This is a genomic window from Erwinia sp. MMLR14_017, assembly GCF_033657285.1.
In the GTDB taxonomy this organism is placed as follows: Bacteria; Pseudomonadota; Gammaproteobacteria; order Enterobacterales; family Enterobacteriaceae; genus Erwinia.
The window spans coordinates 287,886-345,556 of sequence record NZ_JAWVWP010000003.1 but is presented as its reverse complement, the minus strand read 5'-3'; the positions used below and the strand labels follow the sequence as shown (position 1 = coordinate 345,556).

Sequence of the window (57,671 nt, the reverse complement as noted above, 5' to 3'; positions counted from 1 at the left end):
CCGCCCACTGGTGTGATATAAACCCACAGCTTCAGGTGCGAAAGCGCCAGGCAGTAGAGACTGCCGCTGAACAGCACGGTGCCCAGCGCCAGCAGCGCGGAGCTCCAGTAAAACCAGATATTCGCCCGGCGTAGCATCGCCGCCGCCAGCCCCAGAATGGCCAGAGTATGAAAAGCCTGATAATCCAGACCGGTTTTCATCCAGGCCATCTCAGCCGGCCCCAGCGACTTGCTGAGTACATGCGCACCAAACGCGCCCAGCATCACATAGACAAATCCGCTAATAGCTGAAAAAATCAGCATCGCACGACTCGACATTTCCTTTATCCTCAGAGGTTACACACGCCGCACGCTGGCCACGCGTAAAAATTATTGCTCAGCTGTCATAACGAAAGCGGAATTTCTCTTGCTCGCTGGCCGCTTTCGCCAGGATCCACTGCCGAAAGGCGGCTATTTTACCCAGTTCTGCCTGACTGTCATGACAAACCAGATAAAAAGCGTTTTTACTGACTAAAACGTCATTAAACGGACAGACCAGACGACCAGCTTCAATTTCAGTTTGCGCCATAACATTGTTTGCCAGAGCCACACCCTGCCCGTGGATCGCAGCCTGCAGCACCATAGCGCTGTGACTGAAGATAGGCCCTTGTTGAACGTTAATGTGCCCGACGCCAAGCTGGCGGGTATAGGACTGCCAGTCGCGACGCGAGGCATCATGCAGCAAAGTTTGCCGCGCTAGATCTTCAGGCGTCTTAAGAGGTTTATCACCGGTCAGTAGCAACGGTGAACAGACCGGCAGTAAATATTCTGCATAGAGTTTTTCAACTCTCAGTCCCGGCCAGTTGCCGCGACCATAGAAAATGGCGACATCGACATCGTCCGCCAGTTTTTCCTCATCACGATCCACAGCCTGGATACGTACATCAATACCCGGATAAGCTGAGTTAAAGCTTGTCAGCCTTGGCACCAGCCATTGAATGGCAAAACTGGGCAGCAAGCTTACCGTCAATGCCCCCTTAGCGCTGCGGGCCTGAAGTTTGCGTGTTGCCTCGTTCAGTGAGGTAAATATCTCTTTGATATCGAGATAATAACTCTGCCCCTCTTCGGTGAGCAGCAGTGAACGATTGCGCCTTCTGAAGAGCTTCAGCCCGAGAAAATCCTCTAATGACTTGATCTGGTGGCTTACCGCAGCCTGAGTGACGAACAACTCTTCAGCCGCTTTGGTAAAGCTGAGATGGCGCGCCGCTGCATCAAAAACACGCAGCGCGTTTAAAGGAGGAAGACGTTTCGACATGGTTACCGGGTACACTTTAACAGCATGGGAAGTCACACGCCTGAAGGCGTATCACCTATTAGTTTTTTTTATCCGAGGCATTATAATTTGTCCGTTGAGGATGTACCAGCAAATACCTATAGTTGCCGCACTTCCTGAGCCGGAACGAAAAGCTGTTTGAAATAGTGGCGGAAACGCCAGATTTTGAGGGGCTTTTGGCTTGTGGTCGTGATGTTGTGTTTGCATTTGATCTGACAATTTTCAGATCCGATAGCCTGGCTATCTTTTTATTCCTGTAGATTTACCCTGTCTGTCCATAGTGATTAGTAGCACCGCAAATTGCGGTGCTTTTTTTTGCCTGAAGCTTACTGGCCCATTTCGACCATTTCTTTCACATCAGAACGATTGATCTGCTGTTTGTTGCCATTGGCATCTTGGTAGCTGATCATGCCAGTATCATCATCAACCACAGGCTTGCCGTCAGCGACAATGGTGCGACCATCATTGGTGTGCATAACATAGTTGCTTGAACAAGCGGCCAGGGCAAATGTCATGGCACAGGCGGCCATAATTGCAGCAAATTTTTTCATCTTTATATCTCCTTGCAGACTGTGATGCGATAAACCACCTGCAGAACACGGACTCAGGGCAAAGTGCCTGCATGAGAAACGCTTATTTGCGGGTAATAGTTTAAACCTTGCATAATTCAGCATAACCAGCTTTTTCAACATTGCCAGGAAAATGCCTGTAATTCAGACTGGTGCTGAAAAAACCGCATTAATACATCAAAGCACGAGGAAGGTATGACCCTTTTTAACCCTGACCACTTTCGCCAATATTTTCCAGCTTTAGCTGATGCTGGTGTTTACCTCGACAGTGCGGCGACCACGCTAAAACCGCTGGCGGTGATTGAGGCTACAGAGCGGTTTTACAGCCTGAGTGCCGGAACCGTGCATCGCAGCCAGTTCGCCGCAGCGCGCGAGCTGACCGATCGCTATGAGCAGGCTCGGGGGCAGGTCGCACGCTTGCTTAACGCCCCACTCGCTAATGATATTGTCTGGACAAAAGGCACGACAGAAGCCATTAATCTGGTGGCTCAGGGTTATTTCCGTCCGCGCCTGCAGCCGGGCGATGAAATTTTGGTGAGTGAAGCCGAGCATCATGCCAATCTCGTGCCCTGGCTGATGGTTGCCTCGCAAACCGGCGCAAAAGTCGTAAAGTGGCCGCTGGATGCCAACAGATTACCGGACCCCACGCTGCTAGCCTCTTTGCTGACGGCGAAAACTAAAGTCCTGGCTCTGGGACAGATGTCTAACGTAACGGGTGGCTGCCCGGATCTGGCAGAGGCCATTAAGCTGGCGCACCGGGCCGGAGCCAGAGTGATGATTGATGGTGCCCAGGGCGTGGTACATAACCCGGCGGACGTCAGCGCTCTGGATATTGATTTCTATGCTTTTTCTGCACATAAGCTCTATGGCCCGATGGGCATCGGTGCGCTCTACGGCAAGACAGAGCTGCTGGAGGAGATGTCTGCCTGGCAGGGCGGCGGCAAAATGCTGACCAGCGTGAACTTTGAAGGCTTCACCCCGCAGCCTGTTCCGTGGCGTTTCGAAGCCGGTACGCCAAACGTTGCGGGTGTAATCGGCCTGAGTGCAGCCCTGAGCTGGCTTGAAACCCTGGACTGGCAGGCCGCTGAAAGCTGGAGCTGTGGCCTGGCGGACAGGGCTGAAGAGCGGCTTTCTCTGCTACCGGGCTTTCGTAGCTATCGCGCCAGCCGCTCAAGCCTGCTCTCCTTTGACTTTGCTGGCATCCATCACAGCGATGTGGTGACATTGCTGGCTGAATCGGGCATCGCCCTGCGTGCCGGTCAACACTGCGCGCAGCCGCTTTTACAGGCTTTAGGCGTCAGCGGTACTTTGCGCGCCTCATTTGCCCCCTATAATACGCTTGATGATGTGGAAGCGCTGGTCAGAAGCATGATCACCGCACTGGAGCTGCTTGCAGAGTAAACATGACAACTTTATTAGCCCCACACCCGTTTGGTGAACTTATTACGCCGGAGGGTTTAAAACAGAAGTTCAGCGCGTTTACTCAGTGGGAAGATCGCTATCGTCAGTTGATCCTGTTGGGTAAACAGCTTCCTGCACTACCTGAAGCGCTGAAGCGCAGCGAGATTGAGCTGAGCGGGTGTGAGAATCGCGTCTGGCTGGGACATCAGCTGAAGGCCGATGGCACTCTGCACTTCTATGGCGACAGTGAAGGCAGAATTGTACGGGGATTGCTGGCAGTGTTGCTTACCGTAGTGGAAGGACAACTGCCAGCAACGCTGCTGCACACCGATCCGCTGGCCTTGTTCGACGAGTTGGGCCTGCGTACCCAACTTAGCGCCTCACGCAGCGCCGGTCTGGGCGCTCTGGCGGATGCGGCAGTTAAGGCTGCCGCTGAATACCGTTAGAGCAGGTCAGCAGGTCAGCAGGTCAGCAGGTCAGCAGGTCAGCAGGTCAGCAGGTCAGCAGGTCAGCAGGTCAGCAGGTCAGCAGGTCAGCAGGTCAGCAGGTCAGCAGGTTATTTTTCACCCGCGTGCTGCTTTCGCCATCATTTTCTTCAATACGTGGGACACGGCAACAAAGCCAAAGGTGGCCGTGACCATCGTCGCGGCACCAAAGCCTGACGCGCAGTCCATTCTTTTTGGCCCCTCCGCCGTGCTGCGGGAAGCGCAAACCGATCCATCCGGCTGCGGGTACATCAACGCTTCAGTCGAGAAAACACAATCAATCCCCAGCTTGCCTTTGCTGTTTTTCACTATGTTAAAGTCGTGCTTCAGACGTTCACGCAGTTTGGCCGCCAGCGGGTCCTGAATGGTTTTGGCCAGATCGGCAACCTGAATTTGCGTGGGATCGATTTGACCGCCTGCGCCGCCTGTGGTCACCAGCGGAATTTTATTTCGGCGGCACCAGGCCAGCAGGGCCGCTTTAGGCCGCACGCTGTCAATTGCATCAATGACGTAGGTAAATCCTGCGCCCATTAACTCAGCCGTGTTATCAGGCGTAATAAAGTCGTCCACACAGGTGACTTTACACTCCGGGTTAATCGCCAGAATGCGCTCCGCCATCACTTCCGTTTTCGCCTGTCCTACCGTTGCTTTCAGGGCGTGGATCTGCCGATTAGTATTAGTGACGCAGACGTCATCCATATCGATCAGCGTGATCGCCCCAATACCGGTACGGGCCAGCGCCTCTGCGGCCCAGGAGCCTACGCCGCCAATACCCACCACGCAGATGTGCGCATCCGCAAAGAGTTGCAGCGCCGGTTGCCCATACAAACGCGCCGTCCCGCCAAAGCGTTGCAGCCAGGCGTCAGAAAGAGAAGTCATGTCTTACCTCGGAATCAGTGACGGGCTGGCGAACCAGCCCGCTGGTACCTGCTACTGGGTGAGCAGGCCGGAGTTACCCGTGCTATTTTGTGCGGAAGAGAAAAGCGGTGCGCCTGCACCCGGTGCGGCTTTCAGCACCCAGACGCGGCCATAATGGTTAAACCAGCCTGCCATATGCCCCGCCTGTTCGCCAATGCCCTGGTAGATATCGAAGTGCTGACCTTTAATTGCGCCCCCCACATCCAGCGAGACCATCATCCGCATCTCATATTTTCCGGTAAATTTACCGTTGTTGTCCAGTAGCGGGACTTCCGCCAGCAGAGCTGTCCCCGGTGGGATCAGCGAGCGATCGGAAGCTACCGAAGCTTTTGCCACCAGAGGAACGGCGCTGGCGCCACGCACCGGTGCAAACTCCTCTGGCTTAAAGAAGACGAAGGAAGGGTTCTGCTCAAGTAGCTCACGCACTTCAGCCGGACTGTGCTCTTCCCCCCATTTCCGGATCGCCTGCATCGACATATCTTCGCGCTTCACCTCACCGCGATCGATCAGCACCTTGCCAATACTGCGATAAGCGTGGCCGTTTTTGCCGCCGTAGCCAAAGAACGTCAGTGGACGGCCATCGCCATAATCGACGTAGCCGCTGCCCTGCACATCCATAATGAAGTTATCCATCAGCGAATTGCTGTAACCCACGATGTAACGCTCACCCAGCGCGCCGCTGTAAATTTCCGCCCGGCTCGGCAGACGCCCCCCTTTAGCCCGAGGCGGCATTCTGTATAAAGGATACTGGAACTCGCCCTGACGGGTGTAGCGCGCATGGATAACCGGCGTGTAGTAGCCGGTAAACTGCACGTTGCCATAATTGTCGGTGCCTTCCATCTGGTAAGCATCCAGGCCAAACTGGCGCAGCTGGCGGGTATCGCCCCCGGCCATCAGCCAGGCTTTAAGCGAGCTGTAGGTGCTGTTCTGGCGGGAGTACATGCCGGGCGAAGCGTACTGAATTTCGCTGATCTGATCGCCAAAATCTTTGCCATTGACTGGCCGCCCCTTTGCGTTAGGCTGATTAACCAGGCCCAGCGGCTGTTCAAGCTTGCCATCTTTATATTGCTGGCCGCGATCGGTCGGTTTTGAAGAACATCCCGCCAGCAGGGCAATTAACGCCCCTGTTACTGCATACTTCGCCCAACGTCCATTCATTCTCTACTGCCCTCTTTGCGGAATTCCTCGCCGAAGATAGCAAAGGCACTGAGAGAATTAAACGGGACAAGGGTAAAGATCGGTTGACGGAGAAGAACTCCCGGCAGGATGAGTAAGAATTAAGCAGGCAGCGCTATTTTGATGAGTTTGTGGCAAAAAGGGGTTGCAACCAAACTCACTGAGAGTATAGTGCGCTTCCACAGACGCGGGATGGAGCAGCCTGGTAGCTCGTCGGGCTCATAACCCGAAGGTCGTCGGTTCAAATCCGGCTCCCGCAACCAACTCTTTTGAGAAGGTCTGTGAACAAGCAGGGCCTGTTGTGATGGAAGCAACAGTATTTCGGACGCGGGATGGAGCAGCCTGGTAGCTCGTCGGGCTCATAACCCGAAGGTCGTCGGTTCAAATCCGGCTCCCGCAACCACTTCTGCGGAAGTGTGCAGTACAGCAAGAGCTGTTGTGATGGAAGCAGCAGTATATCGGACGCGGGATGGAGCAGCCTGGTAGCTCGTCGGGCTCATAACCCGAAGGTCGTCGGTTCAAATCCGGCTCCCGCAACCAACTTAACACCTTAACGGGTGTTTTTTTGTTTCTGACTTTTAACAACCCTTCCTGAACCCTACTTCCTCTGAACCATTAACGCTTCGAATACCTTCTGAACAACTCACGCTTCGGCTATCTCAGCTGCATTTTTCCTTTCAACAGCCAGCGCTTTCACTCTCTCTTTAACGCTGTTAAGCGTCGATTAATACAGGACGAACTCTCTTCGCCCTGCCGGTCAGGCTACTTCCCTGGAGCCAGCGACGCGCCACTGGCAAAATAGGCCTTAATACCTGCCAGAATGGCATCAGCTACCTGATGCTGAAAGCGGGTGGTCCGCAGCTTACGCTCCTCTTCCAGATTGCTGATAAATGCCGTCTCTACCAGGATTGAGGGAATATCAGGCGCTTTCAGTACCGCAAACCCCGCCTGATCCACCGTTTTTTTATGCAGATGATTCACCCTGCCCATTCTGGTCAGCACTTCTTTACCGAATTTCAGGCTGTCATTGATTGTCAGACTCTGCACCATATCAAACATGGTATGGTCGAGATAACGGTCCCCGCTCATGCTGACGCCGCCAATTAAATCTGATTCATTCTGAGTCTGAGCCAGAAAACGGGCTGCCGTACTGGTTGCGCCTTTGGTGGAGAGCGCAAACACCGAAGATCCCCGCGCCGCACGGCTGGTAAATGCATCTGCATGGATAGAGACAAACAGGTCAGCACGCTGCTTACGCGCTTTGGCTACCCTGACTTTCAGCGGGATAAACACATCTTCGTTGCGCGTCATATAGGCCTGCATGTTGGGCTGCTTATCGATTAACGACTTCAGCCGCCGCGCAATCTTCAGCACAATGTCCTTTTCACGCGTTTTATGCTTGCCTATGGCGCCGGAATCTTCGCCCCCGTGGCCGGGGTCCAGCATGATTACAATAGGCCGGTCGCGGCCCGCTTTACCCGGTAAAGGGGCGGCTGCCGGCTCTGTTTTTTCAAGATTGCCTTTGTTGTAATCCTGCAGTAAGGCCAGCAGCGGATCGTCTGCGTGATCGTAGCTGCTTCCTTTGGCTGGATAGAGGTCGAGCACCAGGCGGTTTTTGATGCCCGCCACAGGAGCCAGCGTGAATATGCGAGGGCTTACGTTCTGCTTAAGCTCCAGCACCAGCCGGACGGTATTGGCATTAAACTGCCCTACCCGTGCATTTTTGATATAGGGATCGTCACGACGGACCAGGTTACCGATCCCTTTTAACGCGTGGTTGAGCCGGATATTGGCAATATCGATCACTACCCGTTCAGGGTGGCTGAGCGCAAACTGCTTATATTTAAGCGGGCCGTTCGACTCCAGCGTCAGGCGGGAATAGGTGGAAGAGGGCCAGATGCGGATAGCCACCACATGACTGCTGGCCGCCAGTCCCACTTTGCTGACGCTCAGCAGAAGCACGGCTCCTGCACTTTTTAACCACCTGCGTCGGCCAGGGGAGGGTAAATCGGACATGCGACTCCAGAAGAAGAACTGTTGTGTGTCTGAAAAAAAGCCAAATGACTACCAGGGGCAAAAACTTTATCGAATCCCTTTGGCAGTGTCACCCAGAAAAAACGATAAAATGCAGCGTATTAGCAGGATGGCTGAAACTAAAAAAGTAAAAACCGCAGAAAATTGCCCCTTGCGCCAGGGCGATAAAAGAATAAAAATACACTTTTATCGAATAATAATTCATAGAGGGTTTGCCGTGAAGGAACGGAGTACCGAGCTGGTTCAGGGTTTTCGTCATACCGTCCCCTATATCAATGCCCACCGTGGTAAAACGTTTGTCATTATGCTGGGAGGTGAAGCCATCGAGCATGAGAACTTTTCTGGCATCGTCAACGACATTGGCCTGCTGCACAGTCTGGGGATCCGGCTGGTGGTGGTCTATGGTGCGCGCCCGCAAATCGACGCAAACCTGGCTGAACATCAGCTGGAACCGCTCTATCACAAACATACCCGCGTAACCGACGCGCACGCGCTTGAGCTGGTGAAGCAGGCTGCGGGACGACTTCAGCTGGATATCACTGCCCGCCTCTCCATGAGCCTGAATAACACTCCGTTGCAGGGGGCGCACATCAACGTCGTCAGCGGCAACTTTATTATTGCTCAACCGCTGGGCGTGGATGATGGCGTCGATTACTGCCACAGCGGCCGTATCCGCCGTATAGATGAAGAGGCGATCCATCGCCAGCTCGACAGCGGTGCCATTGTATTGATGGGGCCTGTTGCCGTCTCGGTCACCGGTGAGAGCTTTAACCTCACCTCCGAAGAGGTCGCCACGCAGCTGGCTGTTAAATTAAAAGCTGAGAAGATGATTGGCTTCTGCTCAGAACAGGGTGTGACCAACAATGAAGGGAAGATCATCTCTGAACTGTTCCCGAAAGAAGCCCAGCAGCGCATTGAAGAGCTGGAGCAGCGGGACGATTACTTATCGGGCACCGTGCGCTTCCTGCGCGGCGCAGTGAAAGCCTGCCGCAGCGGCGTGCGGCGCAGCCATCTCATCAGCTACCAGGAAGATGGCGCCCTGCTACAGGAGCTCTTCTCCCGTGACGGCATCGGTACGCAGATTGTGATGGAAAGTGCCGAGCAGATCCGTCGCGCGACCATTAATGACATAGGTGGCATCCTGGAGCTGATTCGTCCGCTGGAGCAGCAGGGCATTCTGGTTCGCCGTTCGCGTGAGCAGTTGGAGATGGAGATCGATAAGTTCACTATCATTGAGCGCGATAACCTGACTATCGGTTGTGCGGCGCTCTACCCCTTCCCGGAAGAGGAGATTGGGGAAATGGCCTGCGTGGCCGTGCATCCGGATTACCGCAGCTCATCGCGTGGTGAAGCGCTGCTGGAGCGCGTGGCGCTACAGGCGCGCCAGATGGGGTTGAAAAAACTCTTTGTGCTGACCACCCGCAGTATTCACTGGTTCCAGGAGCGCGGCTTCACGCCGGTGGATATTGAAGTGCTGCCGGAGAGTAAAAAGCTGATGTATAACTACCAGCGCCGTTCAAAAGTGCTGATGGCCGACCTCCGCCATGCGCGCCTGCTGAGCTAAGTTCCGGTAACCGGGGCGTATCCCGCCCCGGTTATTTTGTCTCTGCTAACCGCTCAACCAATCCGCTTCGCCGTAAAGTCCTCATTTTCACTGCACTGCTCAGCACGCTGAGGTTCGCATAGAGCGACAGCCGCGATTTTGCGCGAGTGATGGCGGTATAAACCAGTTCGCGGGTCAGCACCGGCGTAAACTGGGTGGGCAGCACCAGCAGGGTGTGCTCAAATTCAGAACCCTGAGATTTATGCACGGTCATAGCGAAAGCGGTGTCGTGCGGCGGAAGACGGCTGGGCTGAACCGCCTTGATGCTGCCATCAGGCAGCGGAAAGAAGACTTTTAAATTTCTCTCTTCATCCCACATTGCGATGCCGATATCGCCATTAAAAAGCCCCAGCGCGCTGTCATTGCGGGCAATCATGACCGGGCGGCCAGCATACCATTTACCCGCAGAGCCGGGCGTACGACGGATCAACCCCGCTTTTTGCAGCGATATTTCAAGGCGCTCGTTCAGTCCCGCCACGCCAAAAGGCCCTTCGCGTAACGCGCACAAAAGCTGGAAACGACTGAAGGCTTCCAGGACATCCTGTGCCGATGCCCCCTCTGCCTGCAGCTTCAGATAGTGCCGATAGCCTTCCACACAGGCAGTTAACAGCTGCTGATACTCCTCACTACTGCTCAGCGAGAATTGGGCAATATCCCCGAATTCGCCTGAGAATACCTGCTCAACCTGGCGCGTGTCTCCGGCGTTAACCGCCAGTGCCAGCTGCCCGATACCTGACTGCGCATCAAAACGGTAACTTTTACGCAGCAGACAAATGCTGTCGCGCACCGCAGGCGCGTCCAGGGCATGCTGACCTTCAATATGACATCCGGTGAGGTTCGCCAGTTCATCCGCCCGGATCGCACTGTATCCTGATTCGGCACAACGGCAGATATCTCCCAGTATCGCTCCTGCCTCTACCGAAGCGAGTTGATCGCGGTCACCCAGAAAAATGACTCTGGCCTGAGGGGGCAAGGCGGCAATAAGGTTCGCCATCATCGGTAGGTCAACCATGGAGGCCTCATCCACCACCAGCAGATCCAGATGCAGAGGATTGCCGCTGTGATAGCGCATGCGCTGGCTGCCTGGCACCGCCCCTAACAGACGATGCAGCGTAGTGGCCTCCGCCGGAAAACGCCGTTTCTCTTCGTCACTGACGTCCAACTGCTGTATTGCTCTTCCCATCGACTCGGTGAGTCGGGCAGCCGCTTTGCCCGTGGGCGCCGCCAGCCGGATCCGTAGCGTACCGTCAAGCGCCAGCAAAGTGGCCAGCAGTTTGGCAACAGTGGTGGTTTTGCCGGTGCCCGGACCGCCGGAGATCACCGCTATTTGCCGGGTGATAGCCACGGCGGCGGCAATTTTCTGCCAGTCATCGGGCTGCTGACCAAAGAGTTTATCCAGCGCGGCCCTGACGCTTAGCGGCTCAAACGCCCTGACGGTAGTTTCACTGATGATAAACCTGGCGACCTGCCCTTCCGATTGCCACATCCGGTGCAGGTAGAGCCGCTGCTGATGTAAAACCAGCGGCGTTGCCGTGGTTCCATCGCCCACTGCATCGCAAGCGGGGAGCAGTTCCAGCCACTCTGGCTCTCCGGCGGCCAGCCAGAGCTGACGGGCAAGCTCTGGCTGCCGTCCGTCGAACAGCAACTGTTCCGTAAGCTGAACCAGCGGCAGGCAGACATGCCCTTCCCCTGCTTCAGCACTGACGCAGGCCGCAGCCAGCATCAGGCCTGGCTGGTCATCGGTTGCCACCATGCGGGCAAACTGAATATCCAGCGCGCGAAACAGCCGCAGCTCTGCGGCCTGCTGCAATAACTCGGTTATCCCTGACATGCATCCTCCTGCTCTTTTCCTGCGAACAGCGCGTCCAGTTCTGCAATAAACGCGGCGTCAGGACGGGTTCGGTAAATGCCATTTTCGCTCGCCGTGCCGTCAACCCCACGCAGGAAGAGATAGAACACGCCGCCAAAATGGTGCTGATAGTTATAATCCGCCAGCCGGTGGCGGAGATAGCGATGCAGAGCCAGGCAGTAAAGCTGATACTGCAGGTCATAGCGATGCGACTGCATCGCCTGAGCCATCGCCTGCGGGGTGTAATCTTCAGCAGAGGCACCCAGCCAGTTAGATTTGTAATCCAGCAGGTAATATTTCCCCTGCCAGACAAAGACGAGGTCGATAAAGCCCTTCAGCATACCCTGAACCTGCTGAAAATTCAGCGGGGGGCACTCTGCCGAAAGAGGATCGTAACGGCGGATCAGCCGGTCCAGCGCCTCAGCCGTCAGCATACGCTGGACAGGCAGGTAGAATTGTAACTCGACCTGTTTTTTGCCAGTTGGCAGCTGGCTGAGGCTGACGCCAGAGTCGTCCAGAGGCGTGTGCAGAATGCGTTCCAGCCACTGCTTCATCACCGGCAGCCAGGCAAGATCGTGGCCCTGCCCCAGTAGCTGTTCTGTTAACCACTCATTGTCAATCGGCTGCGTAAAGTCCAGCTCCTCAAAGAGGCCATGCAGGAAAGTTCCCGGCGCGGCACCACGAGGGAAAGTATGCGGCGTCAGTTCACTCATCTGCTGCGGCTGGCTTTCACCCGCCGCATCCACATCCAGCCGGGGAAGCAGGTCCAGAGTCATGGCATGCCCATGCTGCTGAAGTCCCGAATAGCTGGTGACTCGCCATTCGTCGCGCAGCGTGCGGGTAATTTGCTGGCTGGTGAGCGTTTGCTCACTCTCTCTTACCGCATGCCAGGGCGTGCTATCTGGCGCACCGGCAATCACTACCTCGGTTGTCTCATTTTGTAAGGCCCGCAAATAGCTGAGCAGCTGGCTGGCATCCGCAGCTTCCCCTTTCTGCACCAGAAAGCCCAGCGCACTGTGGTGCAGGTCGGTATCGCCCTCTTTCTTACGATTCCCTTTAACCAGGGGTGCAATGCCCAGGCTGCAGTGCCACACAGAGCGCGTCAGCGCCACATAGAGCAGGCGCAAATCTTCCGCCAGCCGCTCCTGCTCGGCCAGCGCCACGCTCTCTTCATCATCCCGCAGGTCAAGCAGCGCCTGGAAATTCTGCCGGTCATGGTATATCCCCTGGCTTGCCTCGCGGTAGTTGGCGACAAAAGGAAGCCAGACCAGTGGATATTGCAGCCCCTTGGATTTATGGATGGTAACGATCTGCACAAGATGACGATCGCTCTCCAGCCGCAGCTGCTGGCTGGCGGACTGCCCGTTGGGCTGAGCAATCTCCTGAGCCAGCCAGCGAACCAGCGCATGTTCACTGTCTGACTGAGCAGAGGCTTCCTGTAGCAGTTCTCCCAGATGCAGGAAATCCGTCAGCCGCCGTTCACCGCTTTCCGAGGCCAGCAGATTCTCTGCTATCTGCCGGTTGACCATCAGATCGCGCAGCATTGGCAGTACGCCGCGCTTCAGCCAGCGTTGACGGTAGCGGTCAAACTCATCCACCAGCGCATCCCAGGCGCGTTCATCCTGATTAAGGGAATCCAGCGTCAGCGCGTCCAGGCCAAATATGCTGGTTGCCAGCGCGCTGCGCAGCACCCGCTCCTGCTCTGGCGCCAGCACTGCCTGTAGCAGCCAGAGCATTTCACGGGCTTCCGGAGTGGTGAATACGCTGTCGCGGTTAGAAAGGTACACGGAAGGGATGTTCAGACCATTCAGCGCTTCGCGCATTACCGAAGCTTCGTTCCGGCTGCGAACCAGGATGGTGATATCCGAGGCCTGCACCGGACGGCGCTCCTCTGCTTTACCAATCAGCGCCTTGCCCTGCTGGCCTGCGGTCAGCCAGCGGCAAATCTCAGCAGCGCACTGGCGCGCCATAAACTGCTGGTAATCGCTTACTCCCACGCCATCCCCCGGCTGCAGCCAGAAACGCAGCGCGGGCTGCTCCTGGCCTTCCAGCGTAAAACTCAGCGCAGCGTTTGCCCCTGCGGGCTGTACGGCAATAAAGGGAATGTCGTTAAACAGAAAAGGATTTTCCAGCTGAGAAAACAGGCGATTAACGCTGTTAACCATAGCGGGAGAGGAGCGCCAGTTGGTTTCAAGCGTATAGTGGGCGCTAACTTCATTGCGCGCTTTCATATAGGTGAAGATATCAGCACCGCGAAACGCATAGATAGCCTGTTTCGGGTCGCCTATCAGTAACAGCGCATGATCGGGCTGTTTGCCATAAATCGTGCGAAAAATACGATACTGCTGAGGGTCGGTATCCTGAAACTCATCGATTAGCGCCACCGGATAGCGCGTGCGGATCGCCTGAGCCAGCGCTTCGCCAGCTGGCTGTTGCAGCGCGTTATCCAGCCTGCTTAGCAGATCGTCAAACCCCAGCAGCGCACGCAGCCTCTTCTCTTTTTGCGTCACAAAACGTACTTCGCTCAGCGCACGGGCAATCACCAGTTCGCGCAGGGAGAGCGGTTCAGCCAGAAAGCGATCGATATCATCAAACAGCGGATGAGACGGGGCTTCGCCTTTTTTTGTTTTCTCCAGCAGTATGCGCTGACCAAAGCGTTCCAGCTCTTTCGGGAAGCTGTAATCCTGCGTCTCTTCAGCCGCCCACTGCGAGAGCTTTTCCAGCCAATTAGGTAAGTGCTTACTGCTGTAGCTGCGCTTGTCCACGCCGGACTTTGCTATCAGATCATGCAGGTCGCCGGCAGCAACCCAGGCGGCTTTGAGCTGAGCTATTCTGGCGATGATTTTCTCATGCCGCTCGGTGAAAGTTTCCTCTAAATCAGGCGGATGCTTCAGCGATAGCGCCTCGCCGTTCAGCCAGGGCGACAGCGTGCTAAGAAGCTGTTCCGGCCCCTGCCACAGTTGCGCCATCACGCGAGTAATGCGAAGCGGCAAGGGGTAGCAGTGACGCCGCCAGAAATCAGCAATGGCCTGGCGACGCAGCGGCAGTTCATCCTCAATCAGCTGGTGTTCAAAAAGCATGCCGGACTCAAAGGCATTGAGATTCAGCATCCGCTGGCAAAAGCCGTGGATAGTGAAAATCCCGGCATCATCCATCTGCCGCTCCGCCGCCAGCAACAGGGCTGCCGCCTTATTCAGATTGGGGATCTGCTCCAGCAGCTGCGCCAGCATGCCGTCGGAGGTATCGCCCCTGATGCAGGCGATACGTAAGGCATGGATATTCTCCCGAATACGGCCCCGTAGCTCTGCTGTCGCCGCCTCGGTAAAGGTAACAACCAGAATTTCTTCTACGGGCAGGGGACGCGAGTAAGCCGAGCCGCCCCCCAGCCCTAACAGCAGACGCAGATAAAGCAGGCCGATAGTAAAGGTCTTCCCCGTCCCCGCCGAGGCCTCGATAAGCCTTTCGCCCTGCAAAGGCAGCGTCAGGGGATCAAGACGTTGGGCAAGCTGTGTCATGGTTTATCGCTATTCACCGGAAAAGAGTGCTGCAGTCTGGACAATTCCTGCCAGTTGGTAAAGCCCTCTGGCTTCGCATAGTCTGCCTGATCGTGCTGACTGCCTGAAATTTGCGACAGCAACGTTAGCCCCTGCGGCTCAATCACCGCTTTATGGAAGAAGGTGGCCAGCTTTTCCGGGGTCAGCGCCTGGATCTGCGCAATGACTTTTTCGCGAGTATCAAACTGATAGTTTTCGCGGTTGAAATCTTTGCTGAAGCGGCCCGCTTCTTCATCCAACGTCTGGGGACGCTGTTTGAGTTCGTTAATCATCGCCATCTGATACTGGGCAAAATCCTCTTTACTCATTTCGCGCAATCTTTTCTCTGCCGTAGGGTAGAACGCCTGGAAACGGGTCAGCAGGTATGCAGGCTGCTTCACGTTGCTTTGCAGCAGGAAACCAATGCCCCACTGACGCCCTACCGGCATCTGGAAGGAAAATACGGCATAACCCAGTTGCTCTTCGGTTCGCAGCTGGTTATAGAACCACGGCTGAATGATTTGGCTGAGCAAGGCGCTGCTGGCAATGCTTTCATGCTCGGGATAACCCAGCGGTACATAGAGCGCGGCCAATGCTGAATCGGTGCTGCTTCCGGCCTGCTGGAGGTTCGCTGAGGTTTTCTTGTCGATAACCAGATACTGGCTGTGCCACCAGCTCTCGCCTTCACAACTGAGCTGAGCTTTAAGATCGCTGGCCAGAGATTTAGTACTCTCTTCCGTCATATTGCCCACTACCATCAGTTCCGGCGTGGACTTCTCCAGCAGCATTTTTCGGTAGGCGTTCAGCTCGTCCAGCGTAATTCCGGCAACCAGTGATCTGCGCTCGCTGCGCTGGGTATAAGGCAGCTGCGAGAGCATCTGTGCTGGCTGAATAGCCAGCTCAAACGCTTTGCCCTTCTCGGCTGCGGCCAGCCGTTCCAGATACCAGGACTTTGCCTGATCCAGCTGCTGCTGATCCGGCTGGTAAGAGGCGTAGCTTTTCAGCAGCGCACTCATCAGCTCCGGCAGGTGCTGGGTAAAGCCAGTGGCGTTGAAGGTCACGCCATCATCCTCACCCGTAGAGAAGCCGATGCCGGCAACGGAAGCCTGCGAGTTAAGCTCATCCAGCGCCAGGCCAGCCAGGTAATCATTCAGCCCGTACATGACCTGGTTTTTTGCGGTACTCATCGCCTCTTTATTCCGTAACGCCAGTGTGATGCTGGCTTTAGGATCGTTGGCATAGAACTGACTGGGCATATAGAACACCCGCAGGCCAGACTGATTAACCACTTCCTCAGGATGCGGGTATTTACGCTCAGACTTGATTAAGGTGAAATCATTCGGCAGATAAGGGTTCAGCACCGGTAAGGACAAACTGATTTTGTCGCTGGCTGCCTGCCACTGCGCAAAATGCTCAGGCGTAATGGTGTCCACCTGATAGGGTGCATTCACAAAATAGGCGACTTTGTTATGCGGCTCATCGGGGCTGATATACCAGATACGCGCATTTTGCGGCGTCATTCCCTCCAGACGGGCCTGAATGGCCTGAGGATCGTAACGATCGGCAATATAAGGCGCATCCAGGACATCGGCAACCGGCACCCGCAACATGGTGTCTGCCAGCCATTCGATGTAGTCCATGTCACGAGTGATCGACGGATAGCGGAAATCGAGATCCAGCACCTTAGCCACTTCATCAAAGTAACTTTTATCAATGCCATCACTACGCAGTTTGTTGAGATAGCTGAACACCGCGGCAATGACCTCATCCCGATTCGCCAGACCTTTGTCGGTCAGGGAGACAGAGACAGAGAATACCCCGCCGTTACGGTCAACCACCGGGTCAGCGCCCGCATCCACTGAATCAGCCAGCCCCTGATTTTGCAGCCAGTCTGAAAGCGTATTTTTACTGCGGTTACCTATCAGGTAGCCAATTAACGTGTCGGTTTTGCTGCGGAATTTGTCGCTGTTATTGTCGATGCGAAATTCTATTTTCAGCTGCTTACGCGGCTGTGCCGGCACATAGTGAATAATGATGCCTTTCTGCTTATCCGTCACCACGGGCACCGTTATATCCGGTACGCTGGCGTTGCGATTTTTCACACGACCAAAGGTTTTGACGGCGATAGTTTGCAGCTCTGCCATCGGTTTGTTGCTGTAGATCACCGCCTTCATCAGGTTGGCTGAATAATAGCGCTGATAGAATGCCGTCAGGGCGTCATGCAGTTTACTGTCCGGCTTATCTTTCAGCGTATCCAGGTTGCCGCCCGAGAAGAGAGAGCTGGGGTGCTCCGGGTTTAGCGTCTCCGCGCCGACCTGAGCCATACGCAGGCCGTCGCGTGAGCGAGCCATAGTTAACTCGGCATTTACCGCGTGACGTTCACGGTCTGCGTTAACCGGGTCCAGCAGCGGTGCCGCAATAGCATCAGCCAGCCGGTCAACAGCAGGCTCAAGCGCCGCATTTTCCACTTCAAGATAAAAAGCGGTTCGGTAGGAGGCCGTGCTGGCATTATGGCTGCCGCCATGTTTTTTCAGGTATTCCGCCAGATTATCGGGCTGAGGGTAGTGCTCGGACCCCATCAGCAGCATATGCTCAAGATAGTGAGCCAGCCCCTGCTGGTTACGCGGGTTTTCTAGCGATCCCACCGGAAGAGTAAGTGCAGAGAGCGATTTCGTCGCCTGCGGATCGGAGACCAGCAGCACCGTCATGCCGTTATCCAGTTTGATCGCCTGATAGTCGCGCGGATCTTTTTCGCTTTTGCGGATCGCTTCAGGCACAGGTTGCCAGCCAGGTTGGGCCTGAGCCAGCGGGATCAGGGAAAACAGCAGAAAAAACGTGGTGAACCAGACTGCATAACGACGCATTCAAACTCCTCGACGATCTACTCTTCTGGCTGCTCCGTCCCTGTCAGCAAGGAGGGCAGCAGAAGTTTACCCTGGATATTTTCCCTTCCGGCTGTGAACGAAAGGGAAACAAGAAAGTAAAAAACAGCAAATGGTTATAAAGTAACACTACAGGATGTCCCGCCCTGTGTCATTCATCTGCAGCAGCGGCAACAGCCAAATTTCCGCATTCCGGGCGATTTGCTGCATTATTTCCTCATCCAAAGTGCGGAAAAGGCGTGCCAGATAGGGATCGCTTCCCTCCCCTTCAATCTGCTGGTTCCCTTGCCAGGCCTGAAGCAGCTTGCTCCTGGCTTTGGCCTGGATGCTCTCATCATGCAATATCACCCCGGACTTTTCATCCCAGGCCGTTTCCAGCCAGGCTCCGCCGCTGCGCGGCAGCAGCAGCAAAGGCGAACACATCCCCTGCCGGTAGCCTTCGACATAGCGCTCCAGAAGCGAGGTAGCCTGTTCAATGCTTAGCGGCGGGAATCGCCACTGGCTCTCTTTTTTGCCAAACATTCTGCTGCTGCCCTGCCCGCCCAGCATGCAGTAGACCAGATGCTCCAGCCACAATGACAGGCCATCGGTAAAATTCAGATGTCCGGGACGCCAGCGCAGTAAACCGTCATCCTGAACCTGTGGCAGCCAGCCGTGAAGCTGTACGCCCCCTACCTGAAGTGCGATTTCCCAGCTTGCTGATTCTTTCCGCTGCTCGCGTACCCGACTGGCGAGATCCGCCATCTCTTCCAGCTGAGACTGCCAGAAGAGTTCTCCCCAGGCACCATAAGGAAGCAGCCCCGCTGCCCGTTGCAAATCGTAAAGCGACTCGGTGGGCTGCTCATCAATCAGCGTATTCAGCAACAGCTTGTTGACCTGATAGCGGCTGAGGTTATCCATCAAAAAAGGCTCTGCATCCGGCAGGCTGGTCTCTTCAAGCACAAAACTGACGCCCAGCCGCTGGCTGAAAAAGGCCCGCACCGGATGCCGCCAGAAACGCACCAGCTGCTCAAGGTTAAGCTCCTCCACCGTCAGCGGCGGCAACGGCTGCATAAAGGCAGGATGCGGAACGCCGCTGGCCGTGGCGGCAGGCAACCACTCGGCCGCAAAACTGCGAAACTCAGCCACGGGAGAGAAGTTCTCCGCCGCAAAGGGCATTCTGCTGTGCAGATGATGGATATGATCGACCACGCCCCTGGCGCTGCTGTCCACATCCAGCATTCGATCCTTCTCCAGGCAGAAACTTTGGCTGATATACTCCACCAGCTCACTGACCAGCACTGAAGGGAAGCGTTCTGAGTTGTCCTGAATCGTCCGACCGATATAGCTGATATAGAGCATCTGCTGGGCGGAATTAATAGCCTCAAGAAACAGATAGCGGTCATCGTCACGGCGGCTACGGTCGCCCTTTTCAGGCTTCTGGCTCATCAGGTCAAAGCCAAGCGGCGGCAGCGTGCGGGGGTAAACCCCATCGTTCATGCCCAGCAGGCACACCACCTTGAAAGGAATGGATCGCATCGGCATCAGGGTACAGAAGTTAACAGGCCCCGCCAGGAAGCGCTGGCTGATACGTTCCTGATCAAGACGGCTTGCCAGTTCATCACGCAGCAGCGAAAGCGGGATAGCCCGATCGTACTTTGCCTGGATACCGCAGTTAATAGCCTGCTGCCACTGATCTTCAATCAGCGCCAGAGCCGCTTCTGTATCGGCATCGCCGGCAAAGAAGTCGTTAAGCAGTGCCCGACAGAGAGGTAACCACTCCTGAAGTACCCTCTCCTCGTTTAATAAAGCCCGCCAGTAGCGAAGCCGCATCAGCAGCTCGGCCAGGTTTCCCGCCAGCTCGGCTATCAGTCCACTCGACTCATCATAGGGCAGAACGCCCTGCCAGTGGCCGCTTTCGCTGTGGATGGCATAGCCCAGCAGCATGCGGGTCAGGCCAAAATGCCAGGTATGCTGTCCGGTTGGCGTAAGCTCCAGATTACGAATGGTGTCATCATCCAGCCCCCAACGGATCCCTGACTCTTCCACCCAACTGCGTAGCCGCTTCAGCCCCTCTTCATTAATCGCAAAGCGGTTTGCCAGAGCGGGCACTTCCAGCAGGGCCAGCACCTCTTCAGAGGTGAACCGGCTGTCTGGCAGAGCCAACAGGGAGATAAAAGCCTGCAACGCCGGGTGAGCCTGACTGGCCCGGCGGTCTGAGATAGCAAAAGGCAGGTAACGGTCGGTGGGAGCATTGCCAAACACGGCCTGTATAAAAGGAGTGTAGGCATCAATATCGGCTACCATCACAATCACATCACGAGGGGAAAGTGAGGGATCGCTCGCCATCATTTGCAGCAAACGGTCCTGCAGAACCTCAACTTCCCGCTGTGGGCTGTGGCAGAGATGAATGCTGACCGATCTGTCGGCAGGGTCCAGCAGACGCTTGCGGCGACTGGTTTGCCACTCTTCAAGCTGCAGTCCTATGACCGCATTGTCTTCCAGCTCCAGCAGATCGTGCTGCAGGCTCTGCAGCAGCGTGGTGGGCTCGATATCGACAAACGCATCAATTTCCCGGCACTCCATCTGTGCCAGCAGAAACAGGTTGTCTCTGCCCAGCTTTCCCCAGGAGGCCAGAAGCGGATTGCTTAACTGCTGCTCACCGGCCTCATTGAAAAGCTCTGCTGCATCAGGCTGACGAAACAGCGCGCTTTCCCGCTGCTGTTCATAATGCTGACGGCGACGGCTTTGCAGTTTTGCCAGAAAGGCATAATCCTGAATGTCCCCCCAGTAATGGCGACAGGGGTTAGTGAACAGCAGATGAATATCGATATGCTTTCCAAGCGCCTGAAGCGCCTGCAGATAGACAGGCGGCAAGGCAGATATACCGCAGATAAATATCCTGTCGGGCAAATTTGGCGGCCGCACGCTGCTGTTTTCCAGCGTGGAGATAAATCGTGAATAGAGATTGGCGCGGTGCCATTCAGGCTGACCAAGTTTTCTGGTGTACTCAACCAGCGCCGCCCAGAGAGGAGCCTGCCACTGTTGTGCTTCGCCCAGGCCCTCAATAAGCTTCCCTTTCTCCCAACTGTTCAGCCAGGATGAGCGATAAACCAGATACTGGTCAAACAGGTCAGCAATGCGGGAGGCAAGCTGGAACAGTTTCCGCTTGTCGCCGTCATCCTTCAGGTAGTGATCCAGCAGCGTAAACTCAGGGTGTGAGAGCATCTCTGGCAGCAGGGTCATCAGCTTCCAGCTCATACTCGCTTTATTAAACGCGCTCTCTTTGGGGATGTCAGGCAGCACCCGCACAAACATATCCCAGATAAAGCTCGCGGGCAGCGGGAAACTAATATTCGCCGCAATGCCAAACTGCTCCGCAAGGGACATTTGCAGCCACTGCGCCATGCCGGGGCTCTGTACCAGCACCACTTCAGACTGGAACGGATCGCGCAGGGGCTGGTTCTCAATCTGCCAGGCCGCCAGCGTTTTCAGCAAATCCAGCTGATTTGAGTGGTAAACGGTAAACATGGTGGCTCCTGAATGGCTGAATGTCTGAATGGCGCGATGCGCCGCTACTTTACCCCGTCCTGACGCCGTTGCAAAATCTCCGGGTCACTTGCCAGCCTCCCGGCAGCGTAACAACGTTAGCTTCGCCTCGCGCCCCAGAGGGCTGACTACTGATGAAGTCAGCAGCTGGCAGCCGGAAGAGGCTGGCTGCTGTGTCAGCGAGCTTTGCCAGCGCGGTGGCTGATAGCCTTCGAAACGCTGCCAGGCATAGCGCCAGGCCTCTTTCTGCTCTGCCTGAAGCTGAAACCCTTTTACCAGCGCGGTGTGATAATGCATCAATGCCACCAGGCTGCTGGCAAACAGGGCCAGCGCAACCAGCGTTTCCGGTAAGCTAAAACCTTGCTGTCTCCTCATCAGGATTACACCTCTCCTCTTCGGTCAGCGGGCAGTAGTCCAGCCAGCCATGCGGCACGGCGACTACCCGGCCACTCTCCCTCTTCCACGTCACCCATTGATAAAGGGCAATCGACGCAGTTCCACTTTCCCCACGCAGCAGCGCAGGAGAACTTTCCGCCTGATAAAGACAGCTTCGCCAGCCAGCGGCACGCTCTTGTCGGCACTGCCATCCCGCGCTACCGGACCAGGTTTGTTGGCTGCCCCAGGCAAGTGCAGAGAATGCCTGACTGGTCTGATACAGGTACTGCTGCTCATCACCGGTTCGACTTAAGCTCTGATCCAACTGCCTGCGAGTGGCACCAAGCAGTGCTGCCGAAAGCGCCAGCAGAACGATCACCATAAACAGGGCGCTGCCAGTCTGCTTCATAAATTCCCCGCCGTGATCCAGCGTTCAAGGGTGACCGACTGCCGGGGAAAGGCTCTGGCAAAAGCGGAGATAGCCAGCCGTATCTGTTTGTCATGCTGGATGATATGAAAATCAGACAGCATGACCGTCGCCGGATCGTTCAGCCTCTCCCAGCCACTGCCTTCACAGTTATCAACACCGCGCTGCATCTCCAGGCTGCCCTGACGGAAGCGGTAACCGTAGAGGTCGCTCTCTGCGCTGCCGGTTCCTTCCCATCTCCCGTTGCTGTTTTCATCCCAGCGCACTAAAAAACAGCGCCCGCTTTCCGCAATGTGGAGAGCGGCACCGGCACACTCTCCTTTGCAATAACCCGCTCTGATTACCGCTTTTTGCAGCCTGGCCATCATTAGCTGGATCTCTTCATGCAGTTGAAAGCGCATCAGCGTCTGCAGATTGTGGCATTGCAGCGCCGGAAGCACTCTGGCGGCACCCACTAACAGCACGCTGCTGACGGCCAGCGCCACCAGCATTTCCATCAGACTGAATCCGGACTCTTTCATGGGCACTTATCCTCGCAAATTCTTACGCGACCGCGGGATGAGACAACGATATGGCGTTCACCTGCCGCCCCGGCGAGCACAATGCGGCCTGGTTTCGCCACGTCACGGCGACCATAAAAGCCGGTACCCTCTGTTAAAGAGTGCAGTGAAATCTCAGCCCAGGGCGCAGTCAGTATTTTACGTGAGGGTGTCGCGCAGGGCAGAGGCGGACCGCTGCCGATGCACCATGTTGTGTTGCCGCCGCGCCACAACAAAAGCTGGCTGTTGTGCTCATTCGCCTCCGCCCGTAACCGCAGAAGAAAATGCTGAACCTGTCGTGCGCTGTCGTTCAGCCGCTGGAGCTGCTGCCAGCGCAGCCAGCCGCCCGTTGCGCCCAGAGAAACTATGCTGGCAATCACCATCACAATTAACAGCTCGGTTAAGGTAAATCCCGACGTTTTCATGAGGGCCATTTTGCTTTTTTTGCCAGAGCCGTCCAGCGGCAAAATCTGCACCTGCGAGAGAAAATCCAGTTAATAATTTCTGTTGCAGCTTAAGGGGAAATTATTGCGAAGGCGCTCGTAAAAAGATCTGCCGGAGAGGGGGAATGCGCTACAAGGAATGTTAACAGGGATCATACCAGGCTGATTATTGCTGGGGAAGGTCTGACGAGGGATAAGATAGTTGATGAGATGAACGAGCGCTTACCCGCCATCATCAGCTTTCGTAACAGGAGCGGTTTTACCCGCTCCTGCTTATTATCAAACAGCGACCGGTGCCTTGATAGGCGGATGCGGGTCGTACCCTTCAATCTCAAAATCTTCAAAACGGTAATCAAACAGCGAGGCTGGCTTGCGTTTGATAATCAGCTTTGGCAGCGAACGCGGCTCGCGGGACAACTGCAGGTGAGTTTGATCCATATGGTTGCTGTAGAGGTGCGTATCGCCACCCGTCCAGACAAAATCGCCCACTTCCAGATCGCACTGCTGCGCCACCATATGCACCAGTAACGCATAGCTGGCGATGTTAAACGGCAGGCCCAGGAAGACGTCGCAGGAACGCTGATACAGCTGGCACGAGAGCCTACCGTCTGCAACGTAGAACTGGAAGAACGCATGGCAAGGCGCCAGCGCCATCTCATCCAGCTCGCCCACGTTCCACGCGGAAACGATGATACGGCGCGAGTCCGGATCGCTTTTCAGCTGCTTCAGAACGTTGCTGAGCTGGTCAATCTGACGGCCATCGGCCGCTCCCCAGCTACGCCACTGTTTACCGTAAACCGGCCCGAGGTCGCCGTTCTCATCAGCCCACTCGTCCCAGATGGAGACGTTGTTTTCCTGCAAATAGCCGGTATTGGTATCGCCATTCAGGAACCACAGCAGTTCATGGATAATAGAACGCAGATGGCACTTTTTAGTGGTGACCAGCGGAAAACCTTCCTGCAAATTGAAGCGCATCTGGTGACCAAAAATCGACAGCGTGCCGGTACCGGTACGGTCATTTTTCGGTGTGCCTTCTTCCAGCACTTTCTTCATTAACGCCAGATACTGTTTCATTTGCCCTCTCGTAATTGCTGCGTGCTTTGATGGCGATAAGCCCAGACCATCATGATTATCCCTGCCAGGATCATTGGCAGAGACAAAATTTGTCCCATGCTGATGGCGTTGTCGAACAGACCAAGCTGCGCATCAGGCTGACGGAAGAACTCCACGATAATGCGGAACGCGCCATACCCAATCAGGAACAGGCCCGAAACCGCGCCCATCGGGCGATTCTTACGAATAAAGAGGTTAAGAATAATAAACAGCACCACGCCTTCCAGCAGCAGCTCGTACACCTGTGAAGGGTGACGCGGCAGAACGCCGTAGGTCGCCAGCAGCGACTGCCATTCAGGATGGGTAGCCGCCAGAGCGACATCCTCGCTGCGTGAGCCGGGGAACAGCATCGCCCACGGCAGGTCGGGCGCCACGCGGCCCCACAGCTCACCGTTGATAAAGTTACCTAAACGCCCCGCGCCCAGACCAAAGGGGATCAGTGGAGCGATAAAATCAGCCACCTGGAAGAAGTTACGTTTCGTGCGACGGGCAAACCACAGCATCACGCAGATTACGCCAATCAGGCCGCCGTGGAATGACATGCCGCCATCCCAGACTTTGAACAGATAGAGCGGATTATCCAGAAACAGCGGCAGATTGTAGAACAGCACATAGCCAATACGTCCGCCCAGAAACACGCCCAGGAAGCCGGCATAGAGCAGATTCTCAACTTCTTCCTTTTTCCAGCCGCTGCCGGGTTTGTTGGCACGACGTACGGCCAGCCACATAGCAAAAATAAAGCCGACAAGGTACATCAGTCCGTACCAGTGCAGAGAGATTGGCCCGACGGAGAAAATCACCGGGTCAAATTGGGGGAAAGCCAGATAGCCGTTGTTCATCTTTCACCATTTTTAAAGTCTGTCCTGACCGGCAGGCGACGGAATCAGCGCGCGCGGGGCGCTGTATTAAGGCGCGCATCATAGCACAGCAGGAATTGTTGCGATCCGGCGGAACTGTAAACTTTGTTAAGAGTGCTAGCGGCCGCCCCGGATCAGGCCGCCAAGCCCATGTCGCTCCATAAAAGCGGCGATCTGGCTACGCACTTCGCTGGCCAGCGTCGCCCTGAGACTCTGCTCTGCAAGCAGCCTTGCTTCCTGATAATCGATATGCTGCAAAAGGTATTTCACCCGCGCAACATTACGGCCATTCATACTGAGATGGTGATATCCCAGACCGACCAGCACGGCCACACAGATTGGATCGCCCGCCATTTCGCCACACAGGCAGAGCTCAATACCCGCTTTTTCCGCTTCCAGCGCGATGGTTTTCAGGCCTCTCAGCACGGCAGGATGCAGGCTGTCATACAGGTTAGCTACGCGGGTATTATTGCGATCGACGGCTAGCAGATACTGCGTCAGATCGTTGGTGCCCACGGAGACAAAGTCCACGCGCCCGGTGAGATGGCCGATCATGAAGATCATTGACGGCACCTCGATCATCACGCCGATCCTGGGGCTGGGGATCGCGTAGCCCAGCATCTCTTCCACTTCACGAGCGGCACGATCGATCAGCCGTTTAGCTTCGTCAATTTCATCAATGCTGGTGATCATCGGCAGCAGGATACTGAGATTATCGCTGGCAACGTTGGCGCGCAGCATGGCCCGTACCTGGACCAGGAAAATTTCCGGCTGGTCGAGCGTCAGGCGAATGCCGCGCCAGCCCAGGCAGGGATTCTCTTCAGAGATAGGCATATAGGGCAGCTGCTTGTCCGCCCCCACGTCCAGGGTTCTCAGCGTAACGGGTTTCTCCAGAAACAGCTGAAGCATGCCCTGGTACTGCGCCACCTGCTCTTCTTCAGAGGGGAAGCCGTTTTGCAGCATAAAGGGAATTTCGGTGCGGTAGAGCCCGACGCCATCAACCCAGCTTCCCTGCGCTTTTTCATGCTCAGCGCTAAGCCCGGCGTTCAGCATCACCTTAACCAGTTCGCCGCTTTTAAGCCTGGCGGGCTGCTCAACCACATCTTCGGCCAGCTTGCTCAGCTCATTTTCTTCGCTGATCAGCCGCTGGTACTCCTGCACCAGCACCGGCTCGGGATCAACCAACAGCTCGCCGCGATAGCCATCCACTATCAGCAGCCTGCCGTTCAGCAATTCGGGCTGAATATCTGCGCCCATTACCGTCGGGATGCCCATCGCGCGCACCATAATGGCTGCATGCGAGTTTGAGGCGCCATCTCTGACCACCACCCCGGATAACCGGTCGTGAGGCAGCTCCGCCAGCGTGGTAGCTGTCAGCTCGTCGGCCACCAGTACAAAACGTTCAGGCCAGGTATTGGTGCCCTGCACGGTATCGTCGAGGTGAAACAGCAGCCGCTGCCCCAGAACGCGCAAATCGCCAGAACGCTCCCGCAGATAGCTGTCCTGCAGGCTGGCAAACTGTGCCGCGAACTTCTCAATCACCTTTTTCACCGCCCACTCGGCAACCGATCCTGCATCAATCTCGGCATAGAGATCTTTTTTCAGCCGGTTGTCGCTGAGCAAATGCGAATAGAGATCGAAGATTGCCGCGCTCTCTTTATGCACGCTGGCAGTAAAGCGTTTGCTGTAGCGACGGAATTCGCTGGAGGCTTCATCCATCGCCAGCGAGAGGCGCTCACGCTCACGATGAGTATCCAGAGTGGAGGCCGCGAAAACGTGCTCGAGGGAAGGCTGCGTGGTATCCACCCACCCCTCAGCAACCGCCACGCCTGGCGATGCGGCCAGCGCACGGATCCGCGTCTGACGATATTGTCCAAACAGCGCATTCAGCTGGGATTGCGACAGGATGGTCGCCATCTGCGTTGCCAGCGTGACCAGGAACGACTCTTCACTCTCGTCGAACTGACGATGCTCCCGCTGCTGAACAACCAGCACCCCCAGCAGCTGACGACGGCTGATAATAGGCACACCCAGGAACGAGCGGAAACGCTCTTCTTTTACGGAGGGAACATATTTGAAGCTGGGGTGACTCTGCGCATCAGCAAGGTTAATTGGCTCAGCCAGCCGGCCCACCAGCCCGACAATCCCTTCGTCAAAGGCGAGTGCCACAGTGCGGCCACGTGGCTTTTTCAACCCACGTGTCGCCATCAGGTAATAGCAGCGGCGATCGTGATCGGCAAGGTAGACCGAACAGACTTCGGTTTCCATCGCCAGGCAGATCTCGTTGACCAGGATGTCCAGCGCCTCCGTGAGTCGGGGCGCTCCTGCCACTTTTTCAACTATTTCGCGAAGCTGTGTGAGCATAATCCAGGTGGCTTAACCTCTCTTCCGTCGATAAGCAGGCGTATTTCGCTGTGCGGTACTCTCCTGCAGCGGCATCACCACGCTGGCAAACTCTTTCATCACCCGACGATAAACGTCGCGTTTGAACGAGACTACCTGACGAACCGGATACCAGAAGCTGACCCAGCGCCAGCCATCAAATTCCGGCGTGCTGCTGGTTTGCATGTTGATATCCGCGTCATTGCACAATAATTGCAGAAGAAACCATTTCTGTTTCTGGCCGATACAGACCGGCTTTGTATCCCAACGCACCAAACGTTTTGGCAACTTGTAGCGTAACCAGTTTCGGGTAGAGGCAAGGATGCGAACATCTTTGCGGTGCAAACCGACTTCTTCGAAAAGTTCCCGGTACATCGCCTGTTCCGCCGTCTCCCCAGCATTAATCCCTCCCTGAGGAAACTGCCAGGAGTGCTGACCAAATCGCCTGGCCCACACCACCTGTCCCTGCCTGTTACAAATTACGATACCAACATTCGGGCGGTAGCCATCATCATCGATCACTGGACTACCTCTAACTAAAACTCGGATGTTCTGATTGTTTCATACTCCTCACAGGTGGTAAACCACTGCTTTACGCCCTCAGCACGCGGTAAACACGGGATAACTTGCCCTCCTGGGGCGAGTTATAAACAGAATAAGGCGGTAAAGCGCGATCTTATTCACGTTTTCTGTGGATAGCTTTGTGCAGAACTCTGTTAACCATTGGGGAAAACTTTTTCCTGTTTCAGCCGATCAGGCGCGCGCTTTTTTATTAACCCGCTCTAAGCATTAGGATTTATCCGGATATACAGGCTCCTGCTGCCCTGTTCATTCTGTTGTCACAGTGCTGTGCCTCCCGACTGGCGAAAGATCGAGCACCGCGCTTTTTATCCACAGGTTATGCCGCTGAGTTAAGCATAAATCGGGCAAAAAGTCGTAATCCTGGGCCGTCAAGGCTGTAAATCGAAACAGTAGTGTTGTAAAAAGGGAGTTATCCCATTTTTCTGTGGATAACAGGGGGGGTGATCCTGTTCATTGTCGGTGACAACTTTGGCATAACCTTACGGACGCGCGCTGCTTTCCCGCCACAGGAAAATAAAAAAGCATGATTTATCATGTTATTATTCCTGTTTTACACAATCATTTTTTGCGGCTGAACCTCAGTGCAAAAGTGTGGTTAATTTTTAACCAACTACAGCGAGTTATTCATGGGCGGTGATTTTATCCCGGTACCCTCTCCGGAAAACGAGGGGGTTCTGCTGGCACGTGCTCAGCGCCTGGCGGGTTTTACCCTGGGTGAGCTGGCAGAGCGCGGAGGATTGGCGATCCCTCAGGATCTCAGAAGGGATAAAGGCTGGGTTGGCATGCTGCTGGAACGCTATCTGGGTGCCAGCGCGGGCAGTAAACCGGAACAGGATTTTGCGGAGATCGGCGTTGAGCTAAAAACCATACCGGTTGATGCATTAGGCCGTCCTCTGGAGACGACTTTTGTCTGTGTCGCCCCGTTAACCGGTAATACGGGCGTCACCTGGCAGACAAGCCACGTTCGCCATAAGCTGCAACGGGTACTCTGGGTTCCAGTTGAGGGGGATCGCGCCATTCCGCTGGCTGAACGTCGCGTCGGCGCGCCGCTGTTATGGAGTGCCAGCGCAGAAGAAGAGGCGCTGCTACAGCGAGACTGGGAAGAGTTAATGGATATGATTGTGCTGGGTCAGGTAGAGCGCATCACCGCCCGGCACGGAGAAGTGCTGCAAATTCGCCCTAAGGCGGCCAACAGTAAGGCCCTGACGGAAGGAATTGGCGAAAACGGTCAGCCGATTATGACCCTTCCCCGCGGCTTCTATCTGAAGAAGTCTTTTACTGGCCCGCTGCTGGCCCGTCATTTTTTATTGTAGGAGCTGAAGCCACGGATGGCGGGCGGCCCGAGGGTTGCGTATACTCCCCGTTTACTTTTCGTTTAGGATGCAATGTTAGTATGTTTGATTGGATTGCAGATCCCAATGCCTGGCTGGCCCTTGGTACGCTGACGATTCTTGAGATCGTTTTGGGTATAGATAATATTATTTTCCTCTCTCTGGTTGTCGCCAAACTGCCGAAACATCAGCAGAATGCCGCCCGTCGCATGGGTCTGGCTGGCGCGATGTTAATGCGTCTGGGCCTTCTGGCCTCTATCGCCTGGGTTATCCGACTGACCACGCCGCTGTTCACGCTGATGGATCACAGTTTCTCCGCCCGCGATCTGATCCTGCTCTTTGGCGGGCTGTTCCTGCTATGGAAGTCGAGCGCGGAAATCCATGAGACGATCGAAGGTGGTGAAGAGGCGCATCAGACCAACGTCCATTCGTTTATTGGTGCCATCGTACAAATTATGCTGCTGGATATTATCTTCAGCCTGGATTCGGTCATTACCGCCGTGGGCCTTTCCGATCATCTGATTATTATGATGGCTGCCGTAGTGATCGCGGTTGGCGTCATGATGTTTGCCGCCAGATCGATTGGGGAATTTGTAGAGCGTCACCCTTCCGTTAAAATGCTGGCGCTGGCGTTCCTTATTCTGGTCGGCTTTACGCTGATTCTGGAAAGTTTCAATATCCATGTGCCAAAAGGGTACATCTATTTCGCCATGTTCTTCTCAATGGCGGTTGAGTGCCTGAATCTGATGCGCAGTAAAAAGAAAGTTGCCTGATCTTATGCAGGCCGCTCACCCGGCCTGCCCGCTGCCTGTAATATCATTTTACGAATAAAGTCAATGGCACCACGTGCTTGCTCCACACTTTCGGAGTTCTTCTACTGATCCCCTGCAAAAAATGCGCTATAACCAGACGCATCAGTTTTAGGTTTTAAGGGAGAGAAATATGAAGTATGTGTTCGGCGCAGCGGCGCTGATGTTGGCCACACTGGTCAGCGGGTGCAGCAGCGATTACGTCATGGCCACCAGGGAAGGCAATATGATCATGACTAAGGGGAAACCTGAAATAGATAAAGAGACCGGCCTGGTGAAATATACTGACCGTTCAGGCCATGAGTTGCAGATTAATGGTGATGAAGTTTCCTCCATTGTTGAACGCTAAGAGACATTACGCCACCCGTTTGCTCTGCCAGGGTGGCTCTCTCCGCACTTCCCGATAAATCCCCTCTTCCCCCTGCCGCTTACGGCGGTTATAGTCAAATGCCGGATCTGAGTGCGCACCGCGAGGCTATGCACCTCATGCTGGGCATGCTTCAGATTCCAGACCTTTTAATAATGAAAAAAGGAAGCCGGCAAATGCACTATCACCGTATCCCCCACAGCACCCTGGAAGTCAGTAGCCTGGGTTTGGGAACCATGACGTTTGGTGAGCAGAACAGCGAAGCCGACGCCCACGCCCAGTTAGATCTGGCGCTCCGTTCCGGTATTAACCTTATTGATACCGCTGAAATGTACCCGGTGCCTCCGCGCCCGGAAACTCAGGGTTTAACCGAAAAATATATCGGCAGCTGGCTGAAGGCTCGCGGCAACCGTGAAAAAGTGATCCTGGCCTCTAAAATTGCCGGACCGGTTCGCGGCGCTGATGCCTCTATCCGCCCCAATCAGGCGCTTGATCGCAAGAATATCCGTGAGGCGCTGGATGCCAGCCTTAAGCGACTTAATACGGATTATCTGGATCTCTACCAGTTGCACTGGCCCCAGCGTCAAACTAACTATTTTGGCAAGTTATCCTATGAATACAGTGAGGGGAGTGCCACGGTAACGCTGCTGGAGACGCTGGAAGCCCTTAACGAACAGGTACGGGCGGGGAAAATTCGCTATATCGGCGTCTCAAATGAAACGCCCTATGGCGTGATGCGTTATCTGCAACTGGCGGAAAAGCACGAGCTGCCGCGCATCGTCAGCATTCAAAATCCCTACAGCCTGCTGAACCGCAGTTTTGAAGTGGGTCTGGCGGAGATCAGTCATCTGGAAGGGGTGGAGTTGCTCGCCTATTCAAGCCTGGCTTTTGGCACGCTGAGCGGAAAATACCTGAACGGGGCAAAACCGGAAGGCGCACGCAACACGCTCTTCAGCCGTTTTACCCGCTACAGCGGCGAGCAGGCGCAGCTGGCTATCGCTGAATATGTGGCGCTGGCTAACAGGCACGGGCTGGACCCGTCACAAATGGCGCTGGCATTTGTTCGTCAGCAGCCGTTTGTCGCCAGCACCCTGCTGGGTGCAACCACCCTGGAGCAGCTGCAGATTAATATCGACAGCTATAACCTGACGCTGGATGAAGAGGTAATGCAGGGACTGGAGGCGATCCATCGCCGTTATACCTTCCCGTCGCCTTAAGGGATAGCCGCACGACTTTCCCGAAGAGAAGGCGCAGGGAGGCGCTTTTCACTTCACAGCGGGCCTTTTGTCACAAAAGGCCCAGTTTTATTCAGCCCCTTCCGCGCTTTTGCGCCAGTTGCCAGCCCCAGAGAACCGCAATCGCCAGCGCAAACAGCGCACCGAACCCTATGCCGGTCGCCACGGGCGGCGCTCCAGCTTTGACAGCCAGCGAATAGAGCCCCAGCATGATCAGCATTGCGCTGTTTTCGCCGAGATTCTGCACCGCAATGGCATTTCCCGCGCCCACGCTCTCTTTACCGCGTAACTGCAGCAGGGCATTAAGCGGTACCACGAAGAAGCCTCCCAGTACGCCAATCGCCACCAACAGGGCATAAGCGCCAGCCATAGAGTGTTGCAGCGAGAAGAATACTACCGCGATACCAATCAGTACCCCCGCAGGCATACAGCGTCCCACGGTTTTCAGCGTCACCAGTTTGGCCGCAGCCCCGGCACCAATCACGATGCCGATTGCCACCATCGCGTTAAGCAGCGTTGGTGTTTTATTATCGGTAATACCTAACGCCACCGGCACCCAGAGCACCAGCAGGAAACGCAACGTCACCCCTGCGCCCCAAAAGAGGCTGGTGCCAACCAGCGAGAAGCGGGTTTCGCCATCCCGCCACAGCGCGCGACAGGCCCGGAAGAAGCTGGCGGACATTTTGCCGGGATGCCACGGCTGCCCCGGTCTGGCGGCCGCCAGTTTCGGGATCAGCATATTGGCTGCTACCGCCAGTCCGTAAGCCACTACGCAGGCAACCAACGCCGCCAGCAGATTGAGATCGGCGAGGAAGCCTCCCGCTACAGAGCCCAGCAGAATAGCGGCGATGGTGGAGGCCTCCATCAGGCCGTTGGCTTTCACCAGCGTCTCTCCGCCGGTTATCTCCCCCAGGATGCCATATTTAGCCGGTGAATAGGCTGCCGCGCCCACGCCGACCAGGCTGTAGCCGATAAACGGATTGAAGCCGAAACAGATAGTCAGCGCCCCCAGCAGCTTCAGGCCGTTGGCAAACATCATTACCCGGCCCTTGGCGAAACTGTCCGCCATCTGCCCGACAAATGGCGCGAGGATAATATAGGTGGCGACAAACACCATCTGCAGCACCGGCTGGCTCCAGTCCGGGTAAACCTGCTGCTTTAACACGGCCAGAGTGGCGAACAGCAACGCATTATCACCAAAAGCAGAAAGGAACTGCGCGGCAATGACGGCCAGCATTCCTCTGGATAGCAGCTTTTGCGAACTCCCGGCATTACTCATTATTGCTCTCCGGTTTTTCAGCCATGCTGCGCAGGGTAACAAAATCGGGCTTGCCGCTGCCCAGGAGCGGCAGCTGTTTCAGCACACGAATGTCTCTTGGCACGGCCAGCTCCGGGCTACCCTGCTCGCGGGCGACGCGCTGCAACTTGTCGCGGGTAAGCTCGCTGTCGGTGGTGAACAGCACCAGCGCTTCGCCACGGTTGCCGTCTGGTTTTATTGAGGCCGCGTGTTGCTTCTCTGCGGAGGCTTTAAGGGCAATCTGCTCAACGGTTTCCAGCGACACCATTTCACCCGCAATTTTTGCAAAACGTTTCATGCGTCCCTGAATCTGGCAGAAGCCGTGATCGTCAAAGCTCACGATGTCGCCGGTATCGTACCATCCTGCTTCCATCTGCCCTTCCCCGTTGTCCGCCTCTGGTGCTTCAAGCACGCCCGGTTTCTCAACGCGCAGGTAGCCTTTCATAATGTTAGGCCCCCGCAGTTGCAGCAAACCGCCCTGCTCAATTCCCGGAACGGCGATCAGGCGTGAATCCATGCCGGGCAGAATGCGGCCCACGGTGTGATTTTTCGCCGCCATCGGCACGTTAATGGCGACAACCGGCGCGCATTCCGTCACGCCATAGCCTTCCAGAATACGGATGCCGAATTTTTCCATCCAGGTTTGCCGCGTCGTTTCCTGGAGCTTCTCGGCTCCCGCCACCACGTAGCGCAGCCGCGCGAAATCATAGGGATTACCGAAACGGGCATAGTTGCCCAGGAAGGTTGAGGTGCCAAACAGCACGGTGCAGTTACGGTCATAGACCAGCTCAGGAATGATACGGTAGTGCAGCGGGCTGGGATAGAGGAATACCTGTGCCCCGGTCATCAGCGGCGTAAAGAGTCCTACCGTCAGGCCGAAAGCGTGGAACAGCGGCAGCGCAGACATAAAACGATCTCGCGGGGTGAAATCCGCCACGGTTCTGATCTGCTCAACGTTTGCCAGCAGGCTTTTATGCGAATGCACCACCCCTTTGGGGTGCCCTTCTGAGCCGGAAGTAAACAGCACCATCGCCGCGTCCTCAGGCTGCTGATCGATTTCAGCCAGACGTGGCAGCAGCAGATGCCCCAGGATCCAAAGTTTGTCCTGTGTGGTGATGGTATCTTTGAGATCTTCAAGAAAGACCCAATTTACCTGGGTTATCTCTTCCGGCAGATGCCAGAGCTTGCCCTTATCCAGAAACTGACGCGAGGTAAAGACGGTTTTAACTTCAGCAGCTGTTAGCGCGCTGCTGACGCCTTTGACCCCCGAGGTATAGTTGAGCATGGCGGGAACGCGTCCACGCATGGAGGCACCCAGGATCGCCGCTGCCGTCACTGTGGCATTGGGCAGCAGCAGGCCGATATATTCCCCCGGCGCAGTATAACGTTCCAGAATCCGCCCCACGCCCAGTGATTTCTTTAACAGGCTGGTGTAACTGTCTGGCGTGAAATTCACATCTTCAATGCAGGGTTTGAAAAAACCATACCGCGTGCGGGCCGACAGAAATGCCTGCCAGAGCGTCTCACGCGGGCGAACCGCCATACGGGCTTCCATCATAATATGATGCAGATGCTCACCGGCCAGCTTGCGTCGTTCCCGCGCGCTGGGCGCTTCCGGCATCGGGATAATGGTTGCAGGCAGCACGGTCAGGGAGATGGTGGGAAAAAGCCGGCGTTTAAAGACGCCTGCCAGGCGACCAAAAGGGGTAAACTCAGCGCCCTCAATGCGCAGCGGCACCACTGTCGCCTGTGATTTTGCCGCGACAAAACCGGCCCCCTCATAAATTTTCATCAGCGAACCGGTCACCGTGATACGTCCTTCCGGGAAGATCACTACCGGACGCCCCTGCCCGATAACCCTCACCAGATGCTTCACTGACATTGGTTTGGTGGGATCTAACGGCACAAAATCGATGACCTTGCGCGCCCATCGCATATACCACCGCTCACTGATTGAAGAGTAGACGGCAAAAACGGGCTTAACGGGCAAAAAAATCGCCAGCAGCACCCCATCCAGAAACGACATATGGTTGGGGACAATCAGCACTTTTTCTTTATACAAACCAGAAAGCTCACCGTTCAGGCGGGTACGAAAGCAGAGACGGACTATCAGCCGAAGCAGGGAAAAGAGCATGCCAACTCCTTAGCATAAAAAAGTTGGCTACAACGATGCAGGATCTGGTGAAACAACTCAATGGCAACGGCGCCAAATTGCAGTGTTTATCTGAACAAATCTGCCCCTTCTCTGCGTTTCATTCCCTTTTTGCGGGCGGGATCGGCAACATAATGTCTGGCGTGGCGCTCGTCGCACCCGGTTAAAGCGCGACGACTTTTTTCGCGAGATCTGCTCAGAGTGAGGTTGATTGCCAGCCGCCGCCCAGCGCGGCAATCAGCTCCACGCTTGCCACCCACTGCGTGCTTTGCAGCGACAGCAGGCTCTGCTGGGAACTCAGGCTGCTGTTTTCGGTGGTCGCCACATCAAGGTAGTCGATCATTCCCGCCTGGTACTGATTGTAGGTGACGCGGGCAGACTCTTTTGCCGCCTCCGTCGCCCGCTGCTGCGCCAGCATCTCCTCCTGTAGGGTATGGAGTTCAACCAGGTAATCTTCCACCTCCTGAAAGCCTGCCAGCACCGCCTGCCGGTAGCTGGCTACATCCGCATCATAGGCCGCGCGAGCCTGATCCACTTTTGCGGAAGTGGCGCCAAAGTCGAGTAACGTACCGCTCAGCTCAGGCCCTAACGACCAGACGCGGTTCGGTAGCGACAGGAGATTGTGGAACGTGGAGCTGGAGAAACCGCCCGTTGCGCTTAGCGTCAGGTCAGGATAGTACCCGGCAATGGCAACGCCGACTGCGGCATTGGCAGCGGCTACATTACGTTCAGCATAGGCAATATCGGGGCGGCGCTGGAGGAGTTCAGAAGGCAGCGCTTCCGGAACAGCGGGCAGCGTGGCGGTCAGCGGTGCCGCCGGCAGGCTAAATTCAGCAGGCGTTTTGCCGGTGAGCATGGCGATGGCGTGTTCGTTTTGCGCTCGCTGCCAGCTGAGATCGAGCGCCGAGGCACGGGCGCTTTCCAGCTGTGCCTGCGCCTGCGCCAGCGTGCCGCGGGACTCGCTGCCCGCCTGATATTTATTATTAATGACCGTCAGGTAGCGCTGATACGCTGCCACGCTTTGCTGATAGAGCGCAATCTGCTGATCCATAATGCGTAACTGAAAATAGTCCTGCGCCAGCTCAGACTGTGCGCTGAGGGTGATATTCGCCAGTTCGGCTGCGCTGGCCTGTGCGCTGGCCTTGTTCTCTTCCAGCGTGCGGCGCAGCTTGCCCCAGATATCCAGCTCCCAGCTGGCGCTGGCTTCCAGTGAATGGCTGTTGCTGACGGTACGCCCACCGCCGGTTGCGGCGCTGCCTGTGCTGCCGCTGCGGGTGGATGCGCCAGTTGCGGTTACGCTGGGAAAGAGGCCGGAACGGGATTCCGCAACCAGTGCCCTCGCCTGGCGATATTGCGCTTCATACTGCGCCACGTTCTGGTTGGAAATGGAGACCTGCCGCAGCAGCCCGTCCAGCGTCTTATCGTGGTAGACCGCCCACCATTCGCCTTTGCTGGCACCATCCTGCGGCCGGGCCTGCTGCCAGCCCCTGGCCTCTTTATAGTGGCTGGGCACGCTGGCCATGGGCCGCTGGTAATCTGGTCCAACAGCGCAGCCGCTCAGCAGCAGCGCCAGTAACAGGGTGGTCAGGTTTGTTTTAGTCATCATCACTATTCTGCATGTCGCAGGCGGGACCACTGGCGTTTGGTGGCCCGGCTGGCGCGATCGAGGTAAAGGTACACCACCGGCGTGGTGAACAGGGTTAACAGCTGGCTCAGCGCCAGGCCACCAGCAATGGCCAGCCCCAGCGGGCTGCGCAGATCGGCATCGCCACCGCTGCCCAGTGCCAGCGGCAGGGCGCCAAAAAATGCCGCCAGCGTGGTCATCATAATCGGGCGGAACCGCATCAGGCAGGCCTGGGTAATCGCCTGCTGCGGCGACAGCCCCTGGTTGCGTTCAGCGGCCAGCGCGAAATCGATCATCATAATGGCGTTCTTTTTCACAATGCCGATCAGTAATAAAATGCCGATCAGCGCAATCACCGTCAGCTGCGTATGGGTCAGCAAAAGCAGCAGCAACGCCCCTACGCCTGCGGAAGGCAGCGTGGAAAGAATGGTCAGCGGATGGATATAGCTCTCATAGAGCACGCCCAGCACAATATAAACAGCAGCCAGCGCGGCCAGGATCAGCCAGGGCATGGAAGCGGTAAGGTCGGCGAACTCTTTCGCAGTCCCCTGGAACCCGGCCTGAATCGTCTCCGGCAGAGCAATTTTCGCCATCGCTGTTTTGATCAGCTTCCCAGCCTGCTCCAGCGAAACGCCATCGGCCAGATTAAAGGCGATGGTGCTGGTTGCCGACTGCCCCTGATGTGCCACCGAGAGCGGCGAGTTGCCGCCGCTGAAGCTGGCGAACGCCGAAACCGGCACCGGATCGCCCTGGTCGTTGACCACGTACATTTTTTGCAGCATGTCAGGATCGCGGGTGTAAGCATCCTGCAATGACATCACTACGTGATACTGGTTAAGCGTTTTATAGAGCGTAGCGACCTGACGCTGCGCAAAGGCATTGTTCAGCAGCGTGTCCAGCATCTCCACATCAACACCCAGGCGTTTTGCCCGGTCGCGATCGATAGTGATCATCACTTCCTGACCGCCGGTTTGCGAGTCAGAGTCGATGCTGGTCAGCTGCGGGATCGCCTCCAGCGCCGCCTTTACCTTCGGCGTCCAGATGCGCAGCGTGTCGAGGTCGTCAGCCTGCAGGCTGTACTGGTAAGAGGCGTTGGCGCTGCGACCGCCGATATGAATATCCTGAGCAGCCATCAGAAACAGCTGTACGCCAGGAATAGTGGTCGCTTTGCCGCTCAGCCGGTTCGCTACTTCGGCCGCCGTAGCGTCACGTTTATCGAAATCTTTCAGGTGCACAAAGAAGTTGGCGGTGTTGCGGGAACCAAAAGCCCCGCTGCCCATCGAGGACATGACGCCATCCACAGCCGGGTCCTGTTCGATCAGCTTCGCGAACTGTTGCAGTTTGGGCTTCATCGCCTGGAAAGAGACGTTCTGATCAGCGCGCAGCATGCCCATCAGCAGGCCGGTATCCTGGTTGGGGAAGAAGCCCTTCTGCACCACCGAATAGAGAAACAGGTTAAGGATAACCGTCAGGATCAGGCTGAACAGCGTCAGCCGCTGATGGCGCATCACCCAGTTTAGCGCCGAAGCATAGGCCGCCAGCAGACGATTCAGGCCATTTTCAATCCACTGGTAAACAGGATGGGGCCGGGTGGAAACTTCAGGCTTACGTTTCAGCAGCCGCGAACAGAGCATCGGCGTCAGGCTCAGGGAAACCAGCATTGAGATGATCAGCGATACCGTCAGCGTTACCGCAAACTCGCGGAACAGGCGTCCGACAATGCTGCCCATCAGCAGAATGGGGATAAAGACCGCCACCAGCGACAGGGTCATCGACAGGACGGTGAAACTCACCTCATGCGCACCTTTCAGCGAGGCCCGCACCGGGCTTAGTCCCTCTTCGATATAGCGGGTGATATTCTCCAGCACCACAATTGCATCGTCGACCACAAAACCGGTGGCGATAATCAGCGCCATCAGCGACAGGTTATCCAGGCTGTAGCCCAGCAGGTACATTACGCTACAGGTTCCCACCAGCGAGACCGGCAGCGCCAGCGCGGGGATCAGCACCGCCTGCACGTTGCGCAGGAACACAAATACCACTGCAATCACCAGCAGCACGGCGATCAGCAACGTCTCTTCCGTGTCATACAATGAGGCACGCACGTTGGGTGAACGGTCAACGACGATTTTCAACGCCACGTCCGCAGGAAGCTCTTTCTCCAGCGCGGGGAGTTGCGCTTTGATGGCGTCGATGGTTTCCAGCATATTGGCGCCCGCCTGACGGGTAACGCCAATCATTACCGACGGTGTCTGGTTGTAATACCCCACGTTGTACTTATCTTCAACCGAGTCATACACCGTGGCGACATCGCTGAGATGGATCGCCTTGCCATCCTGGTAGCTGACAATCAGCTTTGCGTACTGGCTGGCCTGCTCAAGCTGGCCGTTGCTGTCCACCACCCAGGATTGGCGATCCCCTTGCAACATCCCCTTTGGCAGATTGGTGGTGCTGTTGGCGATAGCTTCGCGCACCTTGTCCAGCGAAACGCCAAAGTGGGTCAGCTTCTGCGGTTGCAGATCGATCCTGACCGCAGGCAGCGCGCTGCCCATCAGCGAGACGTCGCCCACCCCCTTCACCTGCGCAATTTTCTGGTCGATTTTGCTGTCGGCGATATCATAAAGCTCGCCTTTGCTGCGGGTGGTTGAGGTCAGCGCCAGCATGACAATCGGCGCATCGGAAGGATTGGCTTTACGGTAAGTCGGCAGCGAAGCCATGCTGCTCGGCAGCAGGCTGCGGGCGGCATTGATCGCCGCCTGCACATCGCGCGCTGCCCCGTTGATGTCCCGGCTCAATTCAAACTGCAAAATGATGTTGCTGGAACCTTGTGAACTGCTGGAGGTCATTTCGCTGATCCCCGCAATCTGCCCCAGCGATCGCTCCAGCGGCGTGGCCACCGTCGCCGCCATCGTTTCCGGACTGGCACCTGCCAGACTGGCGGAGACCATGATGGTGGGGAAATCCACCTGCGGCAGCGGCGCCACCGGCAACAGGCGGTAGCTTAAAGCGCCCAGCAGCAGCAGTGCCAGCGTCAGCAGCAGCGTGGCGACGGGACGGAAAATAAACAGACGAGTGATATTCATCCGCGCGCCTTACGCACTCTGCGCCGGGTGCTTTCTGCCAGACGGTCGAACCAGAGGTAGATAACCGGCGTGGAGAACAGCGTCAGTACCTGGCTGAAGATCAGACCGCCCACAATCACCAGCCCCAGCGGTTGACGCAGCTCGGCACCGGAACCCGAGGCCAGCATTAGCGGAAGCGCCCCCAGCAGTGCGGCCATGGTAGTCATCAGGATTGGCCGGAAGCGCAGCAGGCAGGCCTGATGGATCGCCTCACGCGGGCTGAGATGCTGCGTCTTCTCTGCCGCCAGCGCAAAATCGATCATCATAATGGCATTCTTTTTCACAATACCAATCAGCAGGATCACCCCAATCAGCGCAATCAGGCTGAACTCGGTTCCCGCCAGCAGCAGCGTCAGTAAGGCGCCAACAGCGGCAGAAGGCAGCGTAGAGAGGATGGTTACCGGATGGATAAAGCTTTCATAGAGAATACCCAGCACCACATACATGGTGAGCAGTGCGGCCAGGATCAGCCAGAGCGTATTGCTGGTAGCGCTCTGGAACGCCGCCGTCTCCCCCTGATAGCGCAGCGTGATGCTGGCGGGCTGCGCCAGGCTCTGCTGCGTTTCCGCTATCGCTTTTTGCGCCTCTTCCAGTGAGTAGCCATCGTTCAGGTTGAAGGAGACCGTGACCGCCGGAAACTGGTTCAGCCGCATATGGGTCAGCGACCCGATACGCTGATGGATTTTCGCAATGGATGTCAGCTTCACCATGCCTGCTGTGCTGGCCGTTTGCGCTGAACTGTTGTCGCTGGTGGTGGTGTCGGACGAACTGGTGGTGGAAGTGCTGGCTGGGGCGAGATAAATATCATCAAACGACGCCGGAGAGCGCTGATATTGCGGCGCCACTTCCAGCACCACGCGATACTGGTTCGACTGGGTGAAAATGGTGGAGACCAGCCGCTGACCAAACGCATTATAGAGTGCGGTATCGACGTCAGCAGCGGTAATACCGTAGCGTGCTGCCGCATCACGGTTCAGCTCCACGTAAGCTACCTGCCCCTGATCCTGCAGATTGCTCACCACCGAGCTGAACTCTGGCCGCTTTTTCAGCGCAGCCACCAGCTTTGGCGACCAGGCGACCAGATTTTCGCTCTGCGCATCATCCAGTGAGAACTGATACTGGTCCGGCGTCACCTGGTCGTTCACGGTGAGATCCTGCGAAGCTTGCAGATAAAGCTGGATGCCCGGCACATTCTGCGTTGCCTGCTGCAGTTCGGCAATAATGGTATCGGCGCGCTCATCACGCTCGTCAAAGGACTTCAGGTTAATCTCTATCCGTCCGCTGTTCAGGCTGGTATTGGTACCGTCAATGCCAATAGTGGACGACAAACTCTCTACCGCCGGGTTTTTCAGCACGATATCGGCAAGCTGCTGCTGGCGCTTCGCCATCTCGCTAAAGGAGATATCCTGAGACGCCACGGTTATCCCCTGAATCAGGCCGGTATCCTGCGACGGGAAGAAGCCTTTCGGGACCACCACATACAGCAGGCCGGTAAGGAGCAGCGTAGCCAGCGCCACCAGCAGGGTCAGACGCTGATGGTTAAGCACTATGGTCAGTAACCGATCGTAGCCTGCAATCAACCTGTCGAAAACTTGCCCACCCTTGCGGTAAAAGCGGCTCTGACGCTCTGGCGGAATATGGCGCAGCAGAGAGGCGCAAAGCATCGGCGTCAGCGTCAGTGAAACCACCATCGACACCAGAATCGATACGGCAAGAGTGATAGCAAATTCACGGAACAGCCGTCCTACCACGTCGCCCATAAACAGCAGCGGGATCAGGACTGCAATCAGCGAGAAGGTCAGGGAGATAATGGTGAAGCCAATCTGCGAAGAGCCATTCAGCGCCGCCTGCATGGGCGTTTCACCCTGCTCCAGCCGTCGGGAAATGTTCTCCACCACCACAATAGCGTCATCAATAACAAAGCCGGTGGCAATGGTCAGCGCCATCAGCGACAAATTATTAAGGCTGAAATCAGCCAGATACATCACGCCAAAGGTACCGATCAGCGACAGCGGTACGGCAATGCTCGGGATTAGCGTGGCTGCGACGTTGCGCAGGAACAGGAAGGTCACCATCACCACCAGCGCTATCGACAGCATCAGCTCAAACTGCACATCGCTAACAGAGGCGCGAATAGTCTGGGTCCGGTCGGAGAGAATCTGCATTTTTACGCCGTCTGGCAGCGCGGCCTGCAGCGTTGGCAGCTGCGCCTTGATCGCGTCCACCACCGAGATAACGTTAGCGCCAGGCTGGCGCTGCACGCTAATCACAATCGCCGGAGAACGGTTGGCCCACGCAGACTGATAAATATTCTCCTCCGCCTGCTCAATATGGGCGATATCGTGCAGTCTCAGCGCCGCGCCATTCTGGTAAGTCAGGATCAGGTTGCCGTACTCTTCCGCCGTGCGCAACTGATCGTTAGCGTCAATGGTGACGGAGTGATACTGCCCGTCAAAGCCGCCTTTCGATCCATTCACGTTGCTGTTGCCGATCAGCGTGTTGACCTCTTCCAGCGTCAGGCCATGCGCCGCCAGCGCTTTCGGGTCTACCTGCACGCGGATCGCAGGCTGGTGACCGCCCGCCAGCGTCACCATGCCAACGCCGGAGATCTGCGACAGCTTCAGCGCAATACGCGTGTTAACCAGGTCCTGCACTTTGATCAGCGGCAGCGTATCCGAACTGGCCGCCAGGGTGATCACCGCCGTGTCGGCCGGATTCACCTTTTTATAGGTTGGCGGATTTGGCAGATCGGAAGGGAGCAGATTGTCAGCTGCATTAATAGCAGCCTGCACTTCCTGTTCCGCCACGTCCAGCGACAGGTCAAGAGAGAACTTCAGGGTGATAACCGACGAACCGCCTGAACTGCTGGAGGCCATCTGGCTCAGGCCAGCCATCTGCCCAAGCTGGCGTTCCAGCGGGGCAGTCACCGAAGAAGCGATAACATCCGGGCTGGCACCCGGATAGAGCGTGGTAACCTGAATGGTGGGATAGTCCACCTGCGGCAGCGCCGAGGTGGAGAGAAAGCGGTAAGCGAAAATACCGGAAAGTAATACCGCCACCATTAACAGGATCGTGGCAACCGGACGCTCGATAAAAATGCGCGATGGATTCATTGCGTTTTCGCGCTCACGCTGGCGGCCTGGGTCTCTGCCCCGCTGATAACGGTAACTTTGCTGCCGTTGCTCAGCCGGTCGATCCCTTCCGTCACCACCTGCTCACCCGCGCTGACGCCGGAGAGAATAGCCTGCTGCGTCTCGCCCAGCGTCGGGCCAGTTTTCACCGCTTTGCGCGTCACGGTCTTGTCTTTGTTGATCACATAAACAAAGCTGCCATCGCTGCTGAGTTGCAGCGCCTGCGCCGGGATTACCAGTGCCTGTTTCAGCGTGCCGGTTTGCAGGCGCAGGTTCACAAACTGATTGGGATAGAGCGCTTCGTCCTGATTGGCAAACAGCGCTTTAAGCTCCACAGTGCCGGTGCTGGTATCGATCTGGTTGCTGATAAACTGCACGTTGCCCTGCGCCAGCTCATTGTCGCCGTCCTGATCGAACGCGGTAGCAGGCAGGCTTTGGCCGTTGTGCAGCGATTTCAACAGGGTGGGAATATTGTTCTGCGGCACGCTGAAGGTCACGGCAGCAGGCTGAGTCTGGGTAACAGTGACAATGCCGGTGGTGTCGGTGCTGTGCACCATATTACCTGCATCCACCAGGCGCAACCCGGCGCGACCGTTAATGGGTGAGGTGATGGTGGAGAACTCAATATTCAGCTTAGCGGCAGCAATCTGCGCTTCATCCGCTTTTACGGCACCGCTGTACTGGCCTACGGTGGCGATCTGGCTGTCGAGATCCTGACGTGAAAGCGAGTCCTGAGCAAACAGCTTACGGTAGCGGGCCAGCGTCAGCCCGGCGCTTTTCAGCAGCGCCTGGTTCTGATTCAGGTCGCCCTGGTACTGCGCGAGCGTGGCCTGATAACTGCGCGCATCGATCTGCGCCAGTACCTGCCCCGCCTCAACTTTTTGCCCTTCAGTGAAGAAGACCTTCATCAACTGCCCATCCACCCGACTGGTAACCGTGACCGTGGCATTGGGGATAACCGTGCCCAGCGCATTCAGGTAGACGGGCACATCAGCCGTGGTAACCTGCCCGGCGTGCACCGGTGTGACTGCGCCGGGCATCATGCCTGGCCCACCGGGGCCGCCCATACCGCCAGGGCCGCCGGAGTGAGTGCTGCCGTGGGGCCAGAAACGCCAGAGCAGCAGCGCAACGAGAATGACCAGGATCAGTAAAAGGATTTTTTTACGTCGGGAAGATAAGCGCTTAGGCGTTGTTGAAATCATGAGGCTCTGTTGAGTCAGGTGAGGATGCAACGAGGGCGCCAGCCCCCGCCTGAAAATGGTCAGGCCAGTTTAGCTGGCCTGGCGCTATTATGGGTGAGAGCGCTGATTAAATTCCATCCTCATACCGTAAGGATTTCGTAAGGAAATCAAGGGAATCATGACTTTTACTCCCTACCGGCGTACCGGCCACTTGCTGAAACGCAAGCCAGAGCAATCTTCGCAGCTGTCGCGGGCGCGCAGCTTTCTCGCTTTATGATTGGTTAACAGAGAGCTACCCGGAGCGGGTCTGTTACCCACTCACAATGAGGCGGCCCCAGGAAAACGTCATCCGCTATGCGTGGAGTAAAGCGCATCAGGCGCCACGTTCATGTGCTTCAGTACCGGGCCAATGATATTGCCAAACACCGGCGCGGCTACCGAGCCACCAAAGTGGTCGCCCGCCGTCGGGTGGTTAATCATGATCACCAGCGCTACCTGGGGATTGCTGGCGGGTGCCACACCGGCGGTATAGTTGATATAACCCCCGTCATATTTACCGCTGTCGCCCATCTTCTCTGCCGTACCCGTTTTGATCGCCAGCCGATAGCCCGGCACTGCAGCACGCACCCCGCTCCCGCCTGGCAGCGCATCGCTCTCCATCATATGCACCACGGAGCGGACGATCTCTTCATCAGCCACGCGTTTGCCTATTACTGGCGGCGTCACCTTAGTGATCGACAGCGGACGATAAATACCAAACGAGCCCAGCGTGGCGTACTCACGGGCGATTTGCAGCGGCGTGACGCGCAGGCCGTAACCAAAGGAGAAGGTGGCGCGTTCGATATCGGCCCAGCGTTCGCGATGCAGTGGAAAATACCCTACGCTCTCGCCAGTGAGTCCCAGGCCGGTGGGTTTGCCCAGCCCGAAGGCGCTAAAGGTGTTCACCAGCACCTCAGCGGGCATCGCCAGCGCAATATGGGAAACGCCGATGTCGCTCGATTTCTGCAAAATACCGGTCATGGTCAGACGCGGCCAGTGGCCCACGTCACGGATAAGATGGCCGTTAACGCGATAAGGGGTGGTATCAAGCACCGAATCGGGCCTTACCAGCTTACGCGCCAGCCCTTCCATCACCACCAGCGGCTTCACGGTGGACCCCGGCTCGTAGCTGTCGTTGATGGCCGTATTACGCATCTGGTTAGGCGAGACGTTGACGAAATTATTCGGGTTGAAGGAGGGATAAGAGGCCATCCCCAGGATCTCACCCGTGTCGATTTTAATCAGCACGGCTGCGCCAGAATCCGCTTTGTTTAATAAAACCCCTTCGCGCAGCTTCGAGTACATCGTGTACTGATCGAATTTATCGATACTGAGCTGGACAGTCGGCGGCTGGCGCGGCGGCTCATAATTGAGCATCGCCACGATGTTGCCGTGCGCATCCTGCCGGTACTTCTCTACGCCTGGCGTGCCCTGCAGCACTTTATCAAAGCCTTTTTCCAGCCCGGTCAATCCGCTGTTATCGGCACCCACAATGCCCAGCAGCGGGCCGGTAGCATCACTCATTGGATAGAAGCGGCTGTCATCATAGACGGTAGAGATGCCGGTAAGATGCAGTTTGGCAATGTCTTTGGCGATCCCCAGTTCGATTTTGCGCCCCAGATAGAGGAAGCGGCGATTAGGGTTGGCATTAATCTGTTGCGCTATCTGCTCCGGGCGCTGGTCAAGCGCATTGGCCAGATATTCCCACTTCGCGCTGGTGAAATCGGGGTGGGCTTCCAGCACGCGTTGCGGATCGGCAATGATGTCCCGCGAAGGCACGCTCAGCGCCAGCGCTTCACCATTTCTGTCGAGCAGCGTTCCGCGGTTAGTGGGAAGAGTGACAGTGCGCAGCGAGCGCTCATCCGCCTCCTTCTCCAGCATAGGGTGATTTATCAGTTGCAAATCCCCTACCCGCGCCAACAGCACCACCAGACAGCCGAATACGCCGACACAGATCAGACGGAAACGAAAAGGATGAAAAGGTGATTTGGCCTGATCTTTTGCGAGCAGTTTCTTTAAGCGGGACATGGATCTTCTACTGGAGTAAGCGGGTTAACTGACTGTGAGTTATACAAAAAATGCGGGGGAGATAACAGGGAAACTGTGTTTCAGATCGTGATTGCCGTGAAGTTAACAGCAGGCGACAAGCAGCCTATTTCCTGCTAATTCATCAAGTTATTCCTGGCCCGCTCTTTTTCAGGCAAAAAAAACCTGCGCATCTGCGCAGGTCGGTGAAACAAAGCATAAATACTTTTTGATGTTCACCCATCAATACCTCTGGGACTTAGACTTTAGCAATCTGCCGCCAATTCCCGCCAGCCACTATTCGCAACAGTTACCCGCAAAATGTAACCAGCCATGTGATTCTTATGCACTTTTGCAATCTTTCGCCTTTTTGATCTCCACCAGACAGCTCATGGCGTTCGGCCCCTGCGTCAGTGAGGAGGTGCCAATATCCAGCGTAAGCACATTAGGATTCCCGGCACGATCGTAGGGTTTCCACGCCTTGCCGAAGCCAGGATCAAACCAGGCGCCGGTGGAAATCAGCACCACGCCAGGGGTGACCCCCTCAGTGAGACGGACGCCAGCCAGCATTCGGCCACGATCGTTACTAACCTCAATCACATCGCCATCTGCGATGCCACGTGGGGCGGCATCGTCGTGATGCATCCACAGCGTTTCGTGTCCGGCAGTTTTGTTAGCCTGCACGGAAGGCGTGGCGTCCATCTGGCTGTGCAGCCGGTCGGCTGGCTGAATAGAGATCATATGCAGCGGGAAGCGCTGGCTCACCTCTGCGCCCAGCCACTCTTTTGGCGGTTGCCATTCAGGATGAGGCGCAAAGTCTGGCAGCTGATAGCCCGCGATGGTTTCACTGTACAGCTCGATTTTTCCGCTGGCGGTTTTGATCGGATTTGCGACGGGGTCCGCCCGGAAATCTTCCATAAAGATAAAGGGCTTATCACCTTCAGGCACCTCAACATGCCCCTCTTCCCAGAACTGCCGGAACTCTGGCCAGTGGAGGCCCTTGCGCTGATGGGCGACGGCACACTGCTGATAAAGATGCTCAATCCACTGCGCTTCGTTGCGGTTTTCCGTAAAAACGTCGCGGTAGCCAAGCCGTTCGGCCAGGTCTGCAAAAATATCGAAGTCGTTACGGGCCTGATGCTGGGGCCGGATCGCCTGGTGCATCGCCAGCACAAAGCGGTCGCGCGAGGAGCCGCCAATATCATTACGCTCAAGCGAGGTGGTGACCGGCAAAACGATGTCCGCCATCTGCGCTGCCGGCGTCCAGACAATATCCTGAACAATAACGGTATCAGGGCGCTGCCAGCCCTCAACCAGCCGGTTTAGCTGCTGATGGTGGTGGAAGGGGTTACCGCCAGCCCAGTGGATAAGATGAATATCGGGATAGGTATGCGTCTGCCCCTGGAAAGTATAAGGCTCGCCCGGATGGAGCAGCATATCGCTGATGCGAGCGACCGGAATGGCCCGATCCGCTATCGGGTTCACGCCGGTAGACATCAGCGGCGCAGGCCCTTCCACACGCGGATTGCCCACGCTGTTCATCGAGCCGTGACCAAAGGAGAAGCCTGCGCCCGGCAGGCCTGGCTGCCCGAGCATTGAGGAGAGCGCAATCATCATCCAGTAAGGCTGTTCGCCACGGTGAGCACGCTGGACAGAGTAGGAGCAGGTAATAAAGCTGCGTTTGCCGATCAGCTGTTTTGCCAGCTGTTCAATGCGTAAGGCAGGAATGCCGGTAATCTCACTGGCCCACTGCGTTGTTTTCGCTATGCCGTCACTTTCCCCCAGCAGATAGCTGCGCAACTGGGGATAGCCCACGCAGTGGGAGTGCAGAAACGCGCTATCTACGGCGTTCAGCCGCTCTATTTCAAAGCCCAGCGCCAGCATCAGTGCCACATCGGTATTCGGACGTATCGGGATCCACTCCGCATTAACGAATTCCGGGCAGTCATCACGCATCGGGCTGATATTAATCACCGGCGTGCCTTTTGCGGCCAGCGCAAGCAGTGCGGGCTTCAGGCTGTGCTGCCCCGCTCCGCCGGAAGCAACCTGGCTATTTTTCAGCGCCAGTCCGCCAAAGGCGATAAATATTTCGCAGTGCTCTACCACTCCTGGCCAGTCGGTTACTCTGCCCGTCAACGGCATATAGGTGCCAATAACATAAGGCAGGAAGAACTGCGCTGCGCCCCAGCTGTAGTTGCCCAACTGGTCAACACCGCCACCGCCGTTAAAGTAGAAACGGCGGATTAGCGTTCGCGCATGGTTAACCCGCCCTGCCGAAGACCAGCCATACGAGCCGTTGAAAATAGCGGAAGGGCCATACCGCTCACGCACCCGACGGTTCTCTTCAGCCACCAGATCCAGCGCCGTCTCCCAGTCAACCGCCACAAAATCTTCACGCCCGCGCAGCGTACGATCGCTCTTCTCGCGTGATTTCAGCCAGGAGCGACGTACCATTGGCTGGCGGATACGCTTGTCTGAATAGACCAGCTCCGGGATGGTGTTGAGCATCGGCGACGGATCCTGATCGGCGAAAAAGGGTTCACAGCGGAGCAGTTTTCCCTCTTCAACTACGGCGGTGAAGGCGCCCCAATGGGCAAGATGCGGCACTCTTTTAACGGTCATATGGCGGTCCGGCAGGCGAAAATATTTTCTGGAAAGCCAGAATAGCCTTTTTTGGCAAAGCTGAATATATCCCTCCCCTCACAAAGCCAGAATGGACTGAATTCTCCAGCTTTGCGACACCGCTGGCATTCTGTGTGCTTGAAGTAACAGGGGATTTCCGCAACACTGAACAGCTATGTAAACGTTTACCCTGGAAGGCAGTCACGATGGCCACTATTAAGGATGTTGCCAGGCTCGCGGGCGTTTCCGTGGCAACGGTATCCCGCGTTATTAATAACTCGCCCAAAGCGAGCGAGAACTCACGCCTGGCCGTTAACAGCGCTATGGAACAGCTGCAATACCATCCTAATGCCAATGCCCGCGCCCTTGCGCAACAATCGACCGAAACGATGGGGCTGGTGGTGGGCGACGTTTCCGACCCCTTTTTTGGCGCTCTGGTAAAAGCTGTTGAACAAGTGGCTTATGAGACGGGCAACTTTTTACTGATTGGTAACGGTTACCATAACGAGCAAAAAGAGCGTCAGGCCATTGAGCAACTGATCCGCCATCGCTGCGGCGCGCTGGTGGTCCATGCCAAAAAGATCCCCGATGCGGAACTGATCTCGCTGATGAAACAGATCCCCGGCATGGTGCTGATTAACCGCGCCCTGCCCGGCTTTGAAAAACGCTGTATTGCGCTGGATGACCGCTATGGTTCGTGGCTGGCTACCCGCCATTTGATCCAGCAAGGGCATCAGAACATTGCCTTTATCTGCTCCACTCACCCTATCTCAGATACGGAAGATCGGTTGCAGGGCTATTATGACGCGCTGAAAGAGCACAATCTGCCCTGTAATGACCGGCTGGTCGCGCTGGGAGAGCCGGATGAAGTGGGCGGAGAGCAGGCGATGACTGAACTGCTGGGGCGCGGTAAGCAATTCACCGCCGTCGCCTGCTATAACGACTCTATGGCCGCCGGTGCGCTGGCGGTATTAAGCGATAATGGCGTGATTGTGCCGGAAGAGATGTCGCTGATTGGCTTCGATGACGTGCTGGTTTCGCGCTATGTACGCCCGCGTCTTACCACGGTTCGCTACCCGATTGTGACCATGGCGCAGCAGGCTGCCGCCCTGGCGCTGGCGCTGGCAAATGAGCAGCCGCTGCCAGAAATCACTAATATGTTCAGCCCGACGCTGGTTCGTCGCCATTCGGTGGGTTCGCCAGGCAATTAGGCATCTTTTGTTGCCAGGAGAGGCCGCTATTCTTTCGGGAGATCGCCATGCGCTCAGGCGCTCTCCTGGAACAGGTAAGCAGTCACCCGTTCAATGGTATGGCCGGACCGTCAGGCTTCAAGATGCCGGTGATAGAGCCGCACAGATTTATCCGGATAGTCCAGCGCATCGCCAATATAATGCCAGCCGAAGCGCTCGTAATACTCCGCGCATTCTGAATAGAGATAGAGAGTGGGATAGCCGCGCCGTTGGCATTCGGCTATTACTGTTTGTTGCAGCTGCCCGCTCAGGCCCTGTCCCCGATAGCTTTCATCCACATATAGCGCAGCCAGCCAGGGGAACAAATCCTGACGACTGATCAGATCGCAGCGCCAGAGTCCCACCGTTCCCGCCACCCGATCGCCCTCAAGAGCAACCCAGGTGAGAGGAAACTCAGCTTCACTCAGACTGGCGCGCAGAATGGTGGCAAAAAAGGGCCGGCTGTTATCTGCGCCAAAGGCGTTGGTCAGCCAGTCCGTCACCGTCTCAAGGTGTTGCAGGGCCATATTGAGCGGCACGATACGAAACGCACTCATACCAGCTTGCCCTGAAAAATCGGCACAGATTCAAACAGGTAACCGTCAAAGTCGGGCGCATCTGCATCGGAGAGTTCAAGCAAAGAGTTTTTGACGTTCTCAAGGTGCTGCCACATCGCCTGCCAGGAGCCCATCACATCGCGACGGCGCAGGGCCGCCAGAATGGTTTGATGATCGCCAAGCCATTTCAGCCGGTAGCTGCGGGTTTCAATATGGCTGCGCAACTGCTGCCACAGCGGGCTGGTTTCATGGTGACGCCAGATGCTGGTCACAGTATCAAGCAGCATCTGATTTTGCGTCGCACCAGCCAGCAGCAGATGGAACATTTTGTCGTTGTCCTGACTTGCATCGTTGATCGCTATCGCTTTCTGCTCCTGCTCCAGGATGCGCTTCAGGTTTTCAATGTCAGCTTTGGTGGCCATTTTAGCCGCAAAGGCGGCGATGTTGCTCTCCAGCAGCTGGCGCGCCTGTAGCATTTCAAACGGGCCTACGTCGCTGCGGAAAAAAGCTTCCTCCTCGTCGCTGCTCTCAGAGGGGATGCGCATAACGTAGACGCCGGAACTCTGCCGGATATCTACCGTTCCCTCCAGCTCCAGCATCAACAGCGCCTCACGCACGATAGTCCGGCTGACACCCCAGGTTTCAGCGATATTGCGCTCCGGGGGCAGGCGCGAGCCTACCGGGTAATTGCCATCAATAATTTGTTGACGCAGATGCTGTCCGATTTCCTGATACTGCTTTTTCTCTTGACCAGCCGCGCCCTTTTCCACATCTTCACCCTTAGCTCGTTAATGATAATCTCGCCGACCCTAATGCCGCCTTCCCGACCAGAGCCAGAGGCTGCCCCCTGTCGGCGAGTTAATCCGCCTAGTTTAACAAAGCCAGCGCCTGATCGAGTACTTTTGCTCCATTCAACGTTCCGTAAGCCAGCGTATCGATCACCGCCAGAGGAATTTGATAGCTGTCGGTGAGTTTTCGGTTCTCTTCCAGCTTGAAGCGAACCTGTGGCCCCAGCAGAACCACCACCACCTCGTTACCGTAGTTTTGCAGCTCATCCCGCAGGTTTTGCTCAGGGATGGCGTAGATCTGATAATCAAGACCGCGCGCTACCGCCTCTTTTTCCATCCGCGTAACGACCATCGACGTGGACATGCCTGCGGCGCAGGCCAGGACAATGCGTTTCATGGGGTTTCCTTATTTGATTTCATCATCAAGAGTGAGAGTTAACTGTCGGCTGTCACGCCGCTCGCGGTACCAGTAAGCTGACTTTTTCATCCGCCGCTGGCGCTGGTTATCCAGATCGATCTCAATCAATCCGTAGCGATTTTTAAAGGCGTTCATGGGCGAGACGTTGTCGGTGAAGGCCCAGAGCATATAGCCCTGACAATTAGCCCCGGCTTCACGCGCTTTCAACGTCTGGTAGAGATGTTCGGCAATGAAAGCGATGCGGTAATCGTCCTGGATTTCGCCGCTGGCATCTTTAAATTGCGCTTCGTCTTCAATTCCCATCCCGTTCTCTGCGACAAACCAGGGGATGTTGCCATACTCATTTTTGATGCGCATCGCCATGTCGTAAATGATGCCGGGCTGGATCTCCCATCCGCGCGACTTGTTCATCCGCCGCCCCGGCAGCTCGAAATGCTCATAGTAATAAGCCGGGTGGAAAGGCGTGTCGGGATGCCAGGCGCGGGATGGCGCTTTTACCCGATGTGGGTAGTAAAGATTAATGCCCACCTCATCCACCCGGTAGCGGGCAATGATTTGCAATTCTTCTTCACTATATTCCCAGCGGACCTGATGCTTCTCAAGCAGCGCCAACAGCTCTGCGGGATATTCCCCTTTGATGGCGGGATCAAGAAACAGCCGGTTGTAGAAGAGATCGTACCGTTCTGCCGCCTGCACGTCGTGGGGTGCGCTTGAACGGGGATAAGTCACTTCAGGATTCAGAATGGTGCCTACCGTGCCGGAATAGCCTTGTTCACGAAACATTTTCACGACTTTGGCGGTGGCAAGATTTTTATGGTGGCTCCACTGCATCCATGTTGCGGTGTTCTGTTCATAAGGCCAGCGCAGCGCATCCAGATAAACCCGGGTTTGCACCACCACAGGCTCGTTAAAGGTAAACCAGCGGGTAACTTTATCTGCATAGCGTGCAAAGACTTTTTCCGCATAGCGCAGATAAAGCTCAACAACATACTTTGAGCCCCATCCACCATAGCGTTCCAGCAGCACGGCGGGGAGTTCGTAATGCTCCAGGCAGAGCATCAGCTCAATGCCCTGGGCGTGCATTTCAGCGATCAGCGCGTCGTAATAGCTCGCGTACTCCTCATCCACCACCACGTTTTCATAATCAGTTAAAAACCGTGACCAGTTAATGGAGGTACGATAGTGCGTCAGCCCGGCGGCCTTCATCAGCGCCACATCCTCCTGATAACGGTTAATAAAATCCGTTGCTACTGCAGGTCCGTAGCCGTTATGCCAGACGTGACGATCGTTTTTGTACCAGGCGTCGGGCCATGAATCCTGCCCCTCTTTTTTTCCACTCCAGCCTTCGGTCTGCCAGGCTGATGCGGCGGCACCGAGGATAAAATCCTGCGGGATAGCGATAGTAACCTTGCTCATTGTGGCTCCTTAATTTTGCACCAGCTCAGGCTGCAGCGCTTTGGCTTCTGCCGCCTCCGCCCGTCGTGCGGCGATTTTCACAAACGGCAGGTAAATCAGGATCGAGACCAGGATGCAGATAATTTGCGTCACCACCGCCCCCATCGAACCGGCGGTTGAAAGCCAGGCGTTGATAATGGGCGGCGTAGTCCAGGGCACCATCACCACCGCCTTGTCGGCAAAGCCCATTACCGTGGCAAAGTAGCCAATTGAGCCAGTGATCAGCGGGGTGATAATAAAGGGAATCGCCAGAATCGGGTTGAGCATGATCGGCATGCCGAAAATCACCGGTTCGTTGATATTGAACAGGCCGGGGCCGAAGGAGAGTTTGGCTATCTCGCGCATCTCTTTGCGTTTTGTCGCCAGCATAACCGCGCTGAGCAGGCCGAGTGTCAGGCCCGATCCCCCAATGCTCATATAGACATCCCAGAAAGGCATGGTGATGATATTGGGCGCCTCTTTGCCCTGCTCGAAAGCATTCATATTAACCAGAATGGCCCCCAGCAGCAGCGGTTCACGAATGGGCTTAACCATCTGATTACCGTGGATGCCAATCACCCAGAACAGCTGCGCGACAAACATCAGTAGCAGAATGCCCCACAGGCTTTGCACCACGGACTCCAGCGGTTCCTGCACCACTTTGTAGACGGCATCATAGAGGTACATGCCGGTGAAACGGTGGAAGACAAAGCCAAAGGTGGCAATAGCAGAGACGGTAATGATTGCCGGGATCAGTGCGGAGAAAGAGGCGGCAACGTTAGGCGGAACGGTATCGGGCATTTTAATTTTCAGCCGATCGACATTCTCCAGCCGGCAGTAGATTTCCACAGAAAGAATGGCAATAAACATGCCAAGGAACAGGCTTTTGGTATCGGAAAACTGCTTGGCCAGCACATCGGTTACCAGCTGCATCTGCCCGTCAACCAGCATGGTGAGCGTGGTTGGCGTGACGGCGATAAAACAGATAATGGCTAACAGGCCGGGAAACAGCGTTTTGATGCCGTTGATTTTGCCCAGCTCAATGCCGATCAGAAATACCGCGCCGATGTTGAGAAAGCTCAGCGTTGCATAGTTGATGCTGGTGGTAATTGGCTTCAGTTCGGCAAGAAAAGAGAGCGCCGCAAAGCCAGCAAGGCCATTTTTACTGTCCAGCACCATATTTGAAATCAGTACGGAGAAGGCGCCAACGATAATCACCGGCATCAGCGTGATAAAGGACGCTTTAATCGCCATGATGTAGCGGTAGCTGTTGAATTGGGTAGCAAAACTGCCCAAAGAGTCAATAAGCCGATCCTGTAGAGACATGCGTAATACCCTCAGAGGTAAGTGATAAGGCATTCCAGTATTTTTCGTGGCCTGATGAATATCCCTGCTCGTGGCATACCAAAACTAGCGAAACTCACCTTATTTTCTGTGATAAGTCTCCCAGAAGTGGATATTGGTATTCCGATAGGATGGATAATTATTATTTGGTATACCAATAACGGAGGCTGCAATGGATTTTGAACAAACCATGATGACGCTGCTTATTAGCGCGGGGGAAGCCCGCTCTCATGCGATGGGCGCCATTCAGTTCGCCCGTAAACGAGAGTGGCTACAGGCGGAAGAAGCGCTGGCAGCCTCGCTGGAGGCGTCTAAAGAGGCACATAAGATCCAGACTGAATTGATCGGGGCCGATGAAGGGTGTGGCAAAGTGCCGGTAACGCTGATCCTGGTGCATGCGCAGGATCACCTGATGACGGCGATGCTGTGCCGCGATCTGGCGGAAGAGATCGTGCTGCTGAGAAAAGAACTTTTTGGATAAGGATCGCCGTATGATCAAGGGGCTGGCTTAATCAGAGGGTAAAAAGCCAGCCCGGGTGACAACGGTAAGCTATTCTACAGCTCCAGCGCCAGCAGCTCCTGGATGGTCTGCGGACGGCGGATCTGGCGTGGCTTACCGTTTTCAAACAGTACTTCCGGCAGCAGCGGGCGGCTGTTGTAGTTCGATGACATCGAGGCACCGTAAGCGCCGGTATCATGGAATACCAGGTAATCACCAGGTTTTACCGCTGGCAGCGCACGGGTTTCCACTTTTCCCCCTTCCAACTGGGTAAAGACATCGCCCGATTCACACAGCGGCCCGGCCACTACGCTCTCAAGAGTATGCTGCTCATCCAGTTCGCGGCCATCGCCTGCCATTGCCGAAATATGGTGATAACTGCCGTACATTGCCGGGCGCATCAGATCGTTAAAGCCTGCATCCACCAGCACGAAGTGACGGCTGCCCATCTGCTTCACCGCCCGAATTTTGGAAACCAGCACGCCAGACTCTGCCACCAGGAAACGCCCTGGCTCAATCTCTAACTTCACCGCATGGCCCAGGTGCTGCGCCACCCGCTCACGCGCGGCGTTCCACAAGCCGAAATAGTGCCCGGTATCGATCGCCTCTTCGCCAAAGCGATAGGGAATCGACAACCCGCCGCCCGCCGATATCGCTTCCAGATCCTGACCGAAGCTGATCACCTGACTGACCATCGCCTCACAGACCTGCTGCAAATGGCCATAATCCACGCCTGAACCAATATGCATATGAATGCCAATCAGCTTCAGCCCGTGGCGCTGGATTGCCGCCAGCGCCAGCGGCAAATCGCTGTACCAGATGCCATGCTTGCTGTTTTCGCCACCGGTGTTGGTTTTCTGGCTGTGACCGTGCCCAAAGCCGGGGTTAACGCGCAGCCAGACCGGATGCCCGGCAGACACTTCACCCAACTGATTGAGCATGTCCACCGAACCGGCATTAACCGGGATCTGCAGCTCAACCAGACGCGCCAGCGTAGGCTCATCAATAACATCGGCAGTAAAGACAATTTCATCGCCGCCCGGCTGAAAACCGGCCACCAGCGCACGCTCAATTTCACCTAAAGAGACCGAGTCCACTTTTACACCCGCAGCATGCATCAGGCGCAGAATATGAATATTCGAGCAGGCTTTCTGCGCAAAACGCACCACGTCAAACTGCTGTAGCTGTGCGATGCGCCCGGCGATGATGCTGGCATCGTAAGCCCAGACAGGTCCGCCATAGTGCTGAACCAGCGGCAGAAGATTATCACGGGTCAGCGCGGTGTCGGGATTATTGAGTAAGCGTGGCATAAGGAGTCTCCTGAAGAATATCGGCTTATTACGCCACAAGCAGAGCAGCATGAAAAATATCTGTTTTAACAGAGTCTATTCATCCATGATATGAGTTTAGCTGTTCTGCGGGAGCTGAATATGGCGGGCATTACGCTGCGACATATCGAAATTTTCCATGCCGTGGTTACCACCGGTAACCTCACAGAGGCCGCTGCGCTGTTACATACCTCACAACCAACGGTAAGCCGCGAGCTTGCCCGCTTTGAGAAGCTGGTGGGGCTGAAGTTGTTCGACCGGGTTCGCGGCCGCCTGCAACCTACGGTACAGGGGCTGCGTCTCTTCGAAGAGGTACAGCGTTCCTGGTATGGGCTGGACAGAATTATCAGCGCCGCAGAGGGGCTGCGGCAGTTTCGCCAGGGCGAACTCTCCGTGGCCTGCCTGCCAGTGTTCTCGCAGTCGCTGCTGCCGCTTTTTTGCCAGCCGTTTCTGCAGCGTTATCCCGAGGTCAGCCTGAATATTATTTCGCAGGAATCACCGCTGCTGGAGGAGTGGCTCTCTGCTCAGCGTTATGACCTGGGGCTGACGGAAACCAGCCAGACGCCTGCTGGCACCGGGCGCACTGAACTGTTTACCGGCAATGAAGTCTGCGTTCTGCCTGAAGATCATCCGCTGGCGGCAAAAGCGTGCCTTAGTCCGGCCGATTTCGCCGGACAGGACTACATTAGTCTGTCACGCAACGACAGCTATCGTCAGTTGCTGGATACGTTGTTTCAGGAGCAGGGAGTTCAGCGCAGAATGGTGCTGGAAACGCACAGCGCGGCATCGGTATGTTCAATGGTAAGGGCGGGGGTTGGGGTGTCGATAGTGAACCCGCTGACAGCACTGGATTATGCTGGCAGCGGAGTAGCCATCAGGCGGTTCAGCATTGCGGTGCCTTTTACGGTCAGCCTTGTCCGGCCACGACACCGCCCTTCTTCTGCGCTGGTTGAGGCGTTCTGCGCACATTTGCACGCCGATATCAGCCTGATTAACCAGCGTCTTGATGCGCTGTTGCGTTAAGCGTTAACGGGTTGCGTCTGACCACGGGAAGGCCGGAAGGTGATCAGACAGATAACCAATCCGCCCGCTGCCAGTATGGCCGCGACTACCGGTACGGCAGTGAGGCCAT

Annotated in this window: 43 protein-coding genes and 3 tRNA genes (2 of these 46 cut by a window edge); 13 read left to right on the top strand and 33 right to left on the bottom strand. The window is 56.0% G+C overall.

Features of this window, described 5'->3' with window-relative positions; all coding sequences use genetic code 11:
- From SD961_RS07075 to SD961_RS07065, 3 genes are all read right to left on the bottom strand, one after another.
- On the bottom strand, positions 1-317 hold the 5' portion of the coding sequence (locus tag SD961_RS07075) for a DUF423 domain-containing protein (RefSeq protein ID WP_306210890.1). It extends 79 nt beyond the left edge of the window; the window shows 317 of its 396 coding nt (coding positions 1-317); its start codon is at positions 315-317; its stop codon lies beyond the left edge, outside the window.
- A gap of 58 nt (positions 318-375) precedes the next feature.
- Positions 376-1,293, bottom strand: a complete 918-nt coding sequence (gene gcvA / locus SD961_RS07070; RefSeq protein WP_318789683.1) for a glycine cleavage system transcriptional regulator GcvA — start codon at positions 1,291-1,293, stop codon at positions 376-378.
- A gap of 344 nt (positions 1,294-1,637) precedes the next feature.
- Complete coding sequence (locus SD961_RS07065) at positions 1,638-1,862, bottom strand: YgdI/YgdR family lipoprotein (RefSeq protein WP_318789682.1); 225 nt, start codon at positions 1,860-1,862, stop codon at positions 1,638-1,640.
- 213 nt (positions 1,863-2,075) lie between these two features.
- On the opposite strand from SD961_RS07065, the gene csdA reads away from it, so the two are divergent.
- Both csdA and csdE read left to right on the top strand, forming a co-directional pair.
- Positions 2,076-3,281: a cysteine desulfurase CsdA gene (gene csdA / locus SD961_RS07060; RefSeq protein ID WP_318789681.1), complete on the top strand. Its 1,206-nt coding sequence runs from the start codon at positions 2,076-2,078 to the stop codon at positions 3,279-3,281.
- 2 nt (positions 3,282-3,283) lie between these two features.
- Positions 3,284-3,727, top strand: a complete 444-nt coding sequence (gene csdE, locus SD961_RS07055; RefSeq protein ID WP_318789680.1) for a cysteine desulfurase sulfur acceptor subunit CsdE — start codon at positions 3,284-3,286, stop codon at positions 3,725-3,727.
- 117 nt (positions 3,728-3,844) lie between these two features.
- On the opposite strand, the gene tcdA is transcribed toward csdE, so the two are convergent.
- The gene (tcdA, locus tag SD961_RS07050; protein ID WP_318789679.1) at positions 3,845-4,645 is read right to left on the bottom strand and encodes a tRNA cyclic N6-threonylcarbamoyladenosine(37) synthase TcdA; all 801 of its coding nucleotides are present in this window, start codon (positions 4,643-4,645) and stop codon (positions 3,845-3,847) included.
- A gap of 51 nt (positions 4,646-4,696) precedes the next feature.
- Positions 4,697-5,842 (bottom strand): murein transglycosylase A, encoded by a 1,146-nt coding sequence (gene mltA / locus SD961_RS07045; RefSeq protein ID WP_318789678.1) that lies wholly within the window; start codon positions 5,840-5,842, stop codon positions 4,697-4,699.
- Between the two features lie 204 nt (positions 5,843-6,046).
- Here mltA and SD961_RS07040 point away from each other — a divergent pair.
- From SD961_RS07040 to SD961_RS07030, 3 genes are all read left to right on the top strand, one after another.
- Positions 6,047-6,123, top strand: a tRNA-Met gene (locus SD961_RS07040).
- 63 nt (positions 6,124-6,186) lie between these two features.
- A tRNA-Met gene (locus tag SD961_RS07035) sits at positions 6,187-6,263 on the top strand.
- A 60-nt stretch (positions 6,264-6,323) separates the two neighbouring features.
- Positions 6,324-6,400: transfer RNA gene (locus SD961_RS07030), tRNA-Met, on the top strand.
- Positions 6,401-6,622: 222 nt separating this feature from the next.
- Here the strand turns inward: SD961_RS07030 and amiC are convergent.
- A complete protein-coding gene (gene amiC, locus SD961_RS07025; protein WP_318789677.1) occupies positions 6,623-7,876 on the bottom strand; it encodes an N-acetylmuramoyl-L-alanine amidase AmiC in 1,254 nt (417 codons plus the stop codon).
- A gap of 235 nt (positions 7,877-8,111) precedes the next feature.
- Here amiC and argA point away from each other — a divergent pair, with 235 nt between their 5' ends.
- Positions 8,112-9,458 (top strand): amino-acid N-acetyltransferase, encoded by a 1,347-nt coding sequence (gene argA, locus SD961_RS07020; RefSeq protein WP_318789676.1) that lies wholly within the window; start codon positions 8,112-8,114, stop codon positions 9,456-9,458.
- 31 nt (positions 9,459-9,489) lie between these two features.
- Here argA and recD read toward each other — a convergent pair whose 3' ends face one another.
- The 12 genes from recD to rppH all read right to left on the bottom strand — a co-directional run bounded on the left by recD (position 9,490) and on the right by rppH (position 27,947).
- Positions 9,490-11,328, bottom strand: coding sequence for an exodeoxyribonuclease V subunit alpha (gene recD, locus SD961_RS07015; protein WP_318789675.1), 1,839 nt, complete (start codon positions 11,326-11,328; stop codon positions 9,490-9,492).
- The gene (recB, locus tag SD961_RS07010) at positions 11,316-14,861 is read right to left on the bottom strand and encodes an exodeoxyribonuclease V subunit beta (protein WP_318789674.1); all 3,546 of its coding nucleotides are present in this window, start codon (positions 14,859-14,861) and stop codon (positions 11,316-11,318) included. The genes recD and recB overlap by 13 nt, the downstream gene beginning before the upstream one ends.
- Positions 14,858-17,743 (bottom strand): pitrilysin, encoded by a 2,886-nt coding sequence (gene ptrA, locus SD961_RS07005; RefSeq protein WP_318789673.1) that lies wholly within the window; start codon positions 17,741-17,743, stop codon positions 14,858-14,860. The genes recB and ptrA overlap by 4 nt, the downstream gene beginning before the upstream one ends.
- Before the next feature lie 147 nt (positions 17,744-17,890).
- Entirely contained in the window at positions 17,891-21,271 is a 3,381-nt protein-coding gene (recC, locus tag SD961_RS07000) for an exodeoxyribonuclease V subunit gamma (protein WP_318789672.1), read from the bottom strand.
- An 84-nt stretch (positions 21,272-21,355) separates the two neighbouring features.
- Entirely contained in the window at positions 21,356-21,664 is a 309-nt protein-coding gene (locus SD961_RS06995) for a prepilin-type N-terminal cleavage/methylation domain-containing protein (protein ID WP_318789671.1), read from the bottom strand.
- Complete coding sequence (locus tag SD961_RS06990; RefSeq protein WP_318789670.1) at positions 21,642-22,073, bottom strand: DUF2509 family protein; 432 nt, start codon at positions 22,071-22,073, stop codon at positions 21,642-21,644. Before SD961_RS06990 ends, SD961_RS06995 begins: the two co-directional genes overlap by 23 nt.
- Entirely contained in the window at positions 22,070-22,612 is a 543-nt protein-coding gene (locus tag SD961_RS06985) for a prepilin peptidase-dependent protein (protein WP_318789669.1), read from the bottom strand. The genes SD961_RS06990 and SD961_RS06985 overlap by 4 nt, the downstream gene beginning before the upstream one ends.
- On the bottom strand, positions 22,609-23,055 hold the full coding sequence (locus SD961_RS06980) for a prepilin-type N-terminal cleavage/methylation domain-containing protein (protein ID WP_318789668.1): 447 nt from the start codon (positions 23,053-23,055) through the stop codon (positions 22,609-22,611). Before SD961_RS06980 ends, SD961_RS06985 begins: the two co-directional genes overlap by 4 nt.
- Before the next feature lie 297 nt (positions 23,056-23,352).
- The gene (thyA, locus tag SD961_RS06975; RefSeq protein WP_318789667.1) at positions 23,353-24,147 is read right to left on the bottom strand and encodes a thymidylate synthase; all 795 of its coding nucleotides are present in this window, start codon (positions 24,145-24,147) and stop codon (positions 23,353-23,355) included.
- Positions 24,144-25,025 carry a prolipoprotein diacylglyceryl transferase gene (gene lgt / locus SD961_RS06970; protein WP_318789666.1) on the bottom strand — a complete coding sequence of 294 codons (882 nt, stop codon included), beginning with the start codon at positions 25,023-25,025 and terminating at the stop codon, positions 24,144-24,146. The genes thyA and lgt overlap by 4 nt, the downstream gene beginning before the upstream one ends.
- A 135-nt stretch (positions 25,026-25,160) precedes the next feature.
- On the bottom strand, positions 25,161-27,407 hold the full coding sequence (ptsP, locus tag SD961_RS06965; protein WP_318789665.1) for a phosphoenolpyruvate--protein phosphotransferase: 2,247 nt from the start codon (positions 27,405-27,407) through the stop codon (positions 25,161-25,163).
- Between the two features lie 12 nt (positions 27,408-27,419).
- Complete coding sequence (rppH, locus tag SD961_RS06960; protein ID WP_318789664.1) at positions 27,420-27,947, bottom strand: RNA pyrophosphohydrolase; 528 nt, start codon at positions 27,945-27,947, stop codon at positions 27,420-27,422.
- Between the two features lie 686 nt (positions 27,948-28,633).
- On the opposite strand from rppH, the gene mutH reads away from it, so the two are divergent.
- From mutH to SD961_RS06940, 4 genes are all read left to right on the top strand, one after another.
- Positions 28,634-29,320: a DNA mismatch repair endonuclease MutH gene (mutH, locus tag SD961_RS06955; RefSeq protein WP_318789663.1), complete on the top strand. Its 687-nt coding sequence runs from the start codon at positions 28,634-28,636 to the stop codon at positions 29,318-29,320.
- 80 nt (positions 29,321-29,400) lie between these two features.
- Complete coding sequence (locus SD961_RS06950) at positions 29,401-30,111, top strand: TerC family protein (protein ID WP_318789662.1); 711 nt, start codon at positions 29,401-29,403, stop codon at positions 30,109-30,111.
- A 169-nt stretch (positions 30,112-30,280) separates the two neighbouring features.
- Positions 30,281-30,496, top strand: a complete 216-nt coding sequence (locus SD961_RS06945; protein ID WP_318789661.1) for a YgdI/YgdR family lipoprotein — start codon at positions 30,281-30,283, stop codon at positions 30,494-30,496.
- A gap of 194 nt (positions 30,497-30,690) precedes the next feature.
- The gene (locus SD961_RS06940) at positions 30,691-31,731 is read left to right on the top strand and encodes an NADP(H)-dependent aldo-keto reductase (RefSeq protein ID WP_318789660.1); all 1,041 of its coding nucleotides are present in this window, start codon (positions 30,691-30,693) and stop codon (positions 31,729-31,731) included.
- 91 nt (positions 31,732-31,822) lie between these two features.
- Here SD961_RS06940 and lplT read toward each other — a convergent pair whose 3' ends face one another.
- The 8 genes from lplT to SD961_RS06900 all read right to left on the bottom strand — a co-directional run bounded on the left by lplT (position 31,823) and on the right by SD961_RS06900 (position 48,942).
- Positions 31,823-33,028 carry a lysophospholipid transporter LplT gene (gene lplT, locus SD961_RS06935; RefSeq protein WP_318789659.1) on the bottom strand — a complete coding sequence of 402 codons (1,206 nt, stop codon included), beginning with the start codon at positions 33,026-33,028 and terminating at the stop codon, positions 31,823-31,825.
- The gene (gene aas, locus SD961_RS06930) at positions 33,021-35,180 is read right to left on the bottom strand and encodes a bifunctional acyl-ACP--phospholipid O-acyltransferase/long-chain-fatty-acid--ACP ligase (RefSeq protein ID WP_318789658.1); all 2,160 of its coding nucleotides are present in this window, start codon (positions 35,178-35,180) and stop codon (positions 33,021-33,023) included. Before aas ends, lplT begins: the two co-directional genes overlap by 8 nt.
- A 214-nt stretch (positions 35,181-35,394) precedes the next feature.
- Positions 35,395-36,801, bottom strand: a complete 1,407-nt coding sequence (locus tag SD961_RS06925) for an efflux transporter outer membrane subunit (RefSeq protein ID WP_318789775.1) — start codon at positions 36,799-36,801, stop codon at positions 35,395-35,397.
- Positions 36,802-36,806: 5 nt separating this feature from the next.
- Positions 36,807-39,905 (bottom strand): multidrug efflux RND transporter permease subunit, encoded by a 3,099-nt coding sequence (locus SD961_RS06920; RefSeq protein WP_318789657.1) that lies wholly within the window; start codon positions 39,903-39,905, stop codon positions 36,807-36,809.
- Positions 39,902-43,057, bottom strand: coding sequence for an MdtB/MuxB family multidrug efflux RND transporter permease subunit (locus SD961_RS06915; protein ID WP_318789656.1), 3,156 nt, complete (start codon positions 43,055-43,057; stop codon positions 39,902-39,904). Before SD961_RS06915 ends, SD961_RS06920 begins: the two co-directional genes overlap by 4 nt.
- Positions 43,054-44,277, bottom strand: coding sequence for an MdtA/MuxA family multidrug efflux RND transporter periplasmic adaptor subunit (locus SD961_RS06910; protein ID WP_318789655.1), 1,224 nt, complete (start codon positions 44,275-44,277; stop codon positions 43,054-43,056). The genes SD961_RS06915 and SD961_RS06910 overlap by 4 nt, the downstream gene beginning before the upstream one ends.
- Before the next feature lie 324 nt (positions 44,278-44,601).
- The gene (locus SD961_RS06905; RefSeq protein WP_318789654.1) at positions 44,602-46,323 is read right to left on the bottom strand and encodes a penicillin-binding transpeptidase domain-containing protein; all 1,722 of its coding nucleotides are present in this window, start codon (positions 46,321-46,323) and stop codon (positions 44,602-44,604) included.
- A gap of 339 nt (positions 46,324-46,662) precedes the next feature.
- Positions 46,663-48,942 carry a molybdopterin guanine dinucleotide-containing S/N-oxide reductase gene (locus SD961_RS06900; RefSeq protein ID WP_318789653.1) on the bottom strand — a complete coding sequence of 760 codons (2,280 nt, stop codon included), beginning with the start codon at positions 48,940-48,942 and terminating at the stop codon, positions 46,663-46,665.
- Between the two features lie 206 nt (positions 48,943-49,148).
- On the opposite strand from SD961_RS06900, the gene galR reads away from it, so the two are divergent.
- A complete protein-coding gene (gene galR / locus SD961_RS06895) occupies positions 49,149-50,153 on the top strand; it encodes an HTH-type transcriptional regulator GalR (protein WP_318789652.1) in 1,005 nt (334 codons plus the stop codon).
- 110 nt (positions 50,154-50,263) lie between these two features.
- Here galR and SD961_RS06890 read toward each other — a convergent pair whose 3' ends face one another.
- The 5 genes from SD961_RS06890 to SD961_RS06870 form a co-directional block, all read right to left on the bottom strand.
- Positions 50,264-50,728 (bottom strand): GNAT family N-acetyltransferase, encoded by a 465-nt coding sequence (locus tag SD961_RS06890; protein WP_318789651.1) that lies wholly within the window; start codon positions 50,726-50,728, stop codon positions 50,264-50,266.
- On the bottom strand, positions 50,725-51,498 hold the full coding sequence (locus SD961_RS06885; RefSeq protein WP_306210821.1) for an FCD domain-containing protein: 774 nt from the start codon (positions 51,496-51,498) through the stop codon (positions 50,725-50,727). Before SD961_RS06885 ends, SD961_RS06890 begins: the two co-directional genes overlap by 4 nt.
- A gap of 97 nt (positions 51,499-51,595) precedes the next feature.
- Positions 51,596-51,913, bottom strand: a complete 318-nt coding sequence (locus SD961_RS06880; RefSeq protein ID WP_318789650.1) for a PTS sugar transporter subunit IIB — start codon at positions 51,911-51,913, stop codon at positions 51,596-51,598.
- Positions 51,914-51,922: 9 nt separating this feature from the next.
- Positions 51,923-53,350: a glycoside hydrolase family 1 protein gene (locus tag SD961_RS06875; protein WP_318789649.1), complete on the bottom strand. Its 1,428-nt coding sequence runs from the start codon at positions 53,348-53,350 to the stop codon at positions 51,923-51,925.
- A gap of 9 nt (positions 53,351-53,359) precedes the next feature.
- Positions 53,360-54,694 carry a PTS sugar transporter subunit IIC gene (locus SD961_RS06870; protein ID WP_318789648.1) on the bottom strand — a complete coding sequence of 445 codons (1,335 nt, stop codon included), beginning with the start codon at positions 54,692-54,694 and terminating at the stop codon, positions 53,360-53,362.
- Positions 54,695-54,884: 190 nt separating this feature from the next.
- Here SD961_RS06870 and SD961_RS06865 point away from each other — a divergent pair, with 190 nt between their 5' ends.
- Positions 54,885-55,193, top strand: a complete 309-nt coding sequence (locus SD961_RS06865; protein WP_306210813.1) for a PTS lactose/cellobiose transporter subunit IIA — start codon at positions 54,885-54,887, stop codon at positions 55,191-55,193.
- A 74-nt stretch (positions 55,194-55,267) separates the two neighbouring features.
- On the opposite strand, the gene lysA is transcribed toward SD961_RS06865, so the two are convergent.
- On the bottom strand, positions 55,268-56,521 hold the full coding sequence (gene lysA, locus SD961_RS06860; RefSeq protein ID WP_318789647.1) for a diaminopimelate decarboxylase: 1,254 nt from the start codon (positions 56,519-56,521) through the stop codon (positions 55,268-55,270).
- Between the two features lie 120 nt (positions 56,522-56,641).
- Here lysA and SD961_RS06855 point away from each other — a divergent pair, with 120 nt between their 5' ends.
- Complete coding sequence (locus tag SD961_RS06855) at positions 56,642-57,562, top strand: LysR family transcriptional regulator (protein WP_318789774.1); 921 nt, start codon at positions 56,642-56,644, stop codon at positions 57,560-57,562.
- Here SD961_RS06855 and SD961_RS06850 read toward each other — a convergent pair.
- Positions 57,559-57,671 carry the 3' portion of an MFS transporter gene (locus tag SD961_RS06850; RefSeq protein ID WP_318789646.1) on the bottom strand. Its footprint extends 1,051 nt past the window's final position, so 113 of the gene's 1,164 nt are visible here — the last part of the coding sequence; its start codon lies beyond the right edge, outside the window; it ends in the stop codon at positions 57,559-57,561. The two genes, SD961_RS06855 and SD961_RS06850, sit on opposite strands and share 4 nt — an antisense overlap.

Coding starts and splice junctions, on each gene's coding strand:
- gcvA (WP_318789683.1), bottom strand. CDS start 1,293: ATGTCGAAACGTCTTCCTCCTTTAAACGCGCTGCGTGTTTTTGATGCA.
- SD961_RS07065 (WP_318789682.1), bottom strand. CDS start 1,862: ATGAAAAAATTTGCTGCAATTATGGCCGCCTGTGCCATGACATTTGCC.
- csdA (WP_318789681.1), top strand. CDS start 2,076: ATGACCCTTTTTAACCCTGACCACTTTCGCCAATATTTTCCAGCTTTA.
- csdE (WP_318789680.1), top strand. CDS start 3,284: ATGACAACTTTATTAGCCCCACACCCGTTTGGTGAACTTATTACGCCG.
- tcdA (WP_318789679.1), bottom strand. CDS start 4,645: ATGACTTCTCTTTCTGACGCCTGGCTGCAACGCTTTGGCGGGACGGCG.
- mltA (WP_318789678.1), bottom strand. CDS start 5,842: ATGAATGGACGTTGGGCGAAGTATGCAGTAACAGGGGCGTTAATTGCC.
- amiC (WP_318789677.1), bottom strand. CDS start 7,876: ATGTCCGATTTACCCTCCCCTGGCCGACGCAGGTGGTTAAAAAGTGCA.
- recD (WP_318789675.1), bottom strand. CDS start 11,328: ATGTCAGGGATAACCGAGTTATTGCAGCAGGCCGCAGAGCTGCGGCTG.
- recB (WP_318789674.1), bottom strand. CDS start 14,861: ATGACACAGCTTGCCCAACGTCTTGATCCCCTGACGCTGCCTTTGCAG.
- ptrA (WP_318789673.1), bottom strand. CDS start 17,743: ATGCGTCGTTATGCAGTCTGGTTCACCACGTTTTTTCTGCTGTTTTCC.
- recC (WP_318789672.1), bottom strand. CDS start 21,271: ATGTTTACCGTTTACCACTCAAATCAGCTGGATTTGCTGAAAACGCTG.
- SD961_RS06995 (WP_318789671.1), bottom strand. CDS start 21,664: ATGAGGAGACAGCAAGGTTTTAGCTTACCGGAAACGCTGGTTGCGCTG.
- SD961_RS06990 (WP_318789670.1), bottom strand. CDS start 22,073: ATGAAGCAGACTGGCAGCGCCCTGTTTATGGTGATCGTTCTGCTGGCG.
- SD961_RS06985 (WP_318789669.1), bottom strand. CDS start 22,612: ATGAAAGAGTCCGGATTCAGTCTGATGGAAATGCTGGTGGCGCTGGCC.
- SD961_RS06980 (WP_318789668.1), bottom strand. CDS start 23,055: ATGAAAACGTCGGGATTTACCTTAACCGAGCTGTTAATTGTGATGGTG.
- thyA (WP_318789667.1), bottom strand. CDS start 24,147: ATGAAACAGTATCTGGCGTTAATGAAGAAAGTGCTGGAAGAAGGCACA.
- lgt (WP_318789666.1), bottom strand. CDS start 25,025: ATGAACAACGGCTATCTGGCTTTCCCCCAATTTGACCCGGTGATTTTC.
- ptsP (WP_318789665.1), bottom strand. CDS start 27,407: ATGCTCACACAGCTTCGCGAAATAGTTGAAAAAGTGGCAGGAGCGCCC.
- mutH (WP_318789663.1), top strand. CDS start 28,634: ATGGGCGGTGATTTTATCCCGGTACCCTCTCCGGAAAACGAGGGGGTT.
- SD961_RS06950 (WP_318789662.1), top strand. CDS start 29,401: ATGTTTGATTGGATTGCAGATCCCAATGCCTGGCTGGCCCTTGGTACG.
- SD961_RS06945 (WP_318789661.1), top strand. CDS start 30,281: ATGAAGTATGTGTTCGGCGCAGCGGCGCTGATGTTGGCCACACTGGTC.
- SD961_RS06940 (WP_318789660.1), top strand. CDS start 30,691: ATGCACTATCACCGTATCCCCCACAGCACCCTGGAAGTCAGTAGCCTG.
- lplT (WP_318789659.1), bottom strand. CDS start 33,028: ATGAGTAATGCCGGGAGTTCGCAAAAGCTGCTATCCAGAGGAATGCTG.
- aas (WP_318789658.1), bottom strand. CDS start 35,180: ATGCTCTTTTCCCTGCTTCGGCTGATAGTCCGTCTCTGCTTTCGTACC.
- SD961_RS06925 (WP_318789775.1), bottom strand. CDS start 36,801: ATGACTAAAACAAACCTGACCACCCTGTTACTGGCGCTGCTGCTGAGC.
- SD961_RS06920 (WP_318789657.1), bottom strand. CDS start 39,905: ATGAATATCACTCGTCTGTTTATTTTCCGTCCCGTCGCCACGCTGCTG.
- SD961_RS06915 (WP_318789656.1), bottom strand. CDS start 43,057: ATGAATCCATCGCGCATTTTTATCGAGCGTCCGGTTGCCACGATCCTG.
- SD961_RS06910 (WP_318789655.1), bottom strand. CDS start 44,277: ATGATTTCAACAACGCCTAAGCGCTTATCTTCCCGACGTAAAAAAATC.
- SD961_RS06905 (WP_318789654.1), bottom strand. CDS start 46,323: ATGTCCCGCTTAAAGAAACTGCTCGCAAAAGATCAGGCCAAATCACCT.
- SD961_RS06900 (WP_318789653.1), bottom strand. CDS start 48,942: ATGACCGTTAAAAGAGTGCCGCATCTTGCCCATTGGGGCGCCTTCACC.
- galR (WP_318789652.1), top strand. CDS start 49,149: ATGGCCACTATTAAGGATGTTGCCAGGCTCGCGGGCGTTTCCGTGGCA.
- SD961_RS06890 (WP_318789651.1), bottom strand. CDS start 50,728: ATGAGTGCGTTTCGTATCGTGCCGCTCAATATGGCCCTGCAACACCTT.
- SD961_RS06880 (WP_318789650.1), bottom strand. CDS start 51,913: ATGAAACGCATTGTCCTGGCCTGCGCCGCAGGCATGTCCACGTCGATG.
- SD961_RS06875 (WP_318789649.1), bottom strand. CDS start 53,350: ATGAGCAAGGTTACTATCGCTATCCCGCAGGATTTTATCCTCGGTGCC.
- SD961_RS06870 (WP_318789648.1), bottom strand. CDS start 54,694: ATGTCTCTACAGGATCGGCTTATTGACTCTTTGGGCAGTTTTGCTACC.
- SD961_RS06865 (WP_306210813.1), top strand. CDS start 54,885: ATGGATTTTGAACAAACCATGATGACGCTGCTTATTAGCGCGGGGGAA.
- lysA (WP_318789647.1), bottom strand. CDS start 56,521: ATGCCACGCTTACTCAATAATCCCGACACCGCGCTGACCCGTGATAAT.
- SD961_RS06855 (WP_318789774.1), top strand. CDS start 56,642: ATGGCGGGCATTACGCTGCGACATATCGAAATTTTCCATGCCGTGGTT.